This window comes from Frondihabitans cladoniiphilus, from assembly GCF_039544345.1.
Lineage (GTDB): Bacteria > Actinomycetota > Actinomycetes > Actinomycetales > Microbacteriaceae > Frondihabitans > Frondihabitans cladoniiphilus.
Genome location: NZ_BAABLM010000003.1, coordinates 1 through 56,749 on the forward strand (window position 1 = coordinate 1; position 56,749 = coordinate 56,749).

The 56,749-nt window shown below is 68.8% G+C and carries 54 protein-coding genes; 29 read left to right on the plus strand and 25 right to left on the minus strand.

The window, feature by feature from the left end; all coding sequences use genetic code 11:
• Positions 1 to 128: 128 nt before the first annotated feature.
• The 3 genes from ABEA39_RS08160 to ABEA39_RS08170 all read right to left on the minus strand — a co-directional run bounded on the left by ABEA39_RS08160 (position 129) and on the right by ABEA39_RS08170 (position 5,185).
• Entirely contained in the window at positions 129 to 899 is a 771-nt protein-coding gene (locus ABEA39_RS08160) for a fumarylacetoacetate hydrolase family protein (protein ID WP_345375332.1), read from the minus strand.
• Positions 900 to 962: 63 nt separating this feature from the next.
• A complete protein-coding gene (locus ABEA39_RS08165; protein WP_345375334.1) occupies positions 963 to 4,478 on the minus strand; it encodes a bifunctional proline dehydrogenase/L-glutamate gamma-semialdehyde dehydrogenase in 3,516 nt (1,171 codons plus the stop codon).
• Positions 4,479 to 4,546: 68 nt separating this feature from the next.
• The gene (locus tag ABEA39_RS08170) at positions 4,547 to 5,185 is read right to left on the minus strand and encodes a TetR/AcrR family transcriptional regulator (protein ID WP_345375336.1); all 639 of its coding nucleotides are present in this window, start codon (positions 5,183 to 5,185) and stop codon (positions 4,547 to 4,549) included.
• A gap of 97 nt (positions 5,186 to 5,282) precedes the next feature.
• Here ABEA39_RS08170 and ABEA39_RS08175 point away from each other — a divergent pair, with 97 nt between their 5' ends.
• From ABEA39_RS08175 to ABEA39_RS08185, 3 genes are read left to right on the plus strand one after another with little or no spacing between them, the layout of a single operon-like run.
• Positions 5,283 to 6,539 (plus strand): MFS transporter, encoded by a 1,257-nt coding sequence (locus ABEA39_RS08175; protein ID WP_345375338.1) that lies wholly within the window; start codon positions 5,283 to 5,285, stop codon positions 6,537 to 6,539.
• Positions 6,540 to 6,594: 55 nt separating this feature from the next.
• Positions 6,595 to 6,804 carry a hypervirulence associated TUDOR domain-containing protein gene (locus ABEA39_RS08180; RefSeq protein WP_345375340.1) on the plus strand — a complete coding sequence of 70 codons (210 nt, stop codon included), beginning with the start codon at positions 6,595 to 6,597 and terminating at the stop codon, positions 6,802 to 6,804.
• A 1-nt stretch (position 6,805) separates the two neighbouring features.
• On the plus strand, positions 6,806 to 7,042 hold the full coding sequence (locus tag ABEA39_RS08185) for a hypothetical protein (protein ID WP_345375342.1): 237 nt from the start codon (positions 6,806 to 6,808) through the stop codon (positions 7,040 to 7,042).
• Here the strand turns inward: ABEA39_RS08185 and ABEA39_RS08190 are convergent.
• Positions 7,039 to 7,788: a LysR family substrate-binding domain-containing protein gene (locus ABEA39_RS08190; RefSeq protein WP_345375344.1), complete on the minus strand. Its 750-nt coding sequence runs from the start codon at positions 7,786 to 7,788 to the stop codon at positions 7,039 to 7,041. The two genes, ABEA39_RS08185 and ABEA39_RS08190, sit on opposite strands and share 4 nt — an antisense overlap.
• Positions 7,789 to 7,949: 161 nt before the next feature.
• Here ABEA39_RS08190 and ABEA39_RS08195 point away from each other — a divergent pair, with 161 nt between their 5' ends.
• A complete protein-coding gene (locus tag ABEA39_RS08195) occupies positions 7,950 to 8,327 on the plus strand; it encodes a DUF5997 family protein (protein ID WP_345375901.1) in 378 nt (125 codons plus the stop codon).
• Positions 8,328 to 8,456: 129 nt separating this feature from the next.
• Positions 8,457 to 9,545 (plus strand): NADP-dependent oxidoreductase, encoded by a 1,089-nt coding sequence (locus tag ABEA39_RS08200; protein WP_345375346.1) that lies wholly within the window; start codon positions 8,457 to 8,459, stop codon positions 9,543 to 9,545.
• A 34-nt stretch (positions 9,546 to 9,579) separates the two neighbouring features.
• Here ABEA39_RS08200 and ABEA39_RS08205 read toward each other — a convergent pair whose 3' ends face one another.
• Complete coding sequence (locus ABEA39_RS08205; protein WP_345375348.1) at positions 9,580 to 10,053, minus strand: SRPBCC family protein; 474 nt, start codon at positions 10,051 to 10,053, stop codon at positions 9,580 to 9,582.
• Between the two features lie 87 nt (positions 10,054 to 10,140).
• On the opposite strand from ABEA39_RS08205, the gene ABEA39_RS08210 reads away from it, so the two are divergent.
• Together ABEA39_RS08210 and ABEA39_RS08215 are read left to right on the plus strand one after the other, a co-directional pair.
• Positions 10,141 to 11,082, plus strand: a complete 942-nt coding sequence (locus ABEA39_RS08210) for an ROK family protein (RefSeq protein WP_345375350.1) — start codon at positions 10,141 to 10,143, stop codon at positions 11,080 to 11,082.
• 250 nt (positions 11,083 to 11,332) lie between these two features.
• Positions 11,333 to 12,385 (plus strand): NAD(P)-dependent alcohol dehydrogenase, encoded by a 1,053-nt coding sequence (locus ABEA39_RS08215; RefSeq protein ID WP_345375352.1) that lies wholly within the window; start codon positions 11,333 to 11,335, stop codon positions 12,383 to 12,385.
• Positions 12,386 to 12,434: 49 nt separating this feature from the next.
• Here ABEA39_RS08215 and ABEA39_RS08220 read toward each other — a convergent pair whose 3' ends face one another.
• The gene (locus tag ABEA39_RS08220) at positions 12,435 to 13,679 is read right to left on the minus strand and encodes an AI-2E family transporter (protein ID WP_345375354.1); all 1,245 of its coding nucleotides are present in this window, start codon (positions 13,677 to 13,679) and stop codon (positions 12,435 to 12,437) included.
• A gap of 49 nt (positions 13,680 to 13,728) precedes the next feature.
• Here ABEA39_RS08220 and ABEA39_RS08225 point away from each other — a divergent pair, with 49 nt between their 5' ends.
• Positions 13,729 to 14,274 (plus strand): metallophosphoesterase family protein, encoded by a 546-nt coding sequence (locus ABEA39_RS08225; protein WP_345375356.1) that lies wholly within the window; start codon positions 13,729 to 13,731, stop codon positions 14,272 to 14,274.
• Here ABEA39_RS08225 and ABEA39_RS08230 read toward each other — a convergent pair.
• Positions 14,271 to 15,350 (minus strand): DsbA family protein, encoded by a 1,080-nt coding sequence (locus ABEA39_RS08230; RefSeq protein WP_345375357.1) that lies wholly within the window; start codon positions 15,348 to 15,350, stop codon positions 14,271 to 14,273. The genes ABEA39_RS08225 and ABEA39_RS08230 overlap by 4 nt on opposite strands.
• A gap of 155 nt (positions 15,351 to 15,505) precedes the next feature.
• Between ABEA39_RS08230 and ABEA39_RS08235 the strand changes: the two genes are divergently transcribed.
• Both ABEA39_RS08235 and ABEA39_RS08240 read left to right on the plus strand, forming a co-directional pair.
• On the plus strand, positions 15,506 to 16,606 hold the full coding sequence (locus tag ABEA39_RS08235) for an ABC transporter ATP-binding protein (protein WP_345375359.1): 1,101 nt from the start codon (positions 15,506 to 15,508) through the stop codon (positions 16,604 to 16,606).
• 93 nt (positions 16,607 to 16,699) lie between these two features.
• Entirely contained in the window at positions 16,700 to 17,989 is a 1,290-nt protein-coding gene (locus ABEA39_RS08240) for a DUF4032 domain-containing protein (protein ID WP_345375361.1), read from the plus strand.
• A gap of 181 nt (positions 17,990 to 18,170) precedes the next feature.
• On the opposite strand, the gene rlmB is transcribed toward ABEA39_RS08240, so the two are convergent.
• The 4 genes from rlmB to ABEA39_RS08260 are packed head-to-tail and all read right to left on the minus strand — an operon-like array spanning position 18,171 to position 22,365.
• Positions 18,171 to 19,223 (minus strand): 23S rRNA (guanosine(2251)-2'-O)-methyltransferase RlmB, encoded by a 1,053-nt coding sequence (gene rlmB, locus ABEA39_RS08245; RefSeq protein ID WP_345375363.1) that lies wholly within the window; start codon positions 19,221 to 19,223, stop codon positions 18,171 to 18,173.
• Complete coding sequence (gene cysS / locus ABEA39_RS08250) at positions 19,220 to 20,638, minus strand: cysteine--tRNA ligase (RefSeq protein WP_345375364.1); 1,419 nt, start codon at positions 20,636 to 20,638, stop codon at positions 19,220 to 19,222. The genes rlmB and cysS overlap by 4 nt, the downstream gene beginning before the upstream one ends.
• A gap of 9 nt (positions 20,639 to 20,647) precedes the next feature.
• A complete protein-coding gene (ispD, locus tag ABEA39_RS08255; protein ID WP_345375902.1) occupies positions 20,648 to 21,889 on the minus strand; it encodes a 2-C-methyl-D-erythritol 4-phosphate cytidylyltransferase in 1,242 nt (413 codons plus the stop codon).
• Positions 21,883 to 22,365, minus strand: a complete 483-nt coding sequence (locus tag ABEA39_RS08260) for a CarD family transcriptional regulator (RefSeq protein WP_345375365.1) — start codon at positions 22,363 to 22,365, stop codon at positions 21,883 to 21,885. Before ABEA39_RS08260 ends, ispD begins: the two co-directional genes overlap by 7 nt.
• 179 nt (positions 22,366 to 22,544) lie before the next feature.
• Here ABEA39_RS08260 and ABEA39_RS08265 point away from each other — a divergent pair, with 179 nt between their 5' ends.
• Entirely contained in the window at positions 22,545 to 23,051 is a 507-nt protein-coding gene (locus ABEA39_RS08265) for a hypothetical protein (RefSeq protein ID WP_345375366.1), read from the plus strand.
• 169 nt (positions 23,052 to 23,220) lie between these two features.
• Here the strand turns inward: ABEA39_RS08265 and ABEA39_RS08270 are convergent, their stop codons facing one another.
• A complete protein-coding gene (locus tag ABEA39_RS08270; protein WP_345375367.1) occupies positions 23,221 to 23,901 on the minus strand; it encodes a response regulator transcription factor in 681 nt (226 codons plus the stop codon).
• Complete coding sequence (locus ABEA39_RS08275; RefSeq protein ID WP_345375368.1) at positions 23,898 to 25,055, minus strand: sensor histidine kinase; 1,158 nt, start codon at positions 25,053 to 25,055, stop codon at positions 23,898 to 23,900. Before ABEA39_RS08275 ends, ABEA39_RS08270 begins: the two co-directional genes overlap by 4 nt.
• A gap of 189 nt (positions 25,056 to 25,244) precedes the next feature.
• Between ABEA39_RS08275 and phoU the strand changes: the two genes are divergently transcribed.
• The 5 genes from phoU (at position 25,245) to ABEA39_RS08300 (ending at position 31,598) form a co-directional block, all read left to right on the plus strand.
• A complete protein-coding gene (gene phoU / locus ABEA39_RS08280; protein WP_345375369.1) occupies positions 25,245 to 25,898 on the plus strand; it encodes a phosphate signaling complex protein PhoU in 654 nt (217 codons plus the stop codon).
• A gap of 118 nt (positions 25,899 to 26,016) precedes the next feature.
• Positions 26,017 to 27,231 carry an ROK family transcriptional regulator gene (locus tag ABEA39_RS08285; protein WP_345375371.1) on the plus strand — a complete coding sequence of 405 codons (1,215 nt, stop codon included), beginning with the start codon at positions 26,017 to 26,019 and terminating at the stop codon, positions 27,229 to 27,231.
• Positions 27,232 to 27,454: 223 nt separating this feature from the next.
• Positions 27,455 to 28,999, plus strand: coding sequence for a multiple monosaccharide ABC transporter ATP-binding protein (gene mmsA, locus ABEA39_RS08290; protein ID WP_345375372.1), 1,545 nt, complete (start codon positions 27,455 to 27,457; stop codon positions 28,997 to 28,999).
• Complete coding sequence (gene mmsB, locus ABEA39_RS08295) at positions 28,996 to 30,321, plus strand: multiple monosaccharide ABC transporter permease (protein WP_345375373.1); 1,326 nt, start codon at positions 28,996 to 28,998, stop codon at positions 30,319 to 30,321. Before mmsA ends, mmsB begins: the two co-directional genes overlap by 4 nt.
• Positions 30,322 to 30,491: 170 nt before the next feature.
• Positions 30,492 to 31,598: a sugar-binding protein gene (locus ABEA39_RS08300; protein WP_345375374.1), complete on the plus strand. Its 1,107-nt coding sequence runs from the start codon at positions 30,492 to 30,494 to the stop codon at positions 31,596 to 31,598.
• Positions 31,599 to 31,849: 251 nt separating this feature from the next.
• Here the strand turns inward: ABEA39_RS08300 and ABEA39_RS08305 are convergent, their stop codons facing one another.
• The 7 genes from ABEA39_RS08305 to ABEA39_RS08335 all read right to left on the minus strand — a co-directional run bounded on the left by ABEA39_RS08305 (position 31,850) and on the right by ABEA39_RS08335 (position 39,580).
• On the minus strand, positions 31,850 to 32,290 hold the full coding sequence (locus ABEA39_RS08305; RefSeq protein WP_425556941.1) for a riboflavin kinase: 441 nt from the start codon (positions 32,288 to 32,290) through the stop codon (positions 31,850 to 31,852).
• Between the two features lie 280 nt (positions 32,291 to 32,570).
• Complete coding sequence (locus ABEA39_RS08310; RefSeq protein WP_345375375.1) at positions 32,571 to 33,974, minus strand: M24 family metallopeptidase; 1,404 nt, start codon at positions 33,972 to 33,974, stop codon at positions 32,571 to 32,573.
• A gap of 91 nt (positions 33,975 to 34,065) precedes the next feature.
• A complete protein-coding gene (locus ABEA39_RS08315) occupies positions 34,066 to 35,721 on the minus strand; it encodes an ABC transporter substrate-binding protein (RefSeq protein ID WP_345375376.1) in 1,656 nt (551 codons plus the stop codon).
• A gap of 61 nt (positions 35,722 to 35,782) precedes the next feature.
• Complete coding sequence (locus ABEA39_RS08320) at positions 35,783 to 36,781, minus strand: ABC transporter ATP-binding protein (RefSeq protein WP_345375377.1); 999 nt, start codon at positions 36,779 to 36,781, stop codon at positions 35,783 to 35,785.
• Positions 36,782 to 36,813: 32 nt separating this feature from the next.
• Positions 36,814 to 37,638 carry an ABC transporter ATP-binding protein gene (locus tag ABEA39_RS08325; RefSeq protein WP_345375378.1) on the minus strand — a complete coding sequence of 275 codons (825 nt, stop codon included), beginning with the start codon at positions 37,636 to 37,638 and terminating at the stop codon, positions 36,814 to 36,816.
• A complete protein-coding gene (locus ABEA39_RS08330; RefSeq protein WP_345375379.1) occupies positions 37,635 to 38,510 on the minus strand; it encodes an ABC transporter permease in 876 nt (291 codons plus the stop codon). The genes ABEA39_RS08325 and ABEA39_RS08330 overlap by 4 nt, the downstream gene beginning before the upstream one ends.
• Positions 38,507 to 39,580 carry an ABC transporter permease gene (locus ABEA39_RS08335; RefSeq protein WP_345375380.1) on the minus strand — a complete coding sequence of 358 codons (1,074 nt, stop codon included), beginning with the start codon at positions 39,578 to 39,580 and terminating at the stop codon, positions 38,507 to 38,509. The genes ABEA39_RS08330 and ABEA39_RS08335 overlap by 4 nt, the downstream gene beginning before the upstream one ends.
• 215 nt (positions 39,581 to 39,795) lie before the next feature.
• Here ABEA39_RS08335 and ABEA39_RS08340 point away from each other — a divergent pair, with 215 nt between their 5' ends.
• Together ABEA39_RS08340 and ABEA39_RS08345 are read left to right on the plus strand one after the other, a co-directional pair.
• Positions 39,796 to 40,512 (plus strand): FadR/GntR family transcriptional regulator, encoded by a 717-nt coding sequence (locus ABEA39_RS08340; RefSeq protein WP_345375381.1) that lies wholly within the window; start codon positions 39,796 to 39,798, stop codon positions 40,510 to 40,512.
• A 59-nt stretch (positions 40,513 to 40,571) separates the two neighbouring features.
• On the plus strand, positions 40,572 to 40,988 hold the full coding sequence (locus tag ABEA39_RS08345; protein WP_345375382.1) for a hypothetical protein: 417 nt from the start codon (positions 40,572 to 40,574) through the stop codon (positions 40,986 to 40,988).
• 94 nt (positions 40,989 to 41,082) lie between these two features.
• Here ABEA39_RS08345 and ABEA39_RS08350 read toward each other — a convergent pair whose 3' ends face one another.
• Positions 41,083 to 41,826 carry a phosphoglyceromutase gene (locus ABEA39_RS08350; RefSeq protein ID WP_345375383.1) on the minus strand — a complete coding sequence of 248 codons (744 nt, stop codon included), beginning with the start codon at positions 41,824 to 41,826 and terminating at the stop codon, positions 41,083 to 41,085.
• Between the two features lie 101 nt (positions 41,827 to 41,927).
• Between ABEA39_RS08350 and ABEA39_RS08355 the strand changes: the two genes are divergently transcribed.
• Complete coding sequence (locus ABEA39_RS08355; RefSeq protein WP_345375385.1) at positions 41,928 to 42,716, plus strand: class I SAM-dependent methyltransferase; 789 nt, start codon at positions 41,928 to 41,930, stop codon at positions 42,714 to 42,716.
• 131 nt (positions 42,717 to 42,847) lie between these two features.
• On the opposite strand, the gene ABEA39_RS08360 is transcribed toward ABEA39_RS08355, so the two are convergent.
• The 4 genes from ABEA39_RS08360 to ABEA39_RS08375 form a co-directional block, all read right to left on the minus strand.
• Positions 42,848 to 43,927 (minus strand): FUSC family protein, encoded by a 1,080-nt coding sequence (locus ABEA39_RS08360; protein WP_345375386.1) that lies wholly within the window; start codon positions 43,925 to 43,927, stop codon positions 42,848 to 42,850.
• 5 nt (positions 43,928 to 43,932) lie between these two features.
• A complete protein-coding gene (gene ygfZ, locus ABEA39_RS08365; protein WP_345375387.1) occupies positions 43,933 to 45,075 on the minus strand; it encodes a CAF17-like 4Fe-4S cluster assembly/insertion protein YgfZ in 1,143 nt (380 codons plus the stop codon).
• Positions 45,065 to 45,670, minus strand: a complete 606-nt coding sequence (locus tag ABEA39_RS08370; RefSeq protein WP_345375388.1) for a heme-binding beta-barrel domain-containing protein — start codon at positions 45,668 to 45,670, stop codon at positions 45,065 to 45,067. The genes ygfZ and ABEA39_RS08370 overlap by 11 nt, the downstream gene beginning before the upstream one ends.
• A gap of 162 nt (positions 45,671 to 45,832) precedes the next feature.
• Positions 45,833 to 46,114, minus strand: a complete 282-nt coding sequence (locus ABEA39_RS08375; RefSeq protein ID WP_345375389.1) for a hypothetical protein — start codon at positions 46,112 to 46,114, stop codon at positions 45,833 to 45,835.
• A gap of 129 nt (positions 46,115 to 46,243) precedes the next feature.
• Between ABEA39_RS08375 and ABEA39_RS08380 the strand changes: the two genes are divergently transcribed.
• The 10 genes from ABEA39_RS08380 to pstB all read left to right on the plus strand — a co-directional run bounded on the left by ABEA39_RS08380 (position 46,244) and on the right by pstB (position 56,740).
• Positions 46,244 to 46,933 carry a response regulator transcription factor gene (locus tag ABEA39_RS08380; RefSeq protein WP_345375390.1) on the plus strand — a complete coding sequence of 230 codons (690 nt, stop codon included), beginning with the start codon at positions 46,244 to 46,246 and terminating at the stop codon, positions 46,931 to 46,933.
• Positions 46,911 to 47,801, plus strand: coding sequence for a mycothiol synthase (gene mshD, locus ABEA39_RS08385; RefSeq protein WP_345375391.1), 891 nt, complete (start codon positions 46,911 to 46,913; stop codon positions 47,799 to 47,801). Before ABEA39_RS08380 ends, mshD begins: the two co-directional genes overlap by 23 nt.
• An 18-nt stretch (positions 47,802 to 47,819) precedes the next feature.
• On the plus strand, positions 47,820 to 48,821 hold the full coding sequence (locus tag ABEA39_RS08390) for a DUF418 domain-containing protein (RefSeq protein WP_345375392.1): 1,002 nt from the start codon (positions 47,820 to 47,822) through the stop codon (positions 48,819 to 48,821).
• Between the two features lie 95 nt (positions 48,822 to 48,916).
• Entirely contained in the window at positions 48,917 to 49,135 is a 219-nt protein-coding gene (locus tag ABEA39_RS08395) for a hypothetical protein (RefSeq protein WP_345375393.1), read from the plus strand.
• Positions 49,136 to 49,241: 106 nt separating this feature from the next.
• Entirely contained in the window at positions 49,242 to 51,416 is a 2,175-nt protein-coding gene (locus ABEA39_RS08400; protein WP_345375394.1) for an RNA degradosome polyphosphate kinase, read from the plus strand.
• Entirely contained in the window at positions 51,413 to 52,372 is a 960-nt protein-coding gene (locus tag ABEA39_RS08405; protein ID WP_345375395.1) for an NUDIX hydrolase, read from the plus strand. The genes ABEA39_RS08400 and ABEA39_RS08405 overlap by 4 nt, the downstream gene beginning before the upstream one ends.
• Positions 52,373 to 52,557: 185 nt before the next feature.
• Entirely contained in the window at positions 52,558 to 53,673 is a 1,116-nt protein-coding gene (pstS, locus tag ABEA39_RS08410; protein WP_345375396.1) for a phosphate ABC transporter substrate-binding protein PstS, read from the plus strand.
• A gap of 178 nt (positions 53,674 to 53,851) precedes the next feature.
• On the plus strand, positions 53,852 to 54,808 hold the full coding sequence (gene pstC / locus ABEA39_RS08415; protein ID WP_345375397.1) for a phosphate ABC transporter permease subunit PstC: 957 nt from the start codon (positions 53,852 to 53,854) through the stop codon (positions 54,806 to 54,808).
• Positions 54,808 to 55,896: a phosphate ABC transporter permease PstA gene (gene pstA, locus ABEA39_RS08420; RefSeq protein WP_345375398.1), complete on the plus strand. Its 1,089-nt coding sequence runs from the start codon at positions 54,808 to 54,810 to the stop codon at positions 55,894 to 55,896. The genes pstC and pstA overlap by 1 nt, the downstream gene beginning before the upstream one ends.
• 64 nt (positions 55,897 to 55,960) lie before the next feature.
• Positions 55,961 to 56,740: a phosphate ABC transporter ATP-binding protein PstB gene (pstB, locus tag ABEA39_RS08425; protein WP_345375399.1), complete on the plus strand. Its 780-nt coding sequence runs from the start codon at positions 55,961 to 55,963 to the stop codon at positions 56,738 to 56,740.
• The last annotated feature ends 9 nt before the right edge of the window (positions 56,741 to 56,749 follow it).

Sequence of the window (56,749 nt, forward strand, 5' to 3'; positions counted from 1 at the left end):
CCCCCCACCCACCAGGCAAATCCCACCCACATCCCGGGCGTGTCGCACACCACAACCCCGGAAACACAAGGAACCGCCGCCTTCGAGACGAAGGTGACGGTTCCGGTGGCAGTACGACGACGAGAAAGTCAGGTGCGGTTCTTCGCGGGATTGATCAATGATCCGATGCCTTCGATGGCGATCTCGACGGTCTGGCCGGCTTCGAACGGCCCTACTCCTGCAGGCGTTCCGGTGAGGATGACGTCTCCGGGGAGGAGCGTGAAGATGTCGCTGACGTATTCGATGAGCTGGGGGATCTTGTGGATCATCTGCTCGGTGGACTCCGACTGCCGGCGTTCGCCGTCGACCCGGGACGTGATCTTCACGTCCGTCCAGTCGAGCTCGGTTTCGATGTACGGGCCGAGGGGGCAGAAGGTGTCGTAGCTCTTGGCGCGGGCCCACTGCCCGTCGTTCTCCTGCGGACCCCGCGCCGAGACGTCGTTCGCGATGGTGTAACCGAAGACCACGTCAACGTAGTCCTCCGCTCGCACTCGCTTGGCGATGCTGCCGATGACGATCGCCAACTCGCCCTCGAAGTGGATCTCGCCCTCCACCGGCGGGATCTGAATGGCGTCGCCGGGGCCGATGACGCTCGTGTTCGGCTTCAGGAAGACGAGGGGGAACTCCGGGGGCTCCTGACCCATCTCGTCGGCGTGGTCGTAGTAGTTCAGCCCGATGCCGATCACTTTGGACCGCGGGATCACCGGGGCAAGGATCTTGGTGCTCTTCAGGGGGACGCGCTCCCCCGTGGTCTCGTAGCCGGCGAACATCGGGTCGCCCGCCAGCACCACGAGGTCGTCACCGTCGACCACGCCGAATCGGGGGTCTTCACCGGGGCTGGAGAAACGTGCGATCTTCACGGGTTCGAGCCTACTCGGCGGGAGGGGACGGACGAGCCAGTCGCGCCCCCTCCCCCCGGATGTTCAGATGACGCCGTCGCTCCAGGGGTCGGGATTGCCGAAGCGGTGCGCGGTGACGGCGACGGCCTGCTCACGGAGGAACGGGAGGAGCTCCAGGCGGCCGGCCGGCGTGACGGGCCCCGAGTAGACGGCGACCGACGGATCACCGCCGAGCGCCGAGGCGAGCCGGGACGCGTCGTCGGCACGACCGATGAGGCGGATGCGGGTCGGGTCGAGGTCGCCGCGGGCCACCGCAGCCTCGAAGGAGGCGTCGTCTTCAGTCGAGCGGACCACGGTCGACGAGCCCAGTGCGGCCTGGACGGGACGCGGAAGGTCGACGGGAGTGCTCACCACGAGGGGCGCGCCGGCCCGGACGCCAGCGGCGAGCACGCGCACCAGGTCGGCCACCGAACCGGAGGAGGTCAGGCGCACCGTCACGGGCAGCGCTCGGTAGCGCAGGACGTTGCGCTCGAGCCCGACGGCGGAGACGTCCGCGGCGACGCCGAGCCGTGCATCCCACGCTCTCTGGTCGGAGACCGCAGCGGCCCGCACCGACGCCAGGGCGGAGGGATCGAGGATGCTCGTGGCAGCGCCGAGGAGGGCTGTCACCGCGGGCGAGACCACCGGCGACGAGGACGCATCCGCCTCGCCGAGAGGAGCGAGAGCCGCAGGCGCCCACGAGCCGAGGTGTACCAGGTAGTCGGGCCCTCCGGCCTTCGAGCCGGCGCCGACGGCGGACCGCTTCCAGCCGCCGAAGGGCTGTCGGCGGACGATCGCACCGGTGATGCCGCGGTTCACGTAGAGGTTGCCCGCCTCGACCCGGTCGAGCCAGGTCGCGAGCTCGACGCGATCCAGGGTGTGCAGCCCGGCCGTGAGGCCGAAGTCGGTCGCGTTCTGCAGGTCGATGGCCTCGTCGAGCGAGGAGGCCGCCATGAGGCCGAGGACCGGCCCGAAGAACTCGGTGCGGTGGAAGCGGCTGCCGGGCGCGATGCCCACGCGGATGCCGGGGCTCCAGAGCCGGCCGGTCTCGTCGAGCTGCCGAGGCTTCACGAGCCAGGACTCCCCCGGGTCGAGCTCGGTCAAGGCCCAGTGCAGCTTGCCTGCCGCGGGCTCGACGATCGGCCCCATCTGCGTCGTCGGATCGCTCGGCAGACCGACCCGCATCGTCGAAGCCGCGTCGACGAGCTGACGACGGAACCGCTCCGAGGTCGCGACGGACCCGACGAGGATTCCGAGGCTCGCGGCCGAGCACTTCTGCCCGGCGTGACCGAACGCGGACTTGATCAGGTCGGAGGCGGCGAGGTCGAGATCGGCGCTGGGCGTCACCACGATGGCGTTCTTGCCGCTGGTCTCGGCGAGCAACGGCAGATCCGGACGCCAGGAGCGGAAGAGCTCGGCCGTCTCGAACGCGCCGGTGAGAATGACCCGGTCGACGGCGGGATGCGAGACCAGGCGCTTCCCGAGATCGCCCTCGTCGACGTCGACCAGCTTCAGCACGTCGCGCGGCACTCCGGCCGCCCACAGCGCCTCGACCAGGACGGCGCCGCAGCGCTTGGCCTGGCCGGCGGGCTTGATCACGACGGACGCCCCCGCGGCGAGCGCAGCGACAGTCGACCCGGTTGGGATCGCGACGGGGAAGTTCCACGGCGGGGTGACGACGACGAGGGTCGGTGCCGTGTAGACGGCTCCGTCGACGTGGTCGAGCTCCTCGGCGAGCGAGGCGTAGTAGTTGGCGAAGTCGACGGCCTCGCTGACCTCGACGTCACCCTCGGCGAGCGTTTTGCCCGTCTCCGAGGCGGCGACTTCGATGAGGGCGGCACGGCGAGCGCCGAGCTCGACGGCGGCGCGGCGGAGGATCGCTGCTCTCCCGGCTCCGCCGAGAGCGGCCCAACCGGGGGCCGCCGACACGGCGTCGTCGACGATCGAGTCGAGGGCGACCTCGGACTCGACCCGTGCCTCCCCGATCGTGTCGACGCCCTGGGTCGATCCCGGCACTCGGGCCAGGATCTCGCTGCCCCACGTCCGGTTGGCGGCAAGCGCCGGGTCCGTGTCGGGCTCGTTGGCGAAGCCGGTGGTGCGGGCGACCAGGGTCTCGGTCGGCCGGGACTGCACGCGGTGGGGCGCCGGTGCCGTCGCGGGCGACTCGAGAGCCGCGAGCGATGCGAGGAACCGCTCCTTCTCGCGGTCGAACAGCGCGTCGTTCGAGGCCAGCTCGAACACGGCGGACATGAAGTTCTCCGACGACGCGTTCTCTTCGAGACGGCGGATCAGGTAGCTGATCGCGACGTCGAACTCCCGGGGATGCACGACCGGGGTGTACAGGAGCAGCCCCCCGACATCGGCCTTCACCAGGTCGGCCTGCCCCTCCGCCATGCCGAGCAGCATCTCGAACTCGACCCGGTCGGAGACGCCCCGGCTCTTCGAGAGGAGGTGCGCGAACGCGATGTCGAAGAGGTTGTGGCCGGCGACTCCGAGTCGGACGGCCCTCGTGCGGGCCGGGGTCATCGACCAGGAGAGCACCCGCTTGTAGTTCGTGTCGCTGTCCTGCTTCGAGTCGTAGGTCGCGAGCGGCCAGTCGTGCACGGCAGCGTCGACGTGCTCCATCGCCAGGTTGGCGCCCTTGACCACACGCACCTTGATCGGCGACCCGCCGCGCTCGACCCGGGCCGCGGCCCAGGCGTTCAGACGCTGCATCGCGCCGAGGGCGTCCGGCAGGTAGGTCTGCAGCACGATGCCGGCCTCGAGCGACGCCAGCTGCGTCTGATCGAGGACGCTCGTGAAGACCGCGATGGTCAGGTCGAGGTCGCGGTACTCCTCCATGTCGAGGTTGATGAACTTCGGCGTCGCCGAAGCGGCCGCGATCTCGTACAGCGGGGTCAGCTTCTCGGTGACACGGGCGACGGTCTCGTCGAAGGCCCACATCGACAGCTGGCTCACGATCGAGGAGACCTTGATCGAGACGTAGTCGACGTCGGGGCGCTCGAGCAGGGCTTTCGTGCCGGCCAGACGGTGATCGGCTTCGGCATCGCCCAGGACCGCCTCGCCGAGGAGGTTGAGGTTCAGGCGAGTGCCGTCCTTCTTCAACGCTGCGATGGCACGGCCGAGCTCGGCGGGACGCGAGTCGACGATGAGGTGGCCGACCATGCCGCGGAGCACGCGGCGGGCGATCGGCACGACGATGCGCGGGAACGTCGGCGCCAGGGCGCCGCCGACGCGAACCGCGGCCCGCATCGGCAGCGGAAGGAACGAGGGGACGCCGGCCGCGAGAGTGGCCAGGTTGTGCGCGGCGACCGAGAGGTCTTCGGGCCGGACGACCCGATCGACGAAGCCGATCGTGAACGCGAGGCCCGATTCGTCTTTGAGGACCTGAGCGAGGAGCTCGGCGGAGCGGGTGCTCGGCGCCGAGGTGGCCTCGTGAGCCCAGCGGCGGGCGAGCGCCACGGCGTCGCCGGCGAGGTCGTCGGGGACGGTCGGTTCGGGCGGCCCTGCCGGTGCCGACGGTGCGTGGTCGAGAGGAGCAGTCGTCTCAATGCTTGCCATGCGGCAAGGTTAGGAACAGAGGCGACCAGTTGGCAAGCTTTGAAATCTGTTGTTCACAATCCTCGTCGTCACTGAACGACGAGTTCGTCGAGCCGCTCGAGCGGCACGCTCACGACCGACGCGATCACCAGGCGCATGAGCTCGGCCACGTGCACGGAGTCGGGGGCGTAGAGCCACTGCAACTGCAGGCCGTCCTGCACGGCGAGGACCACGCGGGCTGCGGTCTCGGCCGTGTACCCGGGAGCGAGGAGGCCGTGCGAGGCGGCGACCGCGAGGTACCGACTCGTCGAGGCGACGATCTTCTCGTAGAGGTCGGCGTAGTAGTCGTGCGCGGGATGCTCGGGGCTGGTCGCCTCGGCCGACGCCGTGTTGAAGAGCTGGATCACGCCCGGCATGCCCACGTTGTCCTCGGCCAGATCGACCAACTCGGCCACGCGCATCCCACCGTCGTCGTCGAAGTGGCGGCGGAGACGCTCGTCGCGCCGGCGGAGGACGGCCAGCAGCAGCTCGTCTTTCGTGGGGAAGTAGTGCATGAGCGACTGATGCGAGACGCCGCACTGGCGGGCGATCTCGCGCAACGAGGCTCCGTGGAATCCGGCACTGCCGAAGACGGGGAGCGCCGCGTCGAGGATGGCCTCGCGTTTCGCCAGACCCTTCGCGTAGTGGCCCGTGCGCGCCACGGGTGTCGAGTCGGCTCGGGAAGTCACCCTCCGACGATACGGGACGACGTGCGCCGGACGGCCGTGAGTAGGCTCGGCCCGTGGAGACCCGGATCGCCAGGGGCACCGCTCGCGCGGGCGTCCGATGAACTGGTCCCTGCTGCGCCTCGGCGGCTTCCGAGCCCTGTGGTCGGGACGTCTCCTGTCGTGGATCGCGAGCGGCATCGGCCCCCTCGCGCTCGCCTTCGCGGCGCTGGATCTCGGCGCAGGCGCCTCGGGGCTCGGACTCGTCGTCGCCGCTCGCTCGGTTCCGAACCTCCTGCTGATCCTGTTCGGCGGGACTCTCGCCGACCGGCTCCCCCGGCGCACCGTCGCGATCGGCGCCTCGGCACTTTCGGCTCTGTCGCTCGCCGGAATGGCGCTGCTGCTCGCCACCGGCATGGCGACGTTGCCCCTGCTGGCCGTGGCCGGCGCCCTCAACGGCATCGGCGCTGCCTACTTCGCCCCCGCCACGAGCGCGATGCTGCGCGAGACGGTCGGGGACGACCTGGTGCGGGACGCCACGATCCTCAACCGCGTGAGCATGAACATCGGACTCGTGCTGGGAACCGCCGGCGGTGGCGGGCTGGTCGGCAGCTTCTCGCCCGAGATCGCGCTGGCGGTCGGGTCGCTGCTGTTCACGGGAGCGCTGGCCTTCTTCGCGGGGCTGCCCCGCGCATCCTTCGTCTCGCCCCGCCGGGTCTCGTTCGCCCGGGACCTCGCCCTCGGCCTCGCGTTCGTGGCGCGCACCCGGTGGCTGCTCTGGACGCTGCTCCTCGCCCTCCTCGGGCAGCTGGCCTTCGCCGCCGGGGTGCAGGTACTCGGCCCGATCGCCGCCGACCATTCGTTCGGCCGGACGCTGTGGGGCTTCGCCGGGGCGGTGCAGACGGTCGGGCTCGTCTTCGGGGCGGTGCTCGCCGGTCGGATCCGAGGCCGCCTGCGTCTCGCGATCGCCTCGCTCGGCGTCGCCGGGATGGCCCTTCCCCTGCTGATCCTCGCGCTGGTGCTCGTCGTGCACTACGGCGTCGTGGATCCGCTGCACTGGTTCTTCTGGCTGAGCGTCGCGCTCTTCGCGGCGAGTGTGGGGCTCGAGCTGTTCACGGTGCCGCTCGACGTCACGATCCAACTGCAGGTGCCGCGAACGTATCTCGCGCGGGTCTACTCGTGTCTCACCCTCGCGACTCTGGCCGGGATGCCTCTCGGCGAGGTCGTTGCGGGGCCGCTCGCGCGCCTGGTGGGTGCCCCACTCCTTCTGACCGGGCTCGCCGTCCTCGTGATGCTCGCCGCCGGGGCCGTGGCGCTGAGCCCCCGGGTGCGTCGAGCCGACAGCGCCCTGGTCGCGCCGGGGCCTGTACCCCGCTGACAACACGCCCATCAGCGTCTGCGTACCGTCGCTGCCATCGACGAAGGAGAACGACATGGCATTCAGCAAGGGCGATCAGGTGACCTGGAACACCTCGCAGGGGAAGACGCACGGCGAGGTGGTGGAGAAGCGGGTCTCGGAGTTCGAGTTCGACGGGCAGAAGTTCAACGCCTCGAAGGACGAGCCGTACTACCTCGTGAAGTCGGACAAGACGGACGCCAAGGCCGCCCACAAGGAATCCGCTCTGACGAAGAAAGGCTCCTGACATGAGTGCCATCGACGACGTGACGTGGAACGACGAAGCCCGCGACAAGATCCTGACCGACGCGGACCGCGTCCTGCAAGAGGCCGTGACCGCCGTGGCCGCCGAGAAATCGGGCGCCCCGTGGGAGGAGTCCTTCCAGGCACTGAACGAGCGCCTCAAGGACCGCTTCATCGACTACGAGCCGGGCCCGGACGTGCGCAAGTACGCCGAGGCCATCGAGCGCGGCGACTACTCCTAGCGCTTCTTGCCGCCGCGGGAGGGCCCGCCGCGCGAGCTGCCGCCGCCACCCCGCGCACGGCGAGGGCCGCGCGGCAGGGGCTTCTTCGCGGGGCGCGGGGGACGGGGATCCCGCGCTGCCGGCTCTTCGGCCTCGTTCGACGCCGTGCGACCCCGGGTGCTGTTCGCCGTGCGACCCCGGACCACGCCGATGAAGTCGGAGACCTCGTCGGTGGTCGCGTCTTCGGGCCAGACCAGGGCGATGGTCGTGGCCGGCAGGTCGGTGACAGGCACGGCACGGACCCCCTTGCGTGTGTAGAGGCGGGCCAACGACTGCGTCATGACGGCGACGCCCGAGCCCGACTCGACGACCTCGACGGCGGTGGGGAGGTCCATCGCCGGGTCGAGATCGTGACGGACCTCGTCGGCCAGGTCGGCGAGCGCGACCTCGGCCTCGTCCGCCAACGGGTGCTCGCGCGAGACGACCACCACCGCCACCTCGTCGTAGAGCGGGATCGTGCTGAGGTCGACGGGCCCGCGCTCGTCGGTCAGCCCCTCCGGGTCGACCGGCAGCCGGGCGAACACGACGTCGGCACGGCCCTCGCGGAACGCGGCGAGCGGGTCGGCGGCGTCGACGTGGAAGATCTCGAGGGGCAGGGCGGGATGCCGCTCCTCCCACACGCGCGACCACTTCGTCAGGGTCACACCGGGCACGAAGCCGACCCGGAAGGGCGCGGGATGCACGGGGTCGCTCGGGAGGCTGGTCACAGGCCCGAGGCTACCGGAGCGCTCCGGGGCGCCCGCCCACCCGGCGTCGCCGCCGCGTCGACTACCCTGAGCCCATGACCACCGATACCAGCGACCAGCCGGAGACGCCTCGCGCCGAACCGACCGAGACGTCGCGTCCGAAGGCCCGTTCCGCCCAGACCATGAAGCCGTTCACCGTGGCGAAGAAGCTCGGCGTCTACCTGCCGGCCACCCCGCAGAGCTTCCAGGAGACCCCCCTCACCCGCGACGAGTTCGCTGCCCTCACGGCCGAGCCGCCCGAGTGGCTCCAGGAGCTCCGCCGCACGGGGCCGCACCCGCGCCCCGAGGTCGCCCGCAAGCTCGGCGTCACCATCTCCGGCCTCGCGCGAGCGGGTGTCGACGACGCCCTGACGAGCGACCAGATCCAGGCGCTGCTGGAAGAGATGCCGGCCTGGCTCTCGACGGAGCGCTACAACCTGGCGCTCGTGCGCGACGAGGAGATCCGCGTCAAGCAGCAGAACGCCGAGAAGGCCGCCCGCCGCGAGGCCGAAGGGCGCTGATCCGGGGCCCTTCGCGGCTCTCCTTACACGCTTCATCGCCATCGCGGCGGGTCTTCGGGCCCGCCGCGATTCGCATAACACTCTCTGTCTTTCAGGCGCACACTTGCGAAAAGACAGAGAGGTCCACTCATGACTCGCACGTATCAGGCCCTGGAATACGACCACTACGGCGACGTGGACGTGCTCGAGCTCGTCGAGCACGACATGCCCGTCCCCGGAGACGACGAGATCGTCGTCGAGATCGTGGCCGCGGGGCTCAACCACATCGAGAACTTCATCCGTCGGGGCGACTTCCAGGAGCGACTCCCCCTCGACTTTCCCATCCACCCCGGATCGTGCTTCGCCGGGATCGTCGCCAAGCGGGGCGCGAACGTCAAGGACCTGCGCAACGGTTCGGCCGTCATCGGTCACGTCATCGGAGGCGGCTCGCATGCGACCTACGCCGTCGTGCCCCGCAGCCAGGTGGTCGCGAAGCCCGACAACATCCCGTGGGAGGTCGCCGGCGGCCTCTATCTGGCCGGCACCACCGCCTACTCGATCGTCGAGGGGCTGGACGTCACGCGCGACGACGTCGTGGTGATCTCCGCGGCAGCAGGCGGTGTCGGCAGCCTGGAGTGCCAGCTCGCCATGGTGCGCGGGGCCAAGGTCATCGGCACCTGCAGCCCGCACAACCACGACTACCTGCGGTCGATCGGCGTCGTGCCCGTCACCTACGGGGAGGGCATCGAGGACCGGATCCGGAAGGCCGCGGGACGCGACGTCACCGTCTTCATCGACAACTTCGGCGGCGACAACCCCACTCTCTCGGCAGCGCTCGGCGTCGACCCCTCGCGCTTCGTCTCGAGCGACGACCGCCTCGACACGGAGATCCGGTTCTTGAAGGCGGATGCCTCGGACGAGGAGAACCCGCGCATCCTCACGGCCCTGACCAAGCTCCTCTCGGAGAAGAAGGTGCGGATCTTGATCTCGGGGTTCTACCCGTTCGAGTACATCGCGCAGGCGTTCGCCGACATGGCCGAGATGCACTCGCGCGGCAAGGTCGTCGTCGGCATGAAGCCGGTCGAGACGGGCTCGCGGTCGGGCTGGTACCTGTCGGGCAAGGCCCGGGTGCTGCACGAGGTGGCCCGGCCGATCGACGATCCCCGGGAGATCCCGGAGGCCGACGAGGCAGTTGACTCCTCGAAGGTGGCGGCCTCGTTGGGCGCCCCGACGAGCTAGCGAACTCGCGGGCCTCGCCAGCCTCGCCGGCGGGCTAGCGGCCGGTCGCGTCGGCGGGGCGGTCGACGCTGCCCCGCCACGATCCGGTCTCGAAGCCGTTCGACTCGATGAGCTCCTTGAACTTGACGAGGTCGCGGTCGATGGCGATGTCGTCGACCTGGAGGAGGGCGCCGATGTGCTCGACGAAGCCCTCGGGCTGCCAGTCGAGCTGCACCGAGATGCGGGTCTGCTCGTCGCTCAGGCGGTGGAACTCGACGACGCCGGCGTGAACGTCGCCCTCCGTGCTCTTCCACGCCACCCGCTGGTCGGGTGTCTGCTCGGTGATGACCGTGTCGAACTCGCGCTCCTGGCCGGCGATCTTGACGTCCCAGTGGGTGTGAGTGTCATCGTTCTGGGTGATCTTCTGGATGCTGTCCATGAACTGCGGGAAGGACTCGAACTGGGTCCACTGGTTGTACGCGACGCTGATGGGGACGTTGACGTCGACGTCGCTCTTGACGGTGGTCATGCGGGGATCTCGCTTCCGTTGTCGGGAGCAGTGGCGCTCCGCCGCTCCAGGCAACTCCCCCTCCCTTCTGCCGGTACTGTGAACGCCGTGAGTGTTCTAGCGCTAGCCATCGATGTCGGCGGAACCAAGGTCGAAGCGGCCCTGGTGAGCGACGACGGAGTCCTCGTCGACGGGAGCCGCGATCGCCGGCCGACTGGTTCGGCGTCCAGTTCCGACGACTTGGCCGAGGCCGTCCGCGCCGTCGTGGCCCACGCGCTCGCAGCGCTTCCCGCAGACGCCACCGTCGTCGGAATCGGGATCGGCAGCGCCGGCCCCGTCGACCTCCTCGAGGGCACCGTCTCGCCGATCAACCTCCCGGCCTGGCGCGGCTTCCCCCTCCGCGAACTCGTCGAGGGACTCGTCGCCGAGACCCTGCCCGACGCGATCCCGATAACGCTCCGCCTCGACGGCGTCAGCCTTGCCCTGGCCGAGCACTGGGTCGGCGCGACGCAGGGCGTCGACAACGCTCTCGCGATCACCGTGTCGACGGGTGTCGGCGGCGGTCTCATCGTGAACGGCCGACTCCTCTCGGGCGGCACCGGCAATGCGGGCCACATCGGTCAGATCCAGATCGCGACCCGGACCCCGGGCGAGAACTCCCGCGACGTCACCCTCGAGGTGCTGGCGTCGGGTCCGCACACGGTCGAATGGGCGAGGGCCCGGGGATGGTCGGGGTCGCGCGGCGAAGACCTGGCCGTCGGCTACGCGGCCGGCGACACCCTGGCGGTCGAGGCGGTCCGTCGGTCGGCGAATGCCGTCGGCGAGGCCATCACAGCGGTCACCACCCTGCTCGATCTCGATGTCGTCGCGATCGGCGGCGGCTTCTCGCGCGTGACCGAGGACTACCTCGACCTCGTGCGCGCGACCATCGCCGAGGCGGCCTACAACAGCTATGCCACGCGCATCCGCGTCGTGAAATCGGGCCTGTCGGACGAGAGCCCGCTCGTCGGCGCCGCCGCGCTGATCCATCAGGCGCACCTGCTCGGCTGACCCGGGGCCGCGGGCGACCCGCGACCCACAACCGGTGACGCGGGACCTGCGACCGTGGCCCGGCCGTATTCCCGCCGAGGGAGGTACTGACAGGGCCTGCCCCGTCCAGGAATCGGCGACGACCGTCGGTCTAGGCTGGAATCACACCCCCGATGACGGCGGGCGCCACGAGCGTCCGGCCGTTCCGTCTGCGTCGCAGCGCGCGCCGACCCATCGGCACCGGGTTCGTCTACCCCCTGGAGGAACACCCTTGTCCACCACTGTCACCGCTCTCATCGCCCCCTCCGCGGGCGCCGGCTTCGAGCGCTCCACCATCGAACGCCGCGACGTCGGCGAGCACGACGTCGCCATCGACATCAAATTCGCCGGCATCTGCCACTCCGACATCCACCAGGCCCGCGAGGAGTGGGGCACCGCAATCTTCCCGATGGTGCCCGGCCACGAGATCGCCGGCATCGTCACCGAGGTCGGCTCCGCCGTGACGAAGCACAAGGTCGGCGACCGCGTCGGCATCGGCTGCATGGTGAACTCCTGCGGCGAGTGCGAGAACTGCCTGGCCGGCGAGGAGCAGTTCTGCCTCAAGGGCAACGTGCAGACCTACAACGCCCGCGAGTACTCCGGCGAGGAGACCTACGGCGGCTACAGCAAGTCGATCGTCGCCCGCGAGAACTTCGTCCTGTCGATCCCCGAGGGCATCGAGCTCGACGAGGCCGCGCCGCTGCTCTGCGCCGGCATCACCACCTACTCGCCCCTCAAGCACTGGGGCGCCGGACCCGGCAAGAAGGTCGCCATCGTCGGCATGGGCGGCCTCGGCCACATGGCCGTGAAGATCGCCCACGCCCTGGGCGCCGAGGTCACCGTGCTCAGCCAGTCGCTCTCGAAGGAGGAGGACGGCAAGAAGTTCGGCGCCGACCACTACTACGCGACCGCCGACGGCTCGGCGTTCAAGGCGCTCCGCGGCACCTTCGACCTGATCATCAACACCGTCTCGGCCGACATCCCCGTCGACGCCTACCTCGGCACGCTCAAGCTCAACGGCTCGCTCGTGTTCGTCGGGGCGCCGGAGAAGCCGCAGAGCTTCGCCTCGTTCTCGCTGATCGGCGCCCGCCGCTCGCTCGCCGGCTCCAACATCGGCGGCATCCGCGAGACCCAGGAGATGCTCGACTTCTGTGCCGAGCACCACATCGGCGCCGAGATCGAGACGCTCGACGCGAGCGACCCGTCGGCCATCGACAAGGCCTACGACCGTGTCGTGAAGAGCGACGTGCGCTACCGCTTCGTCATCGACGCCGCCACGATCTAGTCGATCGTCTCGGCCGACCCTCGGGTCGCCGTCCGAGAAGGCCCGGACGCTACTTCATGTCGCGTTCGGGCCTTTTCTTGCGCGCGAACTCGGCCGGTCGGTCGGGACCGTTCCAGACGGTGATGACACCCCACGCCACGGCCGCGATCGGCACCGACAGGATCGCGCCGATGATGCCGCCGATGATCGTGCCCGCCGTGAGCGCCAGCAGCACGACGAGCGGGTGCAGCTTGAGCGAGCGCGCCATCACGACCGGTTGCAGGAAGTTGCCCTCGAGCTGGTTGACCGCGACCACGATGGCGATCACCACGATCGCGGCGACCGGGCCGTTCGCCACCAGAGCGACCAGGGCGGCGAGGATGCCCGCGACGGTCGCACCGACCAGCGGCACGAAGGCGGAGACGAAGACGATCACCGACAGCGGGATCGCCAGCGGCACCCCGATGACGAACAGCCCGACCCCGATGCCGAGCGCGTCGACGAGGGCGACCGTGGCGGTCCCTCGGACGTAGCCGCCCAGCGTCGAGACCGTCTTCGTGCCGATCCGCTCGGCCCGCTCGAACTGGGCGCCCCGGAACGGTCGCAGCAGGAATCCCCAGATCTTCGGGCCGTCCTTCATGAAGAAGAACAGCACCACCACGAACAGCGCCAGTCCGGTGACGAAACTGGTCGCCGCCGACAGCCCCGCGAGTGCGCCGCTCGAGAACGAACTGCTCTGCAGGAACTGGACGGCCTGGTCGAGCGCCTGCTGGATCTGCTTGTCGCTGATCTGGAACGGACCGTCGTGGACGAACGCCTGCAACTGGTCGAGGCCCTTGTTCGCCTGGCTCACCAGCGTGCCGATCTGGCTCTGCACCGCCGCGATGATCAGCCAGACGAGCAGGCCGAGCAGCACGATGATAGCCACCAGCGAGATCCAGGTCGCGAGGATCGACGGCACTCCGCGCCGACGCAGCAGCTCGAGAAGCGGGTAGACGGCCGACGCGATGATCAGCGCGAGCACGACCGGGATGACGACGAGACTCAGTTGCGTCATGGCGAAGACGAGTCCCGCGGCCACCAGCAGCACCAGGATGACCTGCAGGCACCGGGTGGCGAGGCGGCCGAACGCATCGCTCCAGATGGTGCGCTGGGCGCTCCAGGCGGCGGGATCGGCGGACGCGGCGGGATCGCGTGCGTCGCCGGGGTCGACGCGCTGGGATGATCCGTCGACGCCCGTCGTCGTCGGTGGCGTGGTCGTACTGCGGCGGAAGAGGCCCATCGGTCTACTGCTTTCGTCGGTGATCGGGCCCACCGTACAAGGCGACCCCGAGCATCCCCCGTTTCGGGTCTACCGTGACCACGTGGCCACCCGACTCGTCCTCGTCTCCGACACGCACGTCCCGACGCGTGCCCGCGCGCTCGACGACGCCGTCTGGCGGTCCGTCGAGGAGGCGGACCTCGTCGTTCATGCGGGCGACTGGACGACGCTCGCGCTCCTCGACGAGTTCGAGGCGCGGTCGCGGCAGCTCGTGGCGGTGCGGGGCAACAACGACGGACCCGAGTTCGACGAGCGGCTCCCGCTGGTGGCGCAGGCGGTCGTCGAGGGCCTCCGGTTGACCGCGGTCCACGAGACCGGCGGCAAGGCGGGGCGCGAGGAGCGGGCCGACCACGCGCATCCCACGGCCGATCTGATCGTCTTCGGCCACAGTCACATCCCCTGGGATTCGACGACCCCGAGGGGGACGAGGATGCTCAACCCGGGGTCGCCGACGGACCGCCGACGCCAGCCGTACCGCACCTGGACGACCCTCGTGCTCGACTCGGGCGTGATCCGCGACGTCGAGCTGCACCGGCTGCCGACGCCCGCAGTGTCTGCTGCGCCCGGAGCCCGGGCCGCTTCGCGCTAGGGAGTGGCCGAGGGGGACGGGGTCGCCGAGGCACTCGCCGTGGGCTCGGGCGTGGCCGTCGCAGTGGGGATGCCCGTCGACGTCGGGGTCGACGTGCCGGACGGCGCGGGTGTCGCGCTGCCGCTCGGCGACGGGGTCGGTGTGGACGTGGCGAAGGTGCTGCCCGCGGCGGTGACCACGAAAGTGCTGAACTCGGTCGTGGTGAACGGGGTCGTGTATTTGTACTGCTGCCCGTTGACCAGAACCGTGGGAGTCGTCGTGATCTTCTTCAGCGACGAGTTCGCCAGCGGCCCGTCGAGAGCGCGCTGCGTCGAGTCGGTCACCCAGGTCTTGTACGTCTGGTCGGTCACGCAGGTCGCGATGCGGGACGTGTTGGTGATGCCGTCGACGCCTCGGATGGTGCTGACGAGCTGAGCGTCGGTGAGACCCGCCGTGCCCTCGGCGGGCTGGCGCTCGAACAGGGCCGTGTTGAACGAGTAGTAGGCGTCGGGCGAGAAGTTGGCCACGCAGGCGGCCGCGTTGGCGGCCCGGACGCTGTAGGCGGTGCCGAGCGACTGATTGGTCAGCAGGGCCAGGGGGTGGAACTGCACCGTGGCGGCGCCGGACGAGACGAGGCCGCGGATGTAGTCGTCGTTCGTCTTCTCGAACGAGCCGGAGTCGGCGGAGAGGAAGTCGGAGTAGACGACGATCGCGACCGTGTCGGCCGACGCGGCCGTCGAGCTCGCGGACGGTGCGACGCCCTGAGACTGCGCACCGGTCTTGACGGCCTTGAAGCCCTTGCCGATGGTGATGCCGTCGCCGGCCATGTTCGCAGGGCCGAGCCCCTTGCCGTCGTGGGAGTTCGTCAGGGTGAAGACCACGACCGCGGCAGCCGCGAGGACGACCACGACGATGCCGCCCGCGATGGCGTAGCGACCGCCCCGGGCCCGGCGCTTCTGCTTGAGTCGGGCGCGCTGGGCCTTCTGACGGGCCACCGCTCGGCGGTGCCCGCGCGGGGTGCCGTCGTCGCCGGGAAGGGTCGCCTGCTCGTCAGCGGGGAGGGCCGCCCGATCGTCTCCGGGTTCACTGTCTGTCATAACCGGCTCAACCGTATTGGGAGTGACTGGGAAATGTCCAAGCGACGCGGCCGTGCTATAAAGAACGCGGTGGTCACCGTCGACCACCGGGCCCAACGGCCATCCATCACAACGGATCGTCCGGCACGTACCTGCCGGTGAAGGAGAAATGCATCATGGCGTCCGTGACGTTCAACAAGGCAACCCGTCTCTACCCCGGATCGACCCGCCCCGCGGTCGACGCCATCGACCTGGAGGTCGCCGACGGCGAGTTCCTCGTCCTGGTCGGCCCGTCCGGTTGCGGCAAGTCCACCACCCTCCGAATGCTCGCCGGCCTCGAAGAGGTCAACTCGGGCGACATCCTCATCGGCGACCGCAACGTCACCGACGTGCCGCCGAAAGACCGCGACATCGCGATGGTCTTCCAGAACTACGCGCTGTACCCCCACATGACCGTCGCCGAGAACATGGGCTTCGCCCTGAAGATCGCCGGCGTCAACAAGGACGAGCGCGCCACCCGCGTTCTCGAGGCCGCCAAGCTCCTCGACCTCGAGCCCTACCTGAGCCGCAAGCCGAAGGCGCTCTCCGGTGGTCAGCGTCAGCGCGTCGCCATGGGTCGCGCCATCGTGCGTCAGCCCCAGGTCTTCCTCATGGACGAGCCGCTGTCGAACCTCGACGCCAAGCTCCGCGTGCAGACCCGCACGCAGATCGCGTCGCTCCAGCGGCGTCTCGGCGTCACCACGGTCTACGTCACGCACGACCAGACCGAGGCGCTGACGATGGGCGACCGCATCGCCGTCCTGAAAGACGGCGTCCTGCAGCAGGTCGGCACCCCGCGCGACCTCTACGAGAAGCCCGACAACGTGTTCGTCGCCGGGTTCATCGGCTCCCCCGCCATGAACCTCCTGCCAGCCTCCGTCGTCGACGGCGGCGTCACCTTCGGCAGCAGCACCGCCGCCATCGACCGCGACATCCTCTCGCAGGCGACCGCCAAGTCCGTCACCATCGGAGTCCGCCCCGAGGACGTGGTCATCTCGAACGACGAGAGCGGCCTCCGCGTCGTCGTCGACGTCGTCGAAGAACTCGGCGCCGACGGCTACCTCTACGGTCACGCCGACGTCGAGGGGCAGCGCGCCGACATCGTCGCCCGCGTCGACGGTCGCATCCACGCCATGCACGGCGACACGATCTTCGTCGCCCCGAAGAACGCGCACCTCCACGTCTTCGACACCGAGTCGGGCCTCCGCCTCGGCAACAAGGCCGTGGTGACCGCCTAGCAATCCGCGACCCGGCCCGTCGGAGTCGACCCGAGCATCCCTCGTGGTCGTCCCGGCGGGCCGCTTCCGTTTCCGCCCTCTCGATCGGACACCGTGACCTCCCTCAGCATCACGTCGGCCACCGCCGACCCCGCCCTCCTCGACCTGCCCTGGAACCTGCCGCTCGAGGTCTGGCCCGAAGACGCCATCGCGACCCTGCCCAAGGGCATCTCGCGCCACCTGGTGCGGTTCGCCTACCTCAGCGGGTACGTCATCGCGATCAAAGAGACCTCCGACGAGATGGCGCGCTCGGAGTACGAGATGCTCCGGACCCTGCAGCGGATGGACATCCCCTGCGTCGACCCGCTGGCGGTCATCTCCAACCGCCGCGACGACGACGGCAACGCGCTGAACTCGGTGCTCGTCACGCGGCACCTCAAGTTCTCCCTCCCCTACCGGGCGCTCTACTCGCAGAAGCTCCGGCCCGACACGGCGGCGAGACTGGTGGATGCCCTCGCCCTCCTCCTGGTGCGCCTGCACATCATCGGCTTCTACTGGGGCGACGTCTCGCTCTCGAACACGCTCTTCCGGCGCGATGCCGGAGCCTTCGCGGCCTACCTCGTCGACGCCGAGACCGGAAAGCTCTACCCCGGCGGCCTCTCCAACGGCCAGCGGGAGAACGACCTCGAGGTGGCCCGCGTCAACATCGCCGGCGAACTGCTCGACCTCGAGGCCGGCGACCGTCTCGACGAGGACCTCGACGCGGTGGACGTCTCGAACGGCATCGTGGCCAAATACCGCAGCCTCTGGACCGAGCTGACCGGTACCGAGACCTTCTCCGACACCGAGCGCTGGCGGATCAACGATCGTGTCGAGCGGCTCAACGACCTCGGCTTCGACATCGAGGAGCTGGCCATCAAGACGACCGAGGGTGGCACCCAGGTGCGGATCCAGCCGAAGGTCGTCGACGCCGGACACCACTCGCGTCGACTGCTCCGCCTCACCGGCCTCGACGCCCAGGAGAACCAGGCGCGGCGGCTTCTGAACGACCTCGACGCCTACGCGATCAAGGTCGACAAGTCGTCGCTCGACGAGGAGCGCGTTGCACACGAATGGGCGGCACGCGTCTTCGAACCCGTGATCCGGGCGATCCCTCGAGATCTCCGAGGGCGACTCGAGCCGGCCGAGATCTTCCACCAGCTGCTCGAGCACCGGTGGTACCAGTCGCAGGCCGAAGCGCGAGACGTGCCGCTGGCCGAAGCGCTGACCTCGTACATCAACGACGTGCTGCGGCATCGACGCGACGAGCAACTGCTGATCGCGCCGCCGACGGAGTCGATCACTCTGCCGGTCGGGGTCGTCGACGCCGAGGCCGACGCCGACGACTGGCGCTCGAAGGTCTGACGCCTACCCCGCCGTTTCGGGCTCATCTGTCGGGGGGCGTCACAAATCGCGAGCGATTCACGCCGACCGCCGCATGCGTGGAGGCCTGCCGCCGACTCGGAGTTCGAAACACGCGCCATTTGCGGCACCGCTACTGCGAGCCCCCCTGTTCGGCACGGCCCACCGGGGCTGGGCGGCCCGCCTACTTGCGCTTGCGCTCGGCCCGCAGCTTCGAGACCTCGTACAGGGTGACGCTGGCCGCGATGCCCGCGTTGAGGCTTTCGGTCGTCGCGGTGATCGGCACCGACACGATGGCGTCGCAGGTCTCGGTTACGATGCGCGACAGCCCCTTGCCCTCGCTGCCGATGACGAGCACCAGCGGCTGGTCGGCGAGTTCGAGGCCCGGCAGGCTGACGTCTCCGCCGCCGTCGAGGCCGAGGACGAACACGCCACGCTCTTTGAAGGCCTTCAGGGTCTGTGTCAGGTTGCCGGCCATGGCGACGGGGATGCGCGCGGCCGCTCCGGCAGACGTCTTCCAGGCCGAGGCGGTCAGCCCGACCGAGCGACGCTGAGGCACGATGACGCCCTGGCCGCCGAACGCGGCCACACTGCGGATGATCGCCCCGAGGTTGCGCGGGTCGGTGATGCCGTCGAGCGCGACGAAGAGCGGCTTCTGGCCCCGACGCTCGGCCTGGTCGAGCATCTCGAGCGGGTGGGCGTACTCGTACGGCGGCACCTTGAGGGCCAGGCCCTGGTGCACCGAGTCGGGGCCGGTCAGGCGGTCGAGCTCGGGTCGCATGACCTCGAGCACGGGGATGCCACGACGGGTCGCCAGGGTCAGGATCTCTTTTACGCGGTCGTCCATCTCGAGGCGGGTCGCCATGTAGAGGGTCGTCGCGGGGATGCGCGCCCGCAGTGCCTCGAGCACGGAGTTGCGCCCCGTCACGATCTCGCTGTCGTCACCGGCCTTCTGCTTCGCGCGCGGCGGGGCCGAGCGGTCGGCGAGGGTGCGGACGCTGGCCTGACGGATCGGGCGCTCGGCCGAGTTGCCGGCGCGACCCTTCGCCGCGGCGAGGCGGTCTTGGGCGGCCTTGCGCTTGCCGGCGGGGTGGTACGGACGGTCTTCGGCCTTGGGCGTGGGCTTCTTGCCCTCGAGAGCCTGACGGCCCTGGCCTCCGGAACCGACCTGCTTGCCCTTGCCGCCCTGGCGCACGGCACCGGGACGACCCTTGCGTTCTCCTGATGTGTTCTTCACTGTGCGATGCTCCAATGCGACCCCGACGGGCCGTCCTCGATGATGATGCCCGCAGCGGCCAGATCGGCTCGGATGCGGTCGGCGTTCGCGAAGTCTCGCGATTGCCTCGAACTCTGTCGTGCTTCGAGCAGCTTCTCGACGAGGGTACCGAGCGCGACGCTCGTCGCGTCGTCGCCGGAAGCGCGCCACTCGGGCGCCTGCGGGTCGATGCCCAAGACCGAGACCATGGCCAGCGTGTGCTGCCACTCGTGAGCGGCGGTCTCGAGGTCGTCGTCGTCGAGCGCCACGTTGCCCCGACGAACACTGTCGTGGAGCACGGCGAGGGCCTGCGGCACTCCGAGGTCGTCGTCCATCGCCTCGGCGAACGCGTCGGGGACCACGCGAGCGCCCACCCCGGCGAAGCGGGTGTCGCCGAGACGACGTGCGGCGCGCTCGAGGAAGGTCTCGATGCGGTCGAGGGCGGCTTCGGCCTCGTCGAGAGCTCCGTCGTGATAGTCGATCGTCGAGCGGTAGTGCGCGGCGGCCAGGAAGTAGCGGACCACGATCGGCCGGGCCAGCGCCAGGAACTCGGCGGCGTAGATCGAGTTGCCGAGCGACTTCGACATCTTCTGGCCCTCGACGTTCACCAGGCCGTTGTGCAGCCAGTGCCGGGCGAAGCCGTCACCGGCTGCCGTCGACTGCGCGAGCTCGTTCTCGTGGTGCGGGAACCGCAGGTCGAGGCCGCCGCCGTGGATGTCGAACTCGGCGCCGAGGTAGCGGCGCGACATGGCAGAGCACTCGATGTGCCAGCCCGGCCGCCCGTCGCCCCAGGCGGACGGCCAGGACGCCGACTCGGGCTCGCCCTCTTTGGTGCCCTTCCAAAGCGCGAAGTCGCGGGGGTCGCGCTTGCCGCGCGGGTCGGCGTCCGCCGCGGAGGCCATGTCGTCGAGCTTCTGGTGGGTGAGATCGCCGTACGCGGGCCAGCTGCCGGTGTCGAAGTAGACGTCGCCGGAGCCGTCGGGTGCCGGGTAGGCGTGCCCGCGCTCGATGAGGCGCGACACGATGGCCTGCATCTCGGTCACGCTCGCCGTGGCGCGCGGCTCGTAGGTCGGGGCGAGGATTCCGAGCGCCTGGTAGCCGGCGGTGAACTCGAGTTCATATCGGTAGGCGCGGGCCCACCACTCCTCCGTGGTGTCGGCCGCCAGGGCGAGGATCTTGTCGTCGATGTCCGTCACGTTGCGGACCAGGGTGACCTCGAGCCCGCGGTGCGAGAACCACCGGCGCCACAGGTCGTAGACGAGGGCGGAGCGCAGATGGCCGATGTGCGGCGACGACTGCACCGTCGGGCCGCAGACGTAGAGACCGACCTTGCCGTCGACGAGCGGGGCGAAGTCGACGACGGACTGCGCGCGGGAATCGTAGAGACGTATGGTCACTGCGACAGTTTAGGTGGACGGGTGCACGAGGGCCGTGGCGATGACGGCGACCCCCTCGCCCCTTCCGGTGAAGCCGAGCGCGTCCGTGGTCGTCGCCGAGACCGAGACGGGGGCGGCGACGAGGATGCTCAGCGCGCGTTCCATCTCGACCCGCCGCTTCGCGAGGCGCGGCCGATTGCCCACGACCTGGACGGCCACGTTGCCGATGCGCACCCCGGCCTCGTCGAGGATCCCCCGCGTCGCCGTCAGGAAGACCTCGCCCGCCGCGCCCGCGTATCGGGGGTCCGCAGTGCCGAACAGGGTGCCGATGTCGCCCAGCCCCGCCGCCGACAGCAGAGCGTCGACGATGGCGTGGGCGACGGCATCGCCGTCGCTGTGACCCGCGAGACCGGCTTCGCCGGGCCAGTCGAGGGTGCCGAGTCGTAGCGGCTGAGCGGAGTCGAACGCATGGACGTCGATGCCGATGCCGATGCGCGACGCCTCCGCGCTGCTTCTGCCGTCAGCCGAAGCCGATCCCCCGGCGAACGGCTCGGCTGCGATCGTCTCGGCCCTGGCGAGATCCCACGGGGTCGTGATCTTGAAGGCGGCGGGATCGCCCGCCACGACCGTGACCCGATGCCCGGCGGCTGCGAAGAGCGCGGCGTCGTCGGTGTGCTCGGCGGTGGCGCCGGCGTAGGCGGCGTCGAGCAGGTCGCGAGGGAACCCCTGCGGGGTCTGCATGGCCACGAGCTCGGAGCGGTCGACGGTCTCTCGGACGTCGCCGTCTGCATCGACCCGCTTGATCGTGTCGCTGACCGGCAGCCCCGGCACGATGCCGTGGCCGAGGGCCCGCACCGTGTCGGCGACGAGCTCGAACTGGGTCGTCGGAGTGAAGCAACGCGCGGTGTCGTGCACGAGCACCGTGTCGACCTCGTCGGCGAGGACGGCGAGGCCGCTCGCGACGCTCTCCTGGCGGGTCGCCCCGCCGGCGACCACGTCGACGTAGACCGCTGCGTGGCCCGCCGCGGCCTCGACGAGCGCTCGGGACTCGTCGACCAGCGCCGCCGGAACGACGACCACGATCTGGAACGGGTCGGCCGCGGCGAGGACGGGAACGAGGGAGCGTTCGAGGATGGTCCGGCCGCCGACATCGACGAAGGCCTTGGGCCGCCCTTGGGCGAGGCGGGTACCGCTGCCCGCCGCGACGACGACGACGGCCCGGGTGGGACGCGCGACGGCGCCCGAGGGGCGCCCGGTCGGCGTGCCTACGATGCGAGCACCTCGTCGAGCACGGTCGCCGCCTGCTCTTCGTCGGTGTGCTCGGCCAGGGCCAGCTCGGAGACGAGCACCTGTCGCGCCTTCGCGAGCATGCTCTTCTCTCCGGCCGACAGCCCCTTGTCTTGGTCGCGGCGCCAGAGGTCGCGGACCACCTCGGCGACCTTGACGACGTCACCGGACGCGAGCTTCTCGAGGTTGGCCTTGTAGCGGCGGGACCAGTTGGTCGGCTCTTCGGTGAAGGCGGCGCGCAGCACCTCGAACACGTGCTCGACGCCGTCGTGCCCGATGACGTCGCGCACGCCGACGAGGTCGACGTTCTCGGCCGGGACCTCGATGACGAGGTCGCCCTGGGTGACCTTGAGAGTGAGGTAGAGACGCTCGGTGCCCTTGATGACACGGGTCTTGACTGCGGTGATCTCAGCCGCACCGTGGTGCGGGTAGACGACGGTTTCGCCGACCTCGAACTGCATGCTGGGCTCGCTTTCTGGGGCGCCCAGAATACCACGGGCACCCGACCGGACGGGGGCGGGCTCGTGGCTACGCTAGGGTTGAAGAGCATAGCGGGAGCGCTTTCGAGCTGCCGCAAGATCACCTGGAGGACCCTGTGAGAGCACGTACCACGGCAACCGTCGTTCTAGCCGGGGCCGTGATGGTGTTGACAGCAGGCTGCAACTTCATCAGCCCTCAGACGACCACCGAGCACTACGAGGCGAGCGACGGCACGAGCATCGATGTCGGCAAGATCGAGGTCCGCAACGCGATGGTCTTCACCGACGATTCGGGTGAGACCGCCAGCCTGAGCGTCACCGTCCTCAACACGGGCGACTCCACCGCCTCGGTCGGCTTCCAGTACACCTCGTCGGTGGCCGGCGACACGACCGAGACGGTCTCCGTCCCGGCCAACGGCCAGACCCGTCGCGGCACGCAGGGCGGCGACAAGCAGATCATCCTCTCCGACATCGACAAGAAGCCGGGCACGCTGCTCAAGGTCTTCATCCAGTCGGGCGACACCACCGGCAAGACCCTGTCGATCCCGGTCCTCGACGGCTCGTTCTCGCAGTATAAGACGCTGCTCCCGTCGCCCTCCCCCATCAGCACGCCGACCGCGACGCCTCTCATCTCGACGCCGACCGCGACGACGACGCCCACGCCGTAGCAGAACGCTTTCGCACGAACGCCCACCGGGCCCCCGCCGATTCGGCGGGGGCCCGGTGGCATTCCGGCTGGTCTGTGCAGAGAGAGCGGGGCGAGCACGCCGGTCCGAGGGCGACGGTCCGAGGGCGTCCGCCCGAGGGCATCCGCCGAGACGGCGGGGCGAGCCGCCGCTACGCCTCGATGCGGTACCCGAGCCCGCGCACGGTCACGAGCGCGACCGGCTCGGACGGCACGGCCTCGATCTTCGAGCGGATCCGCTTGATGTGCACGTCGAGCGTCTTCGTGTCGCCGAAGTAGTCGGAACCCCAGACACGGTCGATGAGCTGACCCCGGGTGAGGACGCGTCCCGCGTTCCGCATCAGGAGCTCGAGCAGCTCGAACTCCTTCAGCGGCATGGCGATGTCGGTGCCCCGTACGGTCACGACGTGACGCTCGACGTCCATCGAGATCTGCCCGGCGGTCAGGACGGCGTCGGACAGGTCGTCGAGGTCGACCCGTCTGCGGAGGACGGCACGGATGCGCGCCAGCAGTTCGCGCGTCGAGTACGGCTTCGTGACGTAGTCGTCGGCGCCGAGCTCGAGCCCGACGACGATGTCCACCTCGCTGTCCTTCGCGGTCAGCATGACGATGGGCACCTGCGAGCGCAGGCGCAGCTCGCGGCAGACCTCCGTGCCGGGCAGGCCGGGGAGCATGAGGTCGAGGAGTACGAGATCGGCCCCCTCCTTGTCGAACATCGCAAGGGCCTTGCGACCGTCGTCGGCCACCGACACCTGGTAGCCCTCGCGTTCGAGGATGTAGGCGAGGGGCTCGCTGAGGGACTCTTCGTCTTCGACGATGAGGATGTGGGTCATTCGCTGTCTCCTCGGACGGGGACCGTGGCCGTCGAGGCCTCCGGCAGTCGGATGGTGAAAGTGGAACCGGAGCCGACCTGCGACCAGAGGCGGATGTCGCCTCCGTGGTTCTGCACGACGTGCTTGACGATCGCGAGGCCGAGCCCGGTGCCGCCGGTGCGGCGGGAGCGGGCGGGATCCACCCGGTAGAAGCGTTCGAAGATGCGCTCGCGCTCGGCCTCTGCGATGCCGTCGCCCTGGTCGGTCACGGCGATCTCGACGTAGCCCGACTCCGTGACGGTGGCGCCGATGCCGATCCGCGAGCCGTCGGGCGAGTAGTGGACCGCGTTCGCGACGAGGTTGTGGACGGCGACGGCCAGCATGTCCTCGTCGCCGACGACGGTCGCGTGCTTGCCGCCGCGGGTGACGATCTCGATGCTCCGGGCCTCGGCCTCGACCCGGTTGCGGTCGACGGCCGTGCGGATGACCGCGCGGACGTCGACGAGCGACGGCCCGGAGAGCGGGTCGGCGGCCTGGAGGCGCGAGAGCTCGATGATGTCCTGGGTGAGACGCCCCAACCGCAGCGACTCCCGAGTCAGGCTGCCGGCGAAATACCGCACCTGGTCGGGCTCGTCGGCCGCCTCCGCGAGCGCTTCGGCGAGTAGGCCCACGGCCCCGATCGGCGTCTTCAACTCATGGCTGATGTTGGCCACGAAGTCGCGCCGCACCTCTTCGAGCCGATGCGTCTCGGTGTGGTCCTCGGCCAGCACGAGGACGTAGCGGGAGCCGAGGCGGGATGCCCGGACGAGCATCCTCAGATCCGTCTCGTCCCTCTCGGTGCGGGCGAGCGACATCTCGGTGGAGACGGCCCCCTCGGCGAGACGCGCCTTCTCGACCAGTTCGACGACCTCGAGGTGGGCGATCTGCTGGCCGGCGACGAGCCCGAGCGCCAGTGCCGCGGACGAGGCCTTCTGCACGTTGTTGGAGGGATCGACGACGAACCCGGCCGAGTCGAGGGTGTCGAGCACGGCGCCCACCCCCTCGGGCAGGGAGACGTCTCCGAGCCGGCGGGCACGACGCCCGACGCCCACCGCGTACACGACGAGGACGACGATGCCCGCTCCGACGAGGACGCCGAAGGCCAGGGCGACCGGCACCAGCCAGGAGGAGGACATGGCACTCAGGTTAGTGAACGGCAGATGACGCTCCCGTGCCAGGCACCGATCCGGCCCGGTACGTTGGACAGAGTTCAGCCGGAGGGCACCCTGCGTTAACCTTCGCGGGGGAGGCTCACCGAGCGACGCGGGCACTCGGTCGCGCCATGGGGCGTGCCGGTCCAAGACACGAGAGGGTCGATCACAACAATGCGCGAGGTATTCCAGCAAGAGCTCCAAGAGGTGCAGGAGCGTCTCGTCGAGATCTCGGGCCTCGTGGCGGTGTCCATCGAGAACGCCACCCGAGCGTTCCACGAGTCGAACGTCACCCTCGCCGAGCAGGTCATCGCCGACGACGACAAGATCGATTCCCTCTCCGTGAGCCTCGACGAGCTCGCCATCGACATCCTGGCGCGCCAGCAGCCGGTCGCCCGCGACCTCCGCATCGTCGTCAGCGCGCTGCGCATCAGCGCGTCGCTCGAGCGGATGGGCGACATGGCCGAGCACATCGCCCAGCTCGCCCGCTACCGCTTCCCCGAGAAGGTCGTGCCGAAGTCACTGCGTCCCACCTTCACCGAGCTGGGCGAGCTCGACGTGGCGATCGCTCGCAAGCTGACCCAGCTGCTCCTCACCGAAGACGTCACTCTCGCCGAAGAGATCCGCAACGACGACGACCGCATCGACGAGCTGCACCTGAGCGTCTTCGACAAGGTCCTCGGCGAGACCTGGAAGGGCGCCCCCGCCGACACCGTCGACGCGACGCTGGCCAGCCGCTACCACGAGAGGTTCGCCGATCACGCGGTCTCCATCTCGAAGAAGGTGCTCTACCTCGCCACCGGCGACTGGGTCGGCGCCGAGGCCTGACCCGCCAGTTCGAAGGGCTCGAATCGATTCGTCACGGATCGGTTCGGGCCCTTCGCGATTCGGTCACGGTTTGCGTTAACCTCTTGACGTCACCCGTTCGGGAGGTGAGGATTCGAGCGTGTCAAATCTCCAAGGCCCAATGGCGGGCCGACGGCAGAGTCCCGGGCCCCGTCAGAGTCCCGGTTCCCAAACGTCCCTTCGCAAGCGCAACCAGCAACGCATCGTCGAAGCCCTCGTCAAAGTCGGCGCCTCCACGCAGGCCGATCTCGCACGCCGCACGGGCCTTTCGACGGCGACCATCTCGAACATCGTCAGCCACATGGCCGAGAACGGACTGGTCAGCCTCACCCCGACCACGGCGTCGGGTCGGCGGGCCACGTCGGTGCGCCTGCTGTCGTCCAACGGCACCGTCGCCGCCGGCATCGGCTTCGGCCGGCGTCATCTGCGTGTCGTGCTGGTCTACCCCGACTACACGATCGTGGCGGAGGAGTCCATCGCCCTCCCGCCGAAGTACGACCCGCGCGTGGGCTTCGACCTGGCGCGCGACCTGCTGGGCGACCTCTTGGAACGAACCGGCATCTCGTGGGATGCCCTGTCCGGCGTCGGCGTCGGGATCCCGGGTTCGATCGACCGCCGCGACGTCATGCCCGTCATCGGCACGGTCTGGGCCGAGTGGGCCTTCGTCGACGTCGTGGTCGAGCTGGAGGACCGTCTGGGCGGGATCCCCGTGGTCCTCGACAACGACGCCAACCTGGGCAGTGTGGCCGAGACGATCTGGGGGCCGCACGGCCACGTCACGAACCTCGTCTACCTCAAGGTCGGCAGCGGCATCGGGGCGGGGCTGATCCTCAACGGCATGCCGTTCAACGGCGCCACCGGAGTCACCGGCGAAGTGGGCCACGTGCAGGTGGTCGCCGACGGGCAGGCCTGTCGCTGCGGCAATCGCGGCTGCCTTGAGGCCGAGGCCTCCATCACCGCCATGCTCGACCGCCTGAGCGCGGTGACGTCCATCACCACGACGGAGGAACTCGTGGCCGCAGCCAAAGCCGGAGACGTGGCCGTGATCCGTGTGATCGAGGACGCGGCCCGGATGATCGGACGCGTCGTCGGAGACCTGGCGAGCATCCTCAGCCCCGAGATCATCGTCCTCGGCGGCCCGCTGGCGGCGCTCGGCGACACCATCCTCGAGCCGATCTCCCGGGCGTTCGCCCGCCACGTGCTGCCGCTCGTCCGCGATGCGACGGAGATCGTGGCGTCGACGCTGGACGACCGGGGCGAGGCCCTGGGAGCCGCGGCTCTGGTGTTCCATCGCGAGGCCGTGCGGGTCCTCTGATGGCTCCCGTGTCCCCCGAACGGCCGACAGTGGCCGAGACTTCTGTAGCCGTTACGAATTCGTTGCGTTAACCTTTTGACCTCAGGCCATTCTCGGCTTAGTGTGATGCAGGGTTGTTGGCCGGGCAGAGATGCAGGCGGACGATCCGGCGGGAGAAAGACCCGCTACGACCCGGTCTCCCGACCGGCTCCGACAACGATGTCCAGACAAATGGCGGTGCACAATGGCTGGTGGCCCAACCATCCTCGAGATGCGCTCGATCACCAAGGAGTTCCCTGGTGTGAAGGCCCTCTCCGACGTGAACCTGACCGTGAAGGCCGGCGAGATCCACGCGATCTGCGGCGAGAACGGTGCAGGCAAGTCGACTCTCATGAAGGTCCTCTCGGGGGTCTACCCGTTCGGCACGTACTCGGGCGACATCGTCTACGAGTCCGAGGTCGTCCAGTTCACGGGCATCAAGCAGTCCGAGGCTGCCGGCATCGTGATCATCCACCAGGAGCTCGCGCTCATCCCCGAGCTGTCGATCACCGAGAACATCTTCCTGGGCAACGAGCCCGGCAGGCGCGGCGTGATCAACTGGATCGAGGCGCAGAAGCGCGCGAAGGACCTCCTGGCCCGCGTCGGACTCTCCGAAGACCCCGACACGAAGGTCAAGAGCCTCGGCGTCGGCAAGCAGCAGCTCGTCGAGATCGCCAAGGCGCTGAACAAGAGCGTGAAGCTCCTCATCCTCGACGAGCCGACCGCCGCGCTCAACGAGCAGGAGTCGCAGCACCTCCTCGACCTGATCGTCGGGCTCAAGGGCCGCGGCGTCACCTCGATCATGATCAGCCACAAGCTCAACGAGATCGAGCAGGTGTCCGACACCATCACGATCCTCCGCGACGGCAAGACGATCGAGAGCCTCGACGTCAAGGCCGACGGGGTCAACGAAGACCGCATCATCCGCGGCATGGTCGGCCGCTCGCTCGAGAGCCGCTTCCCCGACCGCACGCCGAACATCGGCGAGAAGTTCTTCGAGGTCCGCAACTGGACCGTCCGCCACCCCCTCGACGCCGAGCGCCTCGTCTGCAAGAACGAGAACTTCTACGTGCGCAAGGGCGAGATCGTCGGCTTCGCCGGCCTCATGGGCGCCGGACGCACCGAGCTCGCGATGAGCGTCTTCGGCCACTCCTACGGCACCTACGTTTCCGGCGAGGTCTACAAGGACGGCCGCGAGATCCGCACCGACACGGTGGCGCACGCGATCAAGAACGGCCTCGGCTACGTCAGCGAGGACCGCAAGGCGCTCGGCCTGAACCTCCTCGACACGATCAAGCGCTCGACGGTCTCGGCCGGCCTGCCCAAGATCACCCACAACGGCGTCGTCTCCTCCGTCGAGGAGTACGAGGTGTCCGAGCGCTACCGTCGCTCGCTCCGCACCAAGGCGAACAACGTCGACCAGGGAGTCAACAAGCTCTCCGGCGGCAACCAGCAGAAAGTCGTCCTGGCGAAGTGGATGTTCACCGACCCCGACCTGCTGATCCTCGACGAGCCCACCCGCGGCATCGACGTGGGCGCCAAGTTCGAGATCTACGGCATCATCCAGGACCTCGCCGCTCAGGGGAAGGGCGTCATCCTCATCTCGTCCGAGCTCCCCGAGCTCCTCGGCCTCTCCGACCGGATCTACACGATCTTCGAGGGCTCCATCACCAATGAATTGACCGCAGCCGAAGCGAACCCCGAGTCGCTGATGGTGAGCATGACCTCGAAAAGGACCACGGTTCGATGACGAACTTCAAGAAGAACCTCGACAGCATCCTGGGCAACAAAGGCGGTGGGATCAGCCAGTACGGCATGATCATCGCGCTGATCGTGATCATCGTCGGATTCCAGATCTGGACCGGCGGCATCACGCTCGACCCGGGCAACGTGATCAACGTCTTCCAGCAGTACTCCTACATCCTGATCCTCGCGATCGGCATGGTCATGGTGATCGTCGCCGGCCACATCGACCTCTCGGTCGGCTCGGTCGCCGCGTTCGTCGGCATCATCGTCGCCCAGTCGATGGCCGTCTGGCACTTCCCGTGGTGGGTCGCCATCATCCTCGGCCTCGTGGTCGGCGCCCTCGTCGGCGCCTGGCAGGGCTTCTGGGTCGCCTACGTCCGGGTCCCCGCGTTCATCGTGACCCTGGCCGGCCAGCTCATCTTCCGTGGCGCGAACCAGCTCATCGGCTCGTCGACCGCCGTCCCGGTGCCGAGCGACTACCAGAACATCGGTGGCGGCTTCATCCCCGACTTCGGTCCGAACACCGGCTACAGCAACGGCACCCTGATCCTCGGCATCATCTCCGTCCTGGCGATCATCTACTTCGAGATCCGTGGCCGTCGCAACCGCGTCCGCATGGGCGCCCAGCCGGCTCCCGTCTGGACCAGCGTCATCCGCATCGTCATCCTCGGCGCCGTCACCCTGTTCGCCACCTACCTGTTCGCCTCCGGCCGCGCCGGCACCTCCGTGCCGATCGTCGCGATCATCCTCGGCGTCCTCGTCATCGGCTACGGCTTCGTGACCAACACGACCACCTTCGGTCGCCACCTCTACGCCGTCGGCGGCAACTCGAACGCCGCGGTCCTGTCGGGTGTCAACTCGAAGCGCGTCAACTTCCTCGTCATGATGAACATGTCGATCCTCGCCGCGGTCGCCGGTATGGTCTACGTCGGCTACGCCGGTTCGTCCGGCCCCTCCGACGGCACCGGCTGGGAGCTCGACGCCATCGCCGCCGTCTTCGTCGGTGGTGCGGCGGTCGCCGGTGGTATCGGAACCGTCATCGCCTCGATCATCGGTGGTCTGGTCCTGGCGTTCCTCGCCAACGGCCTCTCCCTCAAGGGCATCGACACCAACCTGGTCCAGATCATCCGCGGTCTCGTCCTGCTCCTCGCCGTCGCGTTCGACGTCTACAACAAGACGCAGGGCCGGCCGTCGATCATCGGCTACCTGACCCGCGGCTTCGGCAAGAAGAACAAGACCGACGAGGGCCCCACCGACGGTGGCGTCAAGGGCGACGGCGCTCAGCCCGAGTCCATCGAGGACCAGCCGCAGGTCCTCCTGCCCTAGCTCCCCACCGGCCGGTGGGCCTCGCATCCCACCGGCCCCACCGATTTTGTTGCGAGGTCGCGGCACCCGTCGAGACAGCAGCAACAGAAACACGGGATGTGCACCACACGTCCCTCAGCAAGACGGATGCCTTCCCGTGCATCCCCCACCAAGAGGAAAGAAGCATTTCAATGAAGAAACAGCTGATCATGGGCGCTTCGGTCGCAGCACTCGCGGCCCTGACGCTCACCGGTTGCTCCACCGCCCGTTCGGCTTCCTCGAGCTCCAGCTCGAGCGTCTCGGTTCCGAAGGGCTCGACCATCGGCGTCGCGCTCCCGGCCAAGACCAGCCAGAACTGGGTCCTCGCGAAGGCGGCCTTCGAGGCGTCCCTCGCGAAGGCCGGCTTCAAGGCCGACGTGCAGTACGCCGCAGCGACCAACACCGTCCCCGACCAGCAGAACCAGATCTCGGGCATGGTCACCAAGGGCGACAAGGCGATCATCATCGCCGCCCAGGACGGCTCGCAGCTCGGCACGCAGGTCAAGCAGGCCAAGGCCGCCGGCATCCCCGTCATTGCCTGGGACCGCAACATCACCGGCACCGCCGACGTCGACTACTACGTGGCGTTCAACAACTACAAGGTCGGCCAGCTCCAGGGCCAGGCGCTCCTCGACGGACTCAAGGCCAAGAAGGCCTCGGGCCCGTACAACGTCGAGCTCTTCGCCGGCGCTTCCACCGACGCCAACGCCCCCGTGTTCTTCAACGGTGCGATGAGCGTCCTGCAGCCCAAGATCGACGACGGCACCCTCAAGGTCCTGTCCGGTCAGACCACGTTCAAGCAGGTCAACACGGACGGCTGGCTCGCCCAGAACGCCCAGACCCGCATGAGCAACATCCTCCAGGCCAACTACGGCACGGCCACCCTCGACGGCGTCCTCTCCCCGAACGACACCCTCGGCCGCGCCATCATCCAGGCCAACCAGACCGCCGGCAAGACCGTCCCGGTCGTCACCGGTCAGGACAGCGAGACCGCTTCGATCCCGCTGATCATGAACGGCACGCAGTACTCGACCATCTACAAGGACACCTCCGTCGAGGCCCAGGCCGCGGTCGACCTGGTCTCCACGCTGTCGAAGGGCGACAAGCCCAAGACGGTCCTCGACAAGAAGAACAACTACAACGGCGTCAAGACGGTTCCGGCCGTCGAGCTCACCCCGGTGCTCGTCACCAAGGAGAACGCGGTCTCGGCGTACGCCAACAACCCGACCCTCGAGGCCCTCGCGAAGGCCGGCCAGTAGGTCGAACACACCACAGCAACGCAGAACCCCCGCTCGGACCTCGGTCCGGCGGGGGTTCTCGCATGTCGGGCGGGTGGGATGCGCGGGCGGACGGCACGGACCCTCGTTTGCGGCGCAGACCCTCGCTTGCGGCGCGGACCCTCGCTTGCGGCGCAGAACCACGCCGCGGACTAGAGCCCTCGCCGCTTCCGAGGCGCGGCAGCGGATTGGCGGCCCACCAGACGTGCCACCGACGTCACGCCCGAGTACAGCTAGGCCGCGAGGACCCGACGCGCGACCTCGACGTCCACCGCGATCTGCTCGATGAGGTCGTCGACCCCGGTGAACGCGACCATGCCGCGGATGCGCGACACGAAGTCGACCGTGACGACGCGGTCGTAGAGATCGAGGGACTCGTCGATGACGTGCGCCTCGACCTGCTGCGCGGGGACGCCCTCGAAGGTCGGGTTGCTGCCGACGGAGATGGCGGCCGCGTAGGTGCGCCCCTCCACCGTGAGGTGGCCGGCGTAGATGCCGTCCGCGGGGATGGTGCCCTCGGCGTCGGTGGCCAGGTTGGCGGTGGGGAAACCGAGGAGTCGCCCGCGCTCGGCGCCGTGCACGACGAGACCGCGGAGGGTCGAGAGAGGGCGGCGCGCGGCCGGACGAGCGGGCGCGGTGCGGATGCTGCGGGAGAACTCGAGCTGAGTGGTCATGGTCGCTTCCCTTTCGGTGCCTGGCGGAGTCGCCGAGACGGCGAGGATCGGGAGCGAGACGGATCCCCTCCTTATGACAACGAGTCCACCATCCCCGCGTTTCGCCGGCATCGCCACTGCGTAACGCTTTATTGCGCCGGTCGGAGGCCCGTCGTTCCGGGGCCTCGGCTGCGAACGCGCCGAAGTCCGCGAGCCGTCGGACGGGGCGGCGAGGCTCGAAACCGGATGCCGGAGCACGGCAGCCCGCCCCGACCGAGGCCGAGGCGGGCACTCCGCACGATCAGGCGTCGACGCGGAAGGCGTCCACCGACGTGTGGCGGCTGAGGTTCTCGTAGCCGCCCTCGGTGACGAGGAACATGTCGCCGATGTTGGCACCGTCGCTCAGCGGGTCGAGCCACTGCGCGTGCAGCACCATCGCCATGCCCGGCTGCAGCAGCTCGGTGTTGTGGCTGGTGACGTTGAACTTCGGGCCGCCCATGTTTCCGACACTGTGCCCGAGGTTCGGGTTGTGAGGGCCGAAGGTTGCCGGGTACACGCGCTCGAGGCGGCGGCCACTGGCCTCGTAGTCGACGTCCGGGACGTACTGCCGCGGCACCTTGCGGGCGCCTCCGTCTTTTTCCGACTCCCAGTTGTAGGGCATCTTCGCGGTCTCGGTCTGCTCGGCCGAGAGGTATCCGCGGTCGGTGTACGCGCTGAAGGCCGCGTCGTGCAATTCGTGGATCGGAACGCCGGGACGGATCTTCGCCTCGGCACGACGGACGGCGTCGGCGCACATGGCCAACGTGGTCTCCTGCTTCTCGGTGATCGTCCCGATGGCGATCATCCGGGCGATCTGCGCGGTGTAACCGTGGTACTTGACGTTCGAGACGTAGAGGTTGAGCAGGTCACCGTCTCGGACGACGTGGCCGTACGGCTTGCCGCAGGCGGTGCCCCACTGGTTGACGCCGATCTGGTAGCCGTCGCCGGTCTCGCCGCCCCGCGACATCTGGGCGAAGGTGAAGGCCGCGTAGATCTCGAAGTCGGTGACCCCCGGCCTCGTGACATGGCAGGCGGCCTCGTACGCGACGTCGGCCAGTTGTGCGGCCGTGCGAACCTGATCACGCTCGTTCTCGGACAGGAGTTTCGTCATGTCGTTCAGAGTCTCCGTGCGGTCGGAGAACCGAGCCTTCGGCAGTTCGTCGGCGAGGACACGCCAGAAGTCGGCCGAGAGGCGGTCGCCGACGAGGCCGATGCTGGAACGGGTGTAGCCCAGCTCGGTCAAGCGCTTCACGGTGGCCTCGATGGTCTTGCGAATCGGATCGCCGGCACGGCCGCCGTATTCGATGCTGAAGGGGCTGATCTGCCAGACCTCTTCGACGCCGACGGCCTCACCCTGCGGTGGCATGATGACGGATTCCGTGTAGAACGTGAAGAGGTGGATCCCTTCGGACGCGTCCGTCGGGACGACCAGGATGCCTTCACGGGACCAGTCGCACAGCCACTTGAGATAGGTGTTCGAAGTCTGGAAGCCGGTGAGCCCATCGGCGTGGATGAGCGTCACCTCGTTCTCGGCGACCGCCGCCGCGCGTCGCAGTCGTGCGATGCGCTCCGCGAATTCGGATTCCGGGATCGCCTTGGCGTAGGCGACTTCGAAGCTGGGCTCGAAGCCGTCGAGGAGCCGCTCTGCGCTCGTCGTCTGGATCATGCTGATTCTCTCTCTCGGTGATTCGGGGGCCTTCAGGGGAGAAGGGAAGGCGGCGGGCAGGTGCGGACCGCAGCCCGCCCGCCGCGGATGATCACGCGCTCGGTGTGATCAGGTAGTAGCGAGTGCCGGCGAACTGCTCGAACGTGGCACCGGTCATGCCCTTGGCCATGACCGACTGGCGGTCGGCGTAGGTGATCGGGATGACGGGTGCGGCGTCCGCGATGATCTGCTGGGCCTTCTTGTACGCGGCTTCACGCTCGGGCGAGTCGGCCTGGAGCTGCCACGTGGAGTCGATCGAGTCGACGGTGGGGTCGTTCCAGAGGGCGTAGTTGTTCACACCGCCCTTGGTCGTGGCGTAGCCGACGGGGATCTTGGGGTCGTCGGTCCAGGGGCCCCAGTTGAACAGCACCATGTCGGCGGCGCCGGGGTCGGTGGGCTTCCTCGAACGGCCGTTGATGATGTCCCACTGCTGGTTGTCCGTCTGGGGCGTCAGTTTCACGGTGATGCCGATCTGCTTCAGGTTCTCCTGGATGAGCAGAGCGATGTTCTCCTGGGAGGAGTCGGCGGTGTCGTAGTGGAGCGGCACGGAGATCGACGGATTGCCCGCCTCCTTCATCAACTCCTTCGCCTTCGTGAGGTCGGTGTCGTATTCGTTCCATGCCGGGGTGTAGCTGGAGGAGTTCTTGTTGACGATGCTGAGGGCACGCTCTGCCCGACCGGCGTAGACGGTGCTGACGATCTTCTCGTAGGGAACGGCGTCGGCGACGGCCTGACGGACCTTCTCGTCGGCGAAGGCCCCCGTGTCGGCGGCCATGGTCAGATACGTGAGGGTCGGGGTCGCCTGCGAGGCCACGGTGAAGCCGGCGGTCTTGAGCGACGTGATGTCGGTCTCGGACATGTCGAACTCGGCGAAGTTGATCGAGCCGCTCTTGACGAGCGAGGCGACGTTGGCATCGTTGACGATGCGGGCGGTGACGGTCTTGTAGGCCGGCTGCTTCGGGTACCCGGGAGTCGCTTTCAGCACGACCTCCTGGCCCTTGTTCCAGCTGGCGACGTAGTACGGCCCGGTTCCGACGACGTTGCTGCGCAGCCACTTCGCGGCATACGGATCCGCCGACGTGGCGTGCTTCTTCGCCTCGACCGAGTCGATGATGCGTTCGTTCGTGTTGACGAACATGGCGAGCTGAGTCGTTCCGGCCGCGATCGGTGCGCCGCTGGGGTCGGTGAAGTCCACCGTCACCGTGTCCTTGTCGACGACGTGGATGTCGTCGGCGCTCTGGAGTCCGTTCGACGTCAGGTCTTGCGCATTCAGGCTGTGCAGGGCACCGTCGAGGCTCCACTTCACGTCGTCCGCAGTGACGGTATTGCCCGAGGGATAGAACTTGCGGGTCGGATCCAGGTGGAACGTGATCGAGTTGGCGCCGATGTCCCAGGTCTTGGCGAGGGCCGGCGAGACCTTGGAGCCCTGCCAGACGTTGGAGCCGTCGGCCGCCTTGTCGAACGTGTAGGCGACGAGTCCTTCATAGACGTTGTTGGCGACCTCGGCGTCCTCGCTGTTCGACAGGTTCATCGGGTAGAGCGAGGTGAGGTCGGCGGGCCACGCGGTGGTGATACCGGTGCTCGTCGACGCGGAGGACGTGGAACTCGAAGCGGTCGACGAGGTGCTGCAGCCGGTGAGGGCGAGAGCGGCGGCGGCGACGACGCTGGCGGCTGCCAGGAGTCGCTTACGCGGTCGGGGTGCGGACACGGGTGTTCCTTTCGGGGAGGGGGGACTCGAATGGGCGGTGCGGGGAGGGACGGAAAGAGGGTCAGGTCTTGGGAACGACGAGCACGGGCGCGGTATCGGGTGCGGAGACCGGGCAGGCGACCGCGTGGGTGTCCGAGACGAGTGCGAGGTCGGGCCTCGCAAGGGCACACGCCTCCTCGGCGATCGGGCAGCGGCCGACGAGGCGGCATCCGGCGGGGATGCGCATCGGACTGGGGATCTCGCCTGCGAGCCGGAGTCGCTCGTGTCGACGCCCGTACTCGACGACGGGCGCGGCCGACAGCAGAGCCTTGGTATAGGGGTGGATCGGGTTCTCGAAGACCTCTTCGGTGGGGCCCTGCTCCACGATCCCTCCGAGGTACATCACCATCACGCGGTCGGACATCTGGCGGACGACGCCGAGGTCGTGGCTGATGAAGAGGTAGGCCAAGCCGTGTTCGCGCTGCAGACGCTTCAGCAGGCGGATGATCTGACCGCGGACCGACACGTCGAGAGACGCGGTCGGCTCGTCGAGGAGGATGACCTTCGGTTCCGCCGCGAGGGCCCGGGCGATGGAGAGGCGTTGTCGCTGGCCGCCGCTCAGTTGCCGGGGTCGCCGTTCGAGGAACGAGTCGTTCAGCTCGACGTCGGCGAGGAGCTGGGCGACCCGAGCCCGCCGCTCGTCCTTGGTGAGGCGGGTGTGGAGTCGGAGCGGTTCGTCGAGAGTGGCGGCGACCGTCATCCGAGGGTCCAGCGAGGACGTCGGGTCCTGGAACACCATCTGCAGATCGGCGTATGCGGCAGGCAGCCGCCGAGCCGAGAGCCCCGTGATCGCCTTCCCGTCGACCTCGATGCTTCCCGCAGTGGGCTCGACGAGTCGGGTGATGCAGCGTGCGATGGTGGATTTGCCGGATCCTGATTCTCCGACGAGAGCGAGTGTCTCGCCCGGACGGATCGAGAAGCTGACGTCGTCGACCGCTGTCAGGGAGACGTGACGCCCTGCGCCCCGAACGCGGTACTCCTTCCGGAGCTCCGAGACTTCGAGGGCGATGGGTGCCCGCATCGGCGATTCCTGCGCTGCGACTGCCTGGGGGCTCATCGGTTCTCCACCATCCTGCTGTCGGCCACGAGTTGCTGTGTGTAGGGGTCGGCGGGAGCGTCGATGATCTGCTCGCATGAGCCGATCTCCTTCACCTCGCCGCCGCGCATGACGACGACGCGATCGCAGGTCTCTGCGACGACCCCGAGGTCGTGCGTGATGAGGCAGGTCGTCATACCGGTCTCGGCCTTGATGTCGACGATGAGGTCGAGCACGTCCGCTTGGATCGTCACGTCGAGGCCGGTGGTCGGCTCGTCCAGGATCAGGAGCTTGGGCTGGCTGATCAGGGCCATCGCGAGCATGGCTCGCTGGGCCATTCCACCGGAGAACTCGTGCGGATACTGGTCCATGCGCCGTCGGGCCTCCGGAACGCGTACCAGATCCAGCATCTCGAGTGTCTGCCGCTTGGCCTCCCGACGCGTGACACCGCGGTTCGTCCGGCAGACGTCTGCTATCTGGGTCCCGACGGTGAACACGGGGTTCAGCGAGCTGCGCGCGTCCTGGAACACGATGCTGACCTCTCGGCCACGGACCGTTCGGAGCTCCTGTTCGGTCATGGCGGTGAGGTTCCGGCCCGAGTAGTGGATCGAACCCGACGTCCGGCGGAACCTCCCCGGGGCGAGACCCATGATCGAAAGGGCCGTGAGGGACTTTCCGGATCCCGACTCTCCGACGATCGCCGTCGACGACCCCTTCGGAACCGAGAACGTCACGCCGTGCAGAACGGGATCGACGTGGCCGGGCTGGTTCTCGAAGCCTCCGCCGAAGTCCTGCACGTCGAGGACCGGGGGCTGCGCGGTGATGTCGTCCGAGGTGGTCATGCTGCACTTCCTTGGTCGCGCAGATCGGCGATGGCGTCCGAGATGAGGTGGAAGGCCGCGGCGAGCAGGAAGATCGCGAGGCCGGGGAACCCGGAGATCCACCATTGCCCGGAAAGGATGGCGTCCTGACCCTGGGCGATCATGGAACCCCACTCGGCCGAGCCCGGCTGGATTCCGAGCCCGAGAAAGCCGAGGGCTCCGACCGTCGAGGCGACATAGGACGCGTTGACCGAGGCGTAGGTCAGCAGGGGACGAAGGCTGTTCGGGACGAGGTGGGCGAAGAGCACGCCGAAGGGTCCCCGTCCGACGAGCCGTGCGGCTTCGGCGAACTGGTACTCCTTCTTGGAGCGGATCTCGGCGCGAGCGAGGCGTACGTAGTCGGGCAGGGGCAGCACGGCGACCACGAAGATGACGTTCGCGATGCCGGATCCCGCGACCGCGATCACGAGGACGGCGAGCAGAAGAGAGGGGAACGAGTTGAGGAGCTCGAGGATTCGCATCGTGACGTAGTCGAAGGCACCACCGAAGAAGCCCGCGAGGCTCCCCCAGACGGTTCCGACGACGAGCGCCATCAGAACGACGACGACGGTGATGCTCACATCGGTTCTCGCCGCGGCCATGGTGCGGGAGAGGACGTCGCTGCCGAGTCCATCGGTTCCGAACGGGTGGGCGAGACTCGGCGCGGCCTGAAGGGCGCCGGTGCCGGACGCGGTGGGCGAGTAGGGCGTCCAGAACGTCGAGACGATGCTCGTCACGATGAGGAGTGCCAGGATCGCGACTCCGGTCCAGAGCGCCCACGATCTGCCGGCGGCGCCGAGTCGGCTCCGCGTCGGTCGAATCAGACGAGGGAAACCGATGGTGGGGGCGGTCATGCGCTCCTCCTGGGGTCGACACGGACGTAGACGAGTTCGAGCAGAGCCCAGATGACGACGTACAGGGTTGCGACGTAGAGGACGAAGCCCTGGATGACGGGGTAGTCCGAGGACTGGATCGCGGTGATGGCGAGCTGCCCGATGCCCGGCCAGCCGAAGATGCCCTCAACGAGAACCGAGCCGGCGAGTGTCCATCCGACGAGGCCGGCGCCGATCGTGAGCACGGAGAGGAGACCGGGCTTGAGGGCGTAGCCGAACCAGATCCTGGGGCGGGAGATACCCATGGCGCGAGCGGTTCGGACGTATTCGGAGTCGAGCGACTCGACCATGGCGGAGCGCACCTGGCGCGCCACCGGGCCGAAGCTCCCGACCGAGAGCGTGATGACGGGAAGGATCAGCTGCCTGACCGCGGCGGTCGCTGTGGCGAGGTCACCGTGCAGGAGAGCGTCGGGGACGTAGAGGCCCGTGATGGTGCCCGGGGCGTTCATTCCGATCGGCAGGCGACCGGTCGGGCCGGGCAGCAGGTGGAGGTTGACGAAGAAGATCCAGAGCAGCATCAAGCCGATCCAGAACTGCGGGAGCGCGAGCGTTCCCGTCGTGAAGAACCGGAGGACCGCGTCGAGGGGCGTGCCGCGGAAGACCGCCGCTGCGACGCCGACGATGATTCCGAAGACGAGGCCGACGATCACGGCGTAGAGGCCGAGCTCCACCGTGGCGGGGAGACGTCCGAGCAACTCGGGTCCGACCTGCTCGCCCGACAGGTACGAGGTTCCGAAGTTGCCCGTGGCGAGACCGGCGAGGAAGCGCCCGTACTGCACGATCAGCGGGGCGTCGAGGCCGAGCTGCGTGCGGGCCTGTTGGCGAGTCGCCTCCGTCGCCGAGTCGCCGACGAAGAGGTTGATCGGGTCGGCGGTGAACACCCGCGACACGAGGAAGGTGATCGACACGATGGCGACGATGACGCCGACCGCACCGAGGAGGCGAAGCAGCGGACCGCGCAGTGCGCGGGCGATACGGACCGCTCGGCCGGCGTTCGAAGGTGCCGTGCGGGGAAGGGCAAGGGCCACCATGTCGTTCCTCTCGGGGGTGGACTAAGTACTCGGCCCAACTGGTTGGACCAGTAGACGTGTGGAGACTGTAATCAGATTTCGCGCCCTGGATCCCCGAATTAGCAAGGTTTTCACGCGTCCCTAACATGCCGGAAACAAACCAGTTGGCTCTTGTCGCCAGGCGTCGCGCGGTGCACCCTAGAGTGGTCGACAACCGAGGAAAGGATCAGCCCGCGATGAGTGGCGACGAGCTCGCAGAGTTCCGACGGCGATCGCGCCCACTCGGTTCCGAGCTCGCTGCGCACCTCGAGCAGCAGATCCTGAACGACATCTATCCCCCCGGATCGGTGTTGCCGGCCGAACGGGAGATGGCGGCGTCACTCGGGGTCTCGCGCACCTCGCTCCGAGACGCCCTCCAGGAGTTGGAGGGCAAGCACCTCATCGAGAGGCACCACGGCAAGTCGTCCCGAGTGCTGCCGCTGAACATGGAATCGCTCGCCGTGCAGGAGCGCCTCCACCCCCTCGAGGACCGGATCCAACACGTCATCGAGGTAGAAGACCTCATCGAGCCCGGTGTCGCGCGCCTGGCGGCCCTCCGCGCCACCGCAGCCGACATCCTGCAACTGCAATCGATCCTCGACCGCTCGAACGAGCACCTCGCACCGGAGGCGTCACTCGATCTCGACGTGGACTTCCACTACACGCTGGCCCGGGTGACCCGGAACAACTTCATGCTCGGCATCAGCGGTCTCGCGTCGGAGCGCACGCGAGAGACGCGACTCCTGGCGCACATGACCGTCGAGTCCCGCGCGGACTGCATCGCGGGTCACGCCGCCATCGTCCGTTCCGTAGCCGATCAAGACGGGGATGCCGCCGAGCTGGCCATGCGTCTGCACCTCGAGTCCGTCCACCGGGCCATGCGCCTTCCCGCAGGACGCGTCGAATCGCTCTGACGATCCGGGCCCTCACCGCTTGAACGCGCCGAAGTCCGCGAGCCTGGGACAATGGCCGGATGGCTCAGGTCGCGATTCTCGTCAACGGTTCCCCCGATCCCCGCAAGGCCGAACTCGCGAAGACGCTCGCGCTGGTGCTGGGCTGTCCGGTGCTCAGCCCGAAGCCGATCGAAGAGGCCCTTGCTGCCCAGACCGGCCCGATGGCCGACCCGGCACGTCTGGCCTCGCTCGCCGGCGACACGGTCTGGCGTACGGCCGGCCTCGTCGAGGCCGGAGTCGTCATCGAGGCGAGCTACGCGGCCGAGCGGGCGACCGCGGTGAAGGCCGGCCTGCTGCTGTCGGGCTCGCCGCGGCTGGTCGAGGTCTTCTGCGGCGAGGGCGAGCCGCTCGGCTTGACGCCGTTCGTCGCGGTCGACTTCGACGACGACGTCGACATGGACGCCCTGGTCGTCGAGATCGGCGCGCTCTTCTCCTGAGCGCCGTCGCCGCATCGCTCGAGCCCCGCAGAAACGGCAGAGGCCCTCTCGCATTCGAGAGGGCCTCTGCCGTTTCTGCGGGTGCGGGCGGGGGCTACTTCTTGCCCTGCGCCGCGACCGCCGCGGCACCGGCCGCCGCGGCCTCCGGGTCGAGGTAGACGCCCGGCTTGGTCGGCTTGAAGTCGTCGTCGAGCTCGTAGACCAGGGGGATGCCCGTGGGCACGTTGAGCTCGGCGATGTCGTCGTCGCTGATGCCGTCGAGGTGCTTGATCAGGGCGCGAAGCGAGTTGCCGTGCGCGGTGACGAGCACCGTCTTGCCGGCCGCGAGGTCGACGGCGATGTCGCTCTCCCAGTAGGGCAGCATCCGCTCGATGACCAGCTTGAGCGACTCGGTGCGCGGGGCGTCGGCACCGAGGTCGGCGTACCGCTCGTCGTGCGCCTGCGACCACTCGCTGTCGTCGTCGAGCACGGGCGGCGGGACGTCGAACGAGCGACGCCAGGTCTGGAACTGCTCGGGGCCGTACTGCTCGAGCGTCTGCGCCTTGTCCTTGCCCTGGAGCGCACCGTAGTGGCGCTCGTTGAGACGCCAGGAGCGCTTGACCGGGATCCACAGACGGTCCGCCTCTTCGAGAGCGAGGTTCGCCGTCTGGATCGCGCGCGTCAGCAGCGACGTGTAGAGGATCTCGGGCTTCAGACCCGACGACGCCAGCAGCTCGCCGGCGCGCTTGGCCTCGGCGACCCCCTGCTCGCTCAGGCGGACGTCGACCCACCCGGTGAAGAGGTTCTTCTGGTTCCATTCGCTGTTGCCGTGACGGAGGAGGACGAGGGTCGAAGTCATGCTCCGATCCTATTACCGGGGGGATCGGCCGGGCATCCTCGGGGCCGGAGTCCTCGGGTGGCCGGCCCCGTGCATCCCCCGCTCGTGCTTGACTTGTCGCCATGCCCATCGGAGCCGTGACCCGCGGGACGACGGGGACGAACAGGCTGCGCCGTGTCGACCGGTGGATCGCCGCGCATCCCGCCTTCCGCCGCGCAGCGGACCCCCTGGTCGTGGATCTCGGCTACGGGGCCAGTGCCACGACGACGCTCGAGCTGTACCACCGGCTCGCGAAGGTGCGGCCGGACGTCGAGCTGGTGGGCATCGAGATCGAGCCCTCCCGGGTGCGGCTGGCGAACGAGTCGGCCAGGCCCGGGGTGAGCTTCCGGCTCGGCGGGTTCGAGGTGCCGCTGTCGCCGGCCGACGAGCGGGCGGGGAGACGTCCGGCGGTGATCCGGGCGTTCAACGTGCTGCGGCAGTACGACGAGGCCCAGGTCGCCGACGCCTGGGCGCTGATGGTGGCTCGCCTCGCCCCGGACGGCCTGCTGGTCGAGGGCACCTGCAACGAGATCGGGCGCGTGGCGAGCTGGATCGACGTCACCGCCGATGGGCCGCAGTCCTTCACCGCCTGCCTCCACCTCGCGTCGCTGGAGTCGCCGTCGATCGTGGCCGAGCGGCTGCCGAAGGCGCTGATCCACCGCAACGTGGAGGGCGAGCGGATCCACGACTTCCTCGTCGACCTCGACCGGCACTGGCGCTATAACGCCGGCCTCGGCGTCTACTCGGCGGTGCAGCGCTGGGTGGCGACGGTCGAGGCGATGCGCGCGGGCGGCTGGCCGGTGCGGGGCGGGCGGACACGATGGCGGCTGGGCGAGATCACCGTGCCCTGGGCGGCGGTCGCTCCGCTGTAGCTGCGACGGAAATCGCGAGCGATCCGCTGCGCGCGACGCCGCCAGGCCTGGGACGACGGGCGCGGAATCACGAATCGCTCGCGAAACGCGCCGCTACGCGACACGACGCGACGCCAGGCGACGCGCGACGGTCAGACGGACGGCAGCCGATCCCGGGCCTCGGCGTGCTCGAGGCCCGTCGCCATCAGCAGGTCGATCACGAGGGGCCGGAGCATGAGCACGAGGATCGTCTCGCCGACGACGGCCCCGGGCATCACCACGGCGGGGTCGAGCCTCCGGGCGACGGCGGACAGGGCATCCCGCGCCAGGGGTCTCTTCTCGACGTCGTCGATCGACTCGGCCAGTGCGCCGACCGCGCGCCCTGTCGAGCCCAGCAGGTCGGCGACCTCGGGTCGGCGCCGCCCGTCGCCGATGGTGGTGTCGATCCGCCGGGTCACGACCCGCAGGTTGCGCACCGCCAGGTCGAGGTAGCGGTGGATGCGCGCCTGCTGCTGCAAGGACGGTAGGCGCCCGCGGAGGAACGGCGACACGCGCGAGATCGACACGGCCGAGTCGAGCGTCGCCGCCCAGTCGTCGAGCAGCGGTTGGGTTCCGCGCAGACGTCCGAGTGCGGCGTCGGCCCGCTTGACGTCGTCGTGCCGGAGCGCCAGCACGAGAAGCTCGAACGTCGCCTCCAGCTCGGCGAACAGGCGTCGCGCGTCCGCCCGGGCGAGGCCGAGGGGATCGCGCGGGACGAGGGCGGTGATGACCAGGGCGACGGCTCCGCCGACGAGGCCGTCGAGACTCCGCACGAACGGTCCGCCCGCCGGGTCGGGGAGCAGCATCACGATGACGCCCTGCGTGGCCGCTGCAATGGCGAACGCCGCCTCGCGCGTCAGGAACCGCGCCACGACGAGAGTCACGAGGATCACGACGCCGACCTGCCAGACGCCCTTGCCGACGACGAGCAGCAGCAGCTCGGTCAGCACGATGCCGACGAGGACTCCCGCAGCGTTCACCGCGACCCGCCGCGGCCGGGCGTCGCGCGTGAGGCCGAGCGACGAGATCGTGATCGTCACGCCGAACAGCGGATTCGCGTGCCCGAGCACGAAGTGGCAGATCGCATAGGCGATTGTGGCCGCCACGACGATCTGCACGACGGCGGGCAGCGTGCTCCAGGCACGGCGGAGGCGTTCGGGCAGATCGAGACGCGCGAGGGATGCTCGGTGCACCACGGTCAGCGGCGCACGGCACCCAGCCGGGGCAGGCGGGGCACGCCGGCCGCGGCACCGGCGCCCGGCGGAACCACCACTTCTTGGCCGGCCGCGATCAGGGACTCGCCCACCCGGACGACGAGGTCGATCGTGGGATCGGTCGACCGCTTGACGACGGCCAGCGCGATCGGGCCGAGCTCGTGGTGCGTGCCGACCGAGGTGATCGCCCCGACCTCGCGGGCATCGGGCCCCGCGCCGTCGAGAACGACGTCGCCGTGGGCGGGCATCACGTTGTCGGACCCGTCGAGGTGCAGCATGACCAGCCGACGCGGCGGGTGACCGAGGTTGTGCACCTTCGCCACCGTCTCCTGGCCCCGGTAGCAGCCCTTCGAGAGATGCACGGCCGACCGCAGCCAGTCGAGCTCGTGCGGAATGGTCCGTTCGTCGGCCTCGGTGGCCAGGCGCGGACGCCAGGCGGCGATCCGCAGCGCCTCGAGGGCGAGCACGCCGGCCACCGGCACCTCGGACGCGGCGAGCGCCTCGAGATCCGCGGGCGCGACGAGCGCCTCGCGATAGGTCCAGTCGTGGGCGGGATGCACGGAGTCGTCGGCGTACCCGACGCCCCCCTCGGCGATGGTCGACCACGGGTCGATCCAGACGAGCGGCACGTCGCCCGCCTGCGCGGCCGGCACGGGCGGCACGGCCGGCACGGGCGGCTCTGCGGCGCCGTTCGGAGCGAAGGAGCCGACCGTGGCGAAGTCGGCACTGCGGTCGGCGACCTCGACGCGGAGCATGAAGCGCATCCGGTCGAGCCAGGCCGAGAGGACCGGCGCCTCGGCGGCGTCGACGAGGAGCCAGGTCGTCTCGCCGTCGTCGAGCACCCGGGCGGCCTGTTCGAGGCGGCCGGACGGGTCGAGCAGGAGCGTCTCGGTGCTGACGCCGGGCGCCAGGTGGTCGAGGCTCTGACTGGTCAGGGAGTTGAGCCAGCTCAGCCGGTCGGGGCCCGTGACGGTGACGACGCCGCGGTCGCCCAGCTCGACGATCGAGCGACCGGCCTCGAGGCCGCGCTGCTCGCTCAGCGGGTTGCCGTAGTGCGCGGCGACGCCCGTCGGGTCGGCCACGAAGCCGGGCCGTGCGGCGAACGCGGAGCGGGAGTCAGTCGACATGAGCGAGCCGCCCCGACGCGTGCGTGCGCAGCTCGTTGCCCAGGGCGGCGATGTCCCAGGCCCAGAGGAGGTGGTTCTCGACGAGGCCGTACATGCGCGTCGCTGCGCTGTACTCCTTCGCGTTGCTCGAGCGGAGGACCGCGTCGGTCGAGAGGTCGATGCGCGGACCCTTGACTCGACCCAGGTACAGCTCGTTGACGCCGCTCGGGTGGACCAGCGAGACCTCGATGTTGAAGCCGTCGTCGGGGGTGCGGAGGATCTCGACCGCGCGCGCGGTGGTGAACGGCTGGACGCCCTCGCCCGGCAGCATGCCGGGGCCACGGTCGCCGACCTCGGCCGGACGGTCGAGTCGCCAGTAACCGGTCTCGCTCGCGAGCGGGGTGTGCTTCTCGTCGAGCAGCCAGGTGTACGAGCTGTAGTTCAAGAAGGGCAGGCCGTCGTGGCTGAAGCTGATGCGTTGGCCGAACTCGTGGGTGCGGCGGGTCTCGTCGTCGTCACCGGTCTTGTAGTCGACCACTCCGGTGCCCTCCCACACGCCGAGGAGCCACGACAGCGGGACGATCTCGGCCGGCAGGTCGGTGGGGATCTCGATCATGAAGGACTAGCGCTGGCCTTTGAAGAGCTTGACGAGCACGGTGACCGCGACGAAGACGATGGAGAGGGAGGCCAGGACGAGCAGCCCGATGTAGAACATCTCGAGAGGAAGAAGCGAGTTCATTCCTCCAATGTACCCGCGCGCACCGTCGACGGCGAAGAATCAGAGGGCGCCGACGGCGAAGATCGCGGTGGCGACGCCCAGGATCACCAGGCTGCCGCTGAGGCTCATCGTTGTGCGGTCGACGAGGCCGTCCTTCTCGCGGGTCGCGAGCTGGAGGATAAAGGTGACGAGGATGCTCGCCCCGAGCACCAGGGGCAACCAGACCAGGTAGCGGTCGCCCGTCACGGTCAGGCCGACCACGATCGCGCCGATGACGCTCACGATCCAGACCGGAACGATGGTCAGGATCCGGAGTCGGCTGCGTCGAGAAGTGGCTTCCACTCGTTCATCATCCCCCACCCGGGTGGATGCCGGCGCGAACGACGGACGAATGGGCCCACGCACTAGGGTGGTCGAGGAGTTCTCGCCGACTGATTTAGACTGGCGGGCAGTACATCTACTGGAGGTCGTGTGGCGCAGCTCTTGGTCCTGACCTCCGCGGGCACCTCCGACGTGCTTCCGGCCCTGGCTCTTCTCAGCCACCGTACGCGTCAGATCCCCGCTGAGCCTGCACATCTGGTCAACGCGCCGTCGAGCGACCTCATCTTCGTCGACGCCCGAGGCGACCTCGCCAGCGCCAAGGCGCTCTGCAAGATCCTGCGCACCACGGGCGTGACCGTGCCCATCGTCCTGGTCCTCACCGAGGGCGGCCTCACCGCCGTCAACTCCGAGTGGGGCGTCGACGACGTCATCCTCGAGTCGGCCGGCCCGGCCGAGGTCGACGCGCGAATCCGTCTGGTCACGGGTCGCCTCGCACAGACGCAGACCGGCACGAAGATCCAGGCCTCCGGCGTCGTCATCGACGAGGCGAGCTATTCGGCCAAGGTGCACGGCCGCCCCCTCGACCTCACCTTCAAAGAGTTCGAGCTCCTCCGCTTCTTCGCGACGCACCCGTCCCGCGTCTTCACCCGCGAGCAGCTGCTCAGCGAGGTCTGGGGCTACGACTACTTCGGCGGTACCCGCACGGTCGACGTCCACGTCCGACGCCTCCGAGCCAAGCTCGGCGACCTCGAGTCGCTGATCGGCACCGTGCGCAACGTCGGCTACCGCTTCAACGTCTACGACGACGACCAGCGCGATGTCGCAGCCCTCTCGTCCTGACCCGTCGACACCGGCCGAGCTCCCTGCGACCGAACCCGCGACGACCGCCGGCCTCGCGGCCCTCGCAGCCGAGGCCCTGAGGGTCGACGGCACTCCCCCGTTCTCCGACCAGGCCCTCGTCGAGGCGCGCTCCGGCGAGGCACGGGTGGTGGGCGACATGGACGCCCTCGCGATCGTGCGGCCGGGCGAAGCCGAGCTGGTGGTGCGACCCGAGATGCGGCGGCGGGGCCTCGGCACGCGCATCCTGCGTTCCGTCGTCGACTCGACCACGGGCGATCTCGCGGTCTGGGCCCACGGCGACCACCCCGGTGCCGCGCGGCTGGCCGCCGAGTTCGGCTTCGCGCCCGTCCGTCGGCTGCTGCAGCAGCGGGCAGCGATCGCGCGGGATGCACCCGCCCCCGCCCTCCCGGAGGGCGCCGTCCTGCGCTCCTTCCGCCCCGGCGCCGACGACTCGGCCTGGCTCGACCTCAACGCCCGCGCCTTCGCCGACCACGCCGAGCAGGGCTCCCTCGGGCAGCGCGACCTCGACGCCCGCAAGGCCGACGACTGGTTCGACGCGGACGACTTCCTGCTGCTCTGGAAAAGCGACGAGCCCGGGGCCGCGCTGCTGGCCTTCTGCTGGCTCAAGGTCGTCGAGGGCGAGCCCGGCGAGTTCTACGCGGTGGGCGTCGCACCCGAGCACCAGGGCGAGCACCTCGGCGGCGTGGTGGTCGACGCCGGGCTGGCACGCCTCGCGGCCCGCGGTCTGACGACAGCTGCCCTCTACGTCGAGGGCGACAACGCTGCGGCCCTCCGTCTCTACGCGGCTCGCGGGTTCACCGACCATGCCGTCGACGTGCAGTACCTGATCAGCCGCTCGCTCGGCTGAAATACATATACTGGTGGGATGTCCACGCCCACCGCCTCCGTCCGCTACTCCCTCATCGATGCCCTCCGCGGCTTCGCGCTCTTCGGCATCCTGCTGGTCAACGCCCGCGACCTCGTCCAGGCGGGGTCCGACACCGGCGCCGTCCTGGGAGGCGACACCACGTCGACCGTCCTCTTCTTCACCGTCCAGACCCGCTTCTTCGTGATGTTCGCGACGCTGTTCGGCACGAGCCTCTTCTTCGTCCTGAGTTCCGCGCGCGCCAGGCATCCCCGCCCCTGGATCCCCCTCGTGAGGCGGCTCGTGACGCTCGCGGTCATCGGGCTGGCCCTCACTTTCACGTTCGGCAACGGGATCCTCGTCGAATACGCGCTTGCCGGCCTGATCGTGCTCATCCTCGTGATGAAGGCCCCGAAGCGGGTGGTCCTGATCGTCGGGCTCGTCCTGACGGTGGGCGTCTACGCCGCCGGGCAAGGGGGCCTCGCGCCTCTCGGACTCATCCTCCTCGGCTTCGCGGCGGCCAGCTACGGTCTTCCCCGCCTGCTCGAACAGCCGGATCGGCGCGTCGTCATCGTCTTCGTGGCAGCCGCGGTCCTGTCCGTCCCGGCCCTGATCCTGCAGACGACCCAGCCGGGCGACCCTCGCTACACGTACGTCGGCGCCATCCCCGGCGTGATCATGGCGACTGCGTACGCCTCCGGCTTCGTGCTGCTGTGGCACACCCGCGCCCGCCGCCTTCTGGCTCTCGCCTTCGAGGCGATGGGCCGGCTCGCCCTGACGAACTTCGCGGCCGGATACGTCCTCGTGTGGGCCACGACGTTCGTCGTCGACTACGGCTCGATGACCGATGTGCTCCCCGTCGTGTTCGTGGCCGTCGGGATCATCGCCCTTCAAGCCGTCGCCAGCCGACTGTGGCTCGTCCGCTTCCAGTACGGGCCGCTCGAGTGGGTGTGGCGGACCGCGACCTGGTGGAAGCCTGCGCCGATGCTGCGGGGTACAGCACGGGGTACACGCACGGCGTGAGGAGGCCTACTCCCGGGGTCGTCCGCGGCCCGCATGCTGCTCCCAGCGCCGAGGAGTGGATTGAAGTCCCGTCCATCCCTGAGCAGGAGCACATCATGAATCCCATCAAGTTCGTCAGCGACCTTGGCTTCAAGAGCAACCACGCCTACATCGGCGGCTTCGCCTCCATCGTCATCGCCCTCTTCGCGTGGCTCGTGTCGCGCGGCAAGAAGAGCGACGACAAGGCGCAGTCCGACCGCTGGGGCATCTTCATCGGCCACTGGGCCCCCACCTTCTTCGCGATCGGACTCGCGCTGAAGCAGGAAGAGAAGTAGCGGCCGACCGACGCGCGGCTTCTCCACAGGGAGCCGCGCGGCATCGGTCATCAACAGTTCACGCTGGACGGGCCGTACCGCCCCCGGAGGGTGGCAGGATTACGCCATGGAAAGCGAAGCATATGTCGACGGCGCAGCCGTCTCGAACGACCTGATGGACGATTTCGACGACATCGTCACGTTCGACGACGACGGCACTCTGCCGCCCGATCGCTATCTCGACCGCGAGATCAGCTGGCTCGCCTTCAACCAGCGCGTCCTCGAACTCGCCGAAGACCCCTCCACGCCGCTCCTCGAGCGCGCCAACTTCCTGGCCATTTTCGCCAGCAACCTCGACGAGTTCTTCATGGTGCGGGTCGCCGGGCTCAAGCGGCGCATCGCCACCGGCCTCGCCGTCCCGACCAACATCGGTCGCGCCCCCGTCGACGTCCTGGCCGCGATCAACGCGAAGGCATACGAGCTGCAGGTTCGGCATGCCCGCGCGTTCAGCGAGATCGTCAAGCCCGACCTCGACGCCGCCGGCATTCACGTCGAGATGTGGTCCGATCTGGGCGAAGCCGACCGGGCCACCATGCACGACGTGTTCTCGACGCAGATCTTCCCGGTTCTGATGCCGTTGGCGGTCGACCCGGCCCACCCGTTCCCGTACATCTCCGGCCTGTCGCTCAACCTCGCGGTCCGGGTCCGCAACCCCAAGTCCAGCAAGCAGGAGTTCGCGCGCCTCAAGGTGCCGCAGGTCCTCCCCCGCTTCGTCCAGCTCCCCGACGACAAGAGCGGCCGCCTGCGCTTCATCCCGCTCGAAGACCTGATCGCCAACCACCTGCAAGACCTCTTCCCGGGCATGGAGGTCATCGAGCACCACGTCTTCCGAGTGACCCGCAACGAAGACGTCGAGATCGACGAGGACGAGTCCGAGAACCTGATCCAGGCCCTCGAGAAAGAACTCCTCCGTCGTCGGTTCGGGCCGCCCATCCGTCTCGAGATCACCGAGGACATGGATCAGGTCACGCTCGACCTGTTGGTGCGCGAGCTCGAGATCACCGACGAGGAGGTCTACCGGCTTCCCGCCCCGCTCGACCTCGCCGGCCTGTTCGAGATCGCGAAGATCTCCAACCCCGAGCTTCACTACGCCAAGCACCTGCCGACCACGGCCGTCCAGCTGCTTCCGAGCGAGCCCAACATGAAGCCCGACATCTTCGCGAGCATCTCGCGGAGCGACGTGCTCGTCCACCACCCGTACGAGTCCTTCGCGACCAGCGTGCAGGCGTTCCTCGAGCAGGCCGCGGCCGACCCCAACGTGCTGGCCATCAAGCAGACGCTCTACCGCACCTCGGGCGACAGCCCCATCATCGAGGCGCTCATCGACGCGGCCGAGGCGGGCAAGCAGGTCCTCGCTCTGGTCGAGATCAAGGCCCGCTTCGACGAGCAGAACAACATCACCTGGGCGCGCAAGCTCGAGAAGGCCGGCGTCCACGTCGTGTACGGCCTGGTCGGGCTCAAGACCCACTGCAAGCTGGCCCTCGTCATCCGCCAGGAGAAGGGCGGGCGACTGCGGCACTACACGCACATCGGCACCGGCAACTACAACCCGAAGACCAGCCGCATCTACGAAGACCTCGGCCTGTTCACCGCCGACGACCAGGTCGGCAAAGACGTCACCCGCCTGTTCAACGAACTCTCCGGCTACGCCATCGAGAAGAAGTTCAAGCGCCTCCTCGTCGCCCCCCTGCACCTTCGCAAGGGTCTGGTGAAGCGCATCGCGATCGAAGCGGAGAACGCCAAGGCGGGCAAGCCCTCCGGCATCCGGATCAAGATCAACTCGATGGTCGACGAAGAGATCATCGACGCCCTCTACCACGCGTCGAACGCCGGGGTGCCGATCGACATCTGGGTGCGCGGCATCTGCTCGCTCAAGGCCGGCCAGCCCGGGCTCAGCGAGAACATCCGCGTCCGCTCGATCCTCGGGCGCTACCTCGAGCACTCGCGTCTGTTCTCGTTCCACAACGACGGCGACCCGCAGGTCTACATCGGCAGCGCCGACATGATGCACCGCAACCTCGACCGACGCGTCGAGGTGCTCGTCCGACTCGTGCAGCCCGACCACCTCGCCGAGATCGAGGCGCTCTTCGACCTCGCCATGTCGCCCGAGACCTCGTCCTGGCACCTCGAACCCGACGAGTCCTGGGTCCGCGTCTCCCGTCGAGAAGACGGCGAACCGCTCAACGACATGCAAGATGGACTCATGAGGCAGATCAGCAAGAGAAGGCGCACCACTCGGTGAGCATCCCCCGTACCTCGAGCACCCCGTCCACCACGGTCGTCGCTGCGGGCGCCGTCTGCTGGCGCCTCGTCGACGGCAAGATCCGGATCCTGCTGATCCATCGCGAGTTCCACCACGACGTCTCCCTGCCCAAGGGCAAGGTCGATCCGGGCGAGGCGACTCCACAGACGGCCGTTCGCGAGATCCACGAGGAGACCGGCTACCAGGTCACTCTCGGCGCCCCACTCGGCACCGCCGAGTACCTGCTACCCGGCGGGCGCGACAAAGTGGTCCACTACTGGTCCGCCGAGGTCACCGACGAGGCCGTCGCCGCGGCGGGCGACTTCAAGGCCAACTCCGAAGTGCAGAAGATCGAGTGGGTCCCCCTCGCCAAGGCCCGCGACCAGCTCACCTACGAGCGCGACGCCGAGGTGCTCGATCGGTTCTCCGACCGGGTGGCGACCGACGCGGTGCGCACCTTCGCACTCGTCGCACTGCGGCATGCCAAGGCCGTGCCGCCCGGAGAATGGGTCGGTTCGGATGCGACCCGGCCCCTGCATCCCACGGGCCGGAAACAGGCCAAGGCGATCGCGCCCGGTATCGCCGCCTGGGGGCCGACCCGCATCGTGAGCAGCACCGCCGCCCGGTGTCTCGCCACCGTCGAACCCCTCTCGACGGCGAGTCGGGTCGGCGTGAAGCAGACCGACGCACTCAGCCAGGACGCCTACGAGAACGGCACCGACGACGTGGCGGGCGTGGTGAAGAAGCGCCTGAAGAAGAAGGTCGACGCCGTGCTCTGCAGCCACGGCCCCGTCCTGCCCGAGATCATCCGGCAGATCTCCGCGCAGTCCAAGGGGGGCCACCGCCTCGACCTGCGCCGCTACTCCTCGCTCGGCACGGCCGACTACACCGTGCTGCACATCGCGGTCTCCGACGGCGCACTCGTGGCCGTCGAGACCCACGGGCCGGGGCTGTAGACAGCCGCGTCTCCTCTACTCCTCCCCCGGGCATCCCACGTGATGCCCGGCGCTTGTTCTCCGCGCGTTCACCTTCCGTTCACCGCTGGGGTCGACCCTCGTTAACGCATCGACGTAGCCTCGCTCGCGGGTCAGCACCGGCCCGGTCCTGCACTACGAACATGAACCTCCCCGAAGGGAACTCAGTGAACATCAAGCGAGTCGGCAGCCTGGCTGCCATCGCCATGGTGGGCGTCATCGCCCTCTCCGCCTGCGCCTCGAACGAGTCGTCGACCCCCGCGAGCAGCAGCAGCTCGTCGGCCGGCTCCTCCGCCTCCTCGGCACCGGTCTCGGGCACCATCAACGGCATCGGCTCGTCCGCCCAGGGCGTCGCCGAGACCACCTGGGCCGCCGGCTTCCAGCAGGCGAACCCCGACGCGACGGTCAACTACGACCCGCAGGGCTCCGGCGCCGGCCGCACCAGCTTCATCTCGGGTGCCGCGAACTTCGCCGGCTCCGACGCCGCCCTCTCCACCACCGAGCTCGCCTCAACCTTCCAGTCGTGCGCGGCCGGCGGCAAGGGCATCGACCTCCCCGTCTACATCTCCCCCATCGGCATCGCGTTCAACGTGTCCGGCGTCACGAGCCTCACGCTCGACGCGTCGACCATCGCCGGCATCTTCAAGGGCGACATCAAGACCTGGGACGACGCCGCGATCAAGAAGCTGAACCCCGACGCCAAGCTGCCCTCGGCCGCGATCACCGTCGTGCACCGCTCGGACGACTCGGGCACCACGTTCAACTTCACGCAGTACCTCGCGAGCCAGGCCACCAGCACGTGGACCGCCCCGGCTTCGCAGACGTTCCCCTACAGCGTCGGTGACGCCGCCAAGGGCACCTCGGGTGTCGCGGACGCCGTGAAGAACGCCACCAACAGCATCACCTACATCGACGAGTCCGGCGCCGGCACCCTGCCGATCGCCAAGCTCGTCGTGGGTGGCACCGCGACCACGATCAGCGCCAAGGGTGCTGCCGCCGTCGTCGCCAAGTCGCCGCTCGAGACCGGTCGCGCCGCGAACGACCTCGCCATCAACATCGACCGCACGGCGTCCGCCAAGGGCGACTGGCCGATGGTCCTGGTCAGCTACCTGATCACCTGCGACACCTACAAGGACAGCGCCGTGGGCACCGAGGTCAAGGCCTTCGCCGGCTACGCCGCCAGCGACGCGGGCCAGCAGGCCGCCGCCGAGCAGGCCAAGTCGGCTCCGCTGACCTCGACCCTCGCGGCCGACGTCGCGAAGGCCGTCGCCACCATCAAGTAACACCAGCCGGACCGGTCCGGGTCGCGGGATTCTCCGCGACCCGGACCGTCTCTGCTCCACCGCAGCACTCGAAAGCGCAGCACTCGTACCACCGGCACTCACACACCAGCACTCGTACCACCGGCACCATCACCCGACCGTCGTGCGGCCCCAGGGCCAGAGCAGGATGAACAACCACATGACCGCTACCGCGGAACGCCCCGTCTCCACCGGACGACCCAAGGCGAAGATCCGACTCGGAGATCGCGTCTTCTCGACGGCGACCGTCCTGTCGGGCTCGCTCATCCTCCTGGTCCTCGTCCTCGTCGCCGCGTTCCTCGTCGCGCAGAGTCTCCCGGCGTTCTTCGCCGCGAAGGGCACCCTGCCCGACTCGTCGACGAACTTCTGGACCTACGTCGGCCCCCTCGTCTTCGGCACGGTCTGGGCGGCGTTCCTGGCGCTGATCATCGCCACCCCGCTCGCCCTCGGCATCGCGCTGTTCATCTCGCACTACGCGCCGCGCCGCATCAGCCAGCTGCTCGGCTACATCATCGACCTGCTCGCCGCCGTGCCCAGCGTCGTCTTCGGCCTCTGGGGAGTCCTGGTCCTGGCCCCGTTCATCCAGCCCTTCTACAACACGCTGGTCGACAAGCTCGGGTGGATCCCCCTCTTCGCCGGGCCCGTCTCCGGCACCGGCAAGACGATCCTCACCGCCGCCATCGTGCTGGCCGTGATGGTCCTGCCGATCATGACCGCGGTCATGCGCGAGATCTTCCTGCAGGCGCCCGTGCTGCACGAGGAGGCCGCTCTGGCCCTCGGCGCCACGCGCTGGGAGATGATCCGGATGGCCGTCCTGCCCTTCGCCCGCTCGGGCATCGTCTCGGCGATCATGCTGGGCCTCGGCCGCGCGCTCGGCGAGACGCTCGCCATCGCCATCGTGCTGTCGCCGGCGACCGTCATCAACGTCTTCCTGCTGACCTCGCAGAACCCCAACACCATCGCGGCGAACATCGCCCTGCAGTTCAACGAGGCCCAGGGCGTCGGGCTCAACACGCTCATCGCCTCCGGCCTGATCCTCTTCGTCATCACCCTGCTGATCAACATGCTCGCCCGCTACGTCGTCAACCGTCGTAAAGACTTCTCAGGAGCCAACTGATGTCGGTCGCCATCCGTCAGAACACCTCGACCGGCTCGAACACGCTGACCGCCGGCAAGCTGCCCAAGGGCATCAGCTGGTGGATCCTCGTCGGCAGCTGGATCGTCTTCATTGCCGTCTTCCTCCTCCTCAAGGCGTCCGGCACCACCGCCGACTTCAACGTCGTCGGGGCGTTCTTCTTCGGCACGGTGCTGTTCGACGTGCTGATCGTCGTCATCTCGCGGGTCGTCGAGGGCGGGCGCAAGGCGAAGGACCGCCTCGTGACCTCGCTCGTCACCACGGCCTTCATCGTCACGCTGCTACCGCTCATCTCGCTGATCTACACGGTCATCTCGCGCGGCGTGGCCCGCTTCGACGTGGCGTACTTCAACGAGTCGATGCGCAATATCATCAGCGTCGGCGGCGGCGCGCTGCACGCGATCGTCGGCACCCTCGAGGTCACCGCGTTCGCCACCCTGATCAGCGTGCCGATCGGCATCCTCACCTCGATCTACCTGGTCGAGTACGGCCGGGGTCGGCTCGCCCGGTCCATCACCTTCTTCGTCGACGTGATGACGGGCATCCCCTCGATCGTCGCCGGCCTCTTCGCCTACTCGCTGTTCGCCATCTTCGCGGGCCCTGCCATCCGCGCCGGTGTGGTCGGCTCGGTCGCCCTGAGCGTGCTCATGATCCCGGTCGTGGTGCGGTCGAGCGAGGAGATCCTCAAGATCGTCCCGAACGAGCTGCGCGAGGCCAGCTACGCTCTCGGCGTGCCGAAGTGGCTCACGATCTTGAAGATCATCCTGCCGACGTCGCTCGCGGGTCTCACCACGGGCGTCATGCTCGCGATCTCCCGCGTCATCGGCGAGACCGCCCCGCTCCTGCTCACCACCGGCTTCACGACGAGCATGAACTACAACCTGTTCAGCGACCGGATGATGACCCTGCCGGTGTTCGTCTACACGCAGTACGCGAACCAGGGCCCCATCGCGACCCCGTACGTCGAGCGCGCCTGGACCGGCGCCCTCGTCCTGATCATCATCGTCATGCTGCTGAACCTCCTCGCCCGTCTGATCGGCCGGATCTTCGCGCCGAAGTTCAGCCGCTGACGCGGTTCGCCCCCCAGCCTCTCCTCACCAGCCCGCAGTCCTGCCTCACAGCCGAAGGAACCCCGTGTCCAAGCGCATCGAAGTCAAAGACCTCAACGTCTACTACAGCAAGTTCCGTGCCGTCGAAGACGTCAACATCACCATCGAGCCGCGCACCGTCACGGCCTTCATCGGGCCGTCCGGCTGCGGCAAGTCGACGTTCCTCCGCACGATCAACCGCATGCACGAGGTGATTCCCGGCGCCTACGTCGAGGGCGAGGTGCTGATCGACGGCAACGACCTCTACGGACCCGGCGTCGACCCGGTGCTCGTGCGCCGTCAGGTCGGCATGGTCTTCCAGCGGGCGAACCCGTTCCCGACGATGTCGATCCGCGACAACGTGCTCGCCGGCGTGAAGCTCAACAACCGCAAGATGTCGAAGGGCGACTCCGAGTCGCTCGTCGAGCGGTCGCTGCAGGGCGCCAACCTCTGGAACGAGGTCAAGGACCGCCTCGACAAGCCCGGCTCCGGCCTCTCCGGCGGGCAGCAGCAGCGTCTGTGCATCGCGCGCGCCATCGCCGTCTCCCCCGACGTGCTGCTGATGGACGAGCCCTGCTCGGCCCTCGACCCGATCTCGACGCTCGCGATCGAGGACCTGATCGAGGAGCTCAAGAAGGACTACACGATCGTCATCGTGACCCACAACATGCAGCAGGCCTCGCGTGTCAGCGACAAGACCGCGTTCTTCAACATCGCCGGCACCGGCAAGCCCGGCAAGCTGATCGAGTTCAACGACACCGCGACGATGTTCTCGAACCCGTCCGTGCAGGCCACCGAGGACTACGTCTCGGGGCGCTTCGGTTGATCCTGCGCT

Coding starts and splice junctions, on each gene's coding strand:
- ABEA39_RS08350 (WP_345375383.1), bottom strand. CDS start 41,826: ATGACTTCGACCCTCGTCCTCCTCCGTCACGGCAACAGCGAATGGAAC.
- mmsB (WP_345375373.1), top strand. CDS start 28,996: ATGACGAACTTCAAGAAGAACCTCGACAGCATCCTGGGCAACAAAGGC.
- ABEA39_RS08275 (WP_345375368.1), bottom strand. CDS start 25,055: ATGTCCTCCTCCTGGCTGGTGCCGGTCGCCCTGGCCTTCGGCGTCCTC.
- ABEA39_RS08165 (WP_345375334.1), bottom strand. CDS start 4,478: ATGGCAAGCATTGAGACGACTGCTCCTCTCGACCACGCACCGTCGGCA.
- ABEA39_RS08340 (WP_345375381.1), top strand. CDS start 39,796: ATGAGTGGCGACGAGCTCGCAGAGTTCCGACGGCGATCGCGCCCACTC.
- pstA (WP_345375398.1), top strand. CDS start 54,808: ATGTCGGTCGCCATCCGTCAGAACACCTCGACCGGCTCGAACACGCTG.
- mmsA (WP_345375372.1), top strand. CDS start 27,455: ATGGCTGGTGGCCCAACCATCCTCGAGATGCGCTCGATCACCAAGGAG.
- ABEA39_RS08390 (WP_345375392.1), top strand. CDS start 47,820: ATGTCCACGCCCACCGCCTCCGTCCGCTACTCCCTCATCGATGCCCTC.
- ABEA39_RS08305 (WP_425556941.1), bottom strand. CDS start 32,290: ATGACCACTCAGCTCGAGTTCTCCCGCAGCATCCGCACCGCGCCCGCT.
- ygfZ (WP_345375387.1), bottom strand. CDS start 45,075: ATGTCGACTGACTCCCGCTCCGCGTTCGCCGCACGGCCCGGCTTCGTG.
- ABEA39_RS08175 (WP_345375338.1), top strand. CDS start 5,283: ATGAACTGGTCCCTGCTGCGCCTCGGCGGCTTCCGAGCCCTGTGGTCG.
- mshD (WP_345375391.1), top strand. CDS start 46,911: ATGTCGCAGCCCTCTCGTCCTGACCCGTCGACACCGGCCGAGCTCCCT.
- ABEA39_RS08395 (WP_345375393.1), top strand. CDS start 48,917: ATGAATCCCATCAAGTTCGTCAGCGACCTTGGCTTCAAGAGCAACCAC.
- ABEA39_RS08270 (WP_345375367.1), bottom strand. CDS start 23,901: ATGACCCACATCCTCATCGTCGAAGACGAAGAGTCCCTCAGCGAGCCC.
- ABEA39_RS08205 (WP_345375348.1), bottom strand. CDS start 10,053: ATGACCACCGTCAAGAGCGACGTCGACGTCAACGTCCCCATCAGCGTC.
- pstC (WP_345375397.1), top strand. CDS start 53,852: ATGACCGCTACCGCGGAACGCCCCGTCTCCACCGGACGACCCAAGGCG.
- ABEA39_RS08265 (WP_345375366.1), top strand. CDS start 22,545: ATGGTGTTGACAGCAGGCTGCAACTTCATCAGCCCTCAGACGACCACC.
- ABEA39_RS08320 (WP_345375377.1), bottom strand. CDS start 36,781: ATGCGGGCACCCATCGCCCTCGAAGTCTCGGAGCTCCGGAAGGAGTAC.
- phoU (WP_345375369.1), top strand. CDS start 25,245: ATGCGCGAGGTATTCCAGCAAGAGCTCCAAGAGGTGCAGGAGCGTCTC.
- ABEA39_RS08180 (WP_345375340.1), top strand. CDS start 6,595: ATGGCATTCAGCAAGGGCGATCAGGTGACCTGGAACACCTCGCAGGGG.
- ABEA39_RS08300 (WP_345375374.1), top strand. CDS start 30,492: ATGAAGAAACAGCTGATCATGGGCGCTTCGGTCGCAGCACTCGCGGCC.
- ABEA39_RS08370 (WP_345375388.1), bottom strand. CDS start 45,670: ATGATCGAGATCCCCACCGACCTGCCGGCCGAGATCGTCCCGCTGTCG.
- ABEA39_RS08230 (WP_345375357.1), bottom strand. CDS start 15,350: ATGACAGACAGTGAACCCGGAGACGATCGGGCGGCCCTCCCCGCTGAC.
- ABEA39_RS08235 (WP_345375359.1), top strand. CDS start 15,506: ATGGCGTCCGTGACGTTCAACAAGGCAACCCGTCTCTACCCCGGATCG.
- ABEA39_RS08260 (WP_345375365.1), bottom strand. CDS start 22,365: ATGCAGTTCGAGGTCGGCGAAACCGTCGTCTACCCGCACCACGGTGCG.
- ABEA39_RS08185 (WP_345375342.1), top strand. CDS start 6,806: ATGAGTGCCATCGACGACGTGACGTGGAACGACGAAGCCCGCGACAAG.
- ABEA39_RS08345 (WP_345375382.1), top strand. CDS start 40,572: ATGGCTCAGGTCGCGATTCTCGTCAACGGTTCCCCCGATCCCCGCAAG.
- ABEA39_RS08200 (WP_345375346.1), top strand. CDS start 8,457: ATGACTCGCACGTATCAGGCCCTGGAATACGACCACTACGGCGACGTG.
- ABEA39_RS08195 (WP_345375901.1), top strand. CDS start 7,950: ATGAAGCCGTTCACCGTGGCGAAGAAGCTCGGCGTCTACCTGCCGGCC.
- ABEA39_RS08335 (WP_345375380.1), bottom strand. CDS start 39,580: ATGGTGGCCCTTGCCCTTCCCCGCACGGCACCTTCGAACGCCGGCCGA.
- ABEA39_RS08355 (WP_345375385.1), top strand. CDS start 41,928: ATGCCCATCGGAGCCGTGACCCGCGGGACGACGGGGACGAACAGGCTG.
- ABEA39_RS08400 (WP_345375394.1), top strand. CDS start 49,242: ATGGAAAGCGAAGCATATGTCGACGGCGCAGCCGTCTCGAACGACCTG.
- ABEA39_RS08325 (WP_345375378.1), bottom strand. CDS start 37,638: ATGACCACCTCGGACGACATCACCGCGCAGCCCCCGGTCCTCGACGTG.
- ABEA39_RS08330 (WP_345375379.1), bottom strand. CDS start 38,510: ATGACCGCCCCCACCATCGGTTTCCCTCGTCTGATTCGACCGACGCGG.
- ABEA39_RS08310 (WP_345375375.1), bottom strand. CDS start 33,974: ATGATCCAGACGACGAGCGCAGAGCGGCTCCTCGACGGCTTCGAGCCC.